Here is a 57,671-nt window from a genome sequence, read left to right as displayed (position 1 = left end):
CCCAGGTCGTCACCAACTACTACGAGAAGGCGGGCCTCTGGCCCGAGCTCGAGGCGCTCGGCTTCCACCTCGTCGGCTACGGCTGCACCACCTGCATCGGCAACTCCGGGCCCCTGGACCAGGAGATCTCCGACGCGATCGCCGAGAACGACCTCGCCGTCACCGCGGTGCTCTCGGGCAACCGCAACTTCGAGGGTCGCATCAACCCCGACGTGAAGATGAACTACCTGGCCTCCCCGCCGCTGGTCATCGCCTACGCGCTCGCGGGCACCATGGACTTCGACTTCGAGAACGACCCGCTGGGGCAGGACTCCGAGGGCAACGACGTGTTCCTGCGCGACATCTGGCCCAGCCCCACCGAGGTGGAGCAGGTCATCGCCGAGAACATCACCCAGGAGATGTTCTCCAGCGACTACGCCGACGTCTTCACCGGCGATGAGCGCTGGCGCTCCCTGGACACCCCCGAGGGCGCGACCTTCGCGTGGGACGCCGAGTCCACCTATGTGCGCAAGCCCCCGTACTTCGAGGGCATGGGCATCACCCCGGAGCCCGTCACCGACATCTCCGGCGCCCGCGTGCTCGCCAAGCTCGGTGACTCCACCACGACCGACCACATCTCCCCGGCCGGATCGATCAAGGCGGACTCCCCGGCGGGCCGGTACCTGCGCGAGCACGGCGTCGAGCGCAAGGACTTCAACTCCTACGGCTCGCGCCGCGGCAACCACGAGGTGATGATCCGCGGCACCTTCGCGAACATCCGCATCAAGAACCAGCTGCTCGACGGCGTCGAGGGCGGGTACACGAAGAACTTCCTGACCGGCGAGCAGGAGTTCATCTACGACGCGGCGCAGGCGTACGCCGAGCAGGGCATCCCGCTGGTGGTCCTGGCGGGCAAGGAGTACGGCACCGGCTCCTCGCGCGACTGGGCGGCCAAGGGCACCAAGCTGCTGGGCGTGCGGGCCGTCATCACCGAGAGCTACGAGCGCATCCACCGCTCCAACCTCATCGGCATGGGCGTGCTCCCGCTGCAGTTCCCGGCCGGCGAGTCCGCCGAGTCGCTGGGCCTGACCGGCGAGGAGACCTTCGACATCTCCGGCGTGACCGCTCTGAACGAGGGCACCACCCCGAAGACGGTGAAGGTCACCGCGACCAAGGAGGACGGCACCGCCGTCGAGTTCGACGCGGTCGTGCGCATCGACACCCCCGGCGAGGCGGACTACTTCCGCAACGGCGGCATCCTGCAGTACGTGCTGCGCTCGCTCGTGGCGGCCTGAGCCGCCCTGCCCCGCGGTGCGGGAAGCCCGTCGACGACGGGCCCCCGCGGCGCTCCGGGCATCGGCACCTGCGCCCCGTCAGGCTTCGGCCTGGCGGGGTGCACTTATGGAGCGTCGATCTGCCATCGTCGCTCGTCTCGGATTGTCGAGGTGTCGCGACCCGCTCCGTAGACCATCGTCGATCCCATGTGGCGGACCGCAATATTCGGGAAGGCCCAACACGACACGACGTATCGTTCGAGGAGTACGACTGCGGCGTCCGCCGATTTGTGGGTGCTTACACATAGTGTGGGTCATGATCTGCATAACCACCAGCCCTCTCGACTACTGACGGAGTACATGGCATGCCACGAGGAACGGCCGAGCACATTGGAATGTCCAACCTGCGGCCCGATGACCTCGTGGAGGATCGCGAACTTGCAGCAGCGGAGGACGACCGCCTTGCGCACGACGGAATCGTCGACCAACTCGCCGCACTTGCCACGACGGTGCCAACCCCTTCAAACATCGCCCTGTACGGTCCATGGGGGTCTGGCAAGAGCGGCATCGCCAACATGCTCAAGAGCAAGCTCGACGGTCGTGACGGTGTCCGCTTCGTACGGTTCGATGCCTTCAAGTACGCTGACGTGCCACTGCGGCGCAACTTCATCAGCGCAGTCGCGAGCGAACTCGGATGCAAGCAGGCCAAGTATCACGGTGATCTCTACAGCGGCCGGACCAAGACTGAGATCAAGGTTCCACCAACCACCATCCTCAAACTGCTGGGTGTCTTCGCCTTGCTGCTCCTCGGCCTCGCGGTCATCCTCGCCACGTTGGTCGCAGTCGTCGCCCTAGTGCAGAGCCACATCGGTACCAAGACTGACTTCGGACTAGAGTTCAGATCGTTGTCCAAGCAGGTCGTGTTGGCAGGTCTCCTACCGGCCGCGCTACTCGCAGCCCTGATTAGCCTTGCGAGCAAGACGTTCTCGGTTGACCGAAGCCTGGCGAAGCCTGATAGCGACGAGCAGTTCGAGAGGATCTTCAAAAACTTGGTGCTCGACGCCCGCGCTAAAGTCCTAGTAATATTCGTAGACGAACTCGACCGGTGCTCGGCCGGAGAAGTAGTAGCGACTCTCGACACTATCCGGACCTTCCTCGGTATCGAGCAGTGCGTTTTTATAGTGGCTGCCGACCAGAACGTGCTGGAGGGAGCGCTCACCCGAGCCGCCAAGCAGGAGAGTCCTTCCGACGACACAAATCCATATTACAGCACCGGAAGCGCCTATCTAGACAAGGTCTTCCAATACCAACTGAGCGTTCCGCCGCTTCTTGCCCAGAGCGTCAGTCAGTATGCGACGAGCCTCGTCGAGAATCGCAAAGGATTGTGGTCAGAAATCAACCGCGACTATGTGCTCTCGGTGCTTATTCCCACGCACGTCACTAGTCCTCGACGCGTGAAGCACCTGCTCAACACGTTCGCGCTGACCTTTCGGCTCGCCCAAGAGCGCCACAATGCTGGGCTTCTTGCCGAGGACCCGTGTGCGACCGCACCCGCCATCGCCCGATTTGTCTGTCTCCGAGTTGAGTTCCCGCTGTTCGCACGACACCTTGAAGTCGATGCCAACCTGCCCGCCTTGGTGCTGCAAATAATGCAGAATCGAGACGCGGAACTGCCCGCTGGAACCTCAGACCGGGCTATCGAACTCGCCGAGTCATATGCCCATGGTTGCGCTGCGCCGAGCACCATCCTCGTAGAGGATGACCCGGACGGTGATGGTTGCAGTGAGGATCGTGCTACACAGATTGGCAAGGCACACAACAAGCAGCTGCTCAACTATCTGAGCCGGACTCGTCAGGTGCGAGGCCCGTCGCGAGATCTCATCTATATGCAGAGCACGGGAACAGTCTTCGGGCTGGATGGTGAGCTGGCGCTGGCTGTCGAGCGCGCTGCAGAAGATGTGGATACCGAGACCTTGCGACGTCGAGTCGCTGGGCTTGAAGAGACTCAGCTGGAAGGTGTCCTGCAGGTCCTGACCAATCTGATCCGGACGGGTACTGGGGTGATCGGTCCCAATGCCGCAAGGTCGTTCCTCCTGCTTACCCGAGCACAGCCAGATCTTCCTGTCGACAGCGTCGCCGACACCGTAGCTGAAGCGATCTGCGTCCTCGAAGACGAGTCCGACGACATTCTTGACGAAGACACAGTTACCGGTGCCTGGGCGCTGACTAAGGTCGGGTCTGAGGCTAGCGCATCAGCACTTCGGCAGCGCATCATCGCAGCCAGCACCAGCCGCGATTTCACACCGCCAGACTTTCTCTTCGAGGACGCCGCCCTCGCCATCAGTGCTGCCCCTACTGTAGTGCCGGGCTATCTGTCCACTCGCCTCGTGTCCCCGGATGGTCCCACGACTGTCACGCGTCTCTTCGACTTGTCTGATGGCGACCTGGCCAAGGTCATCTCCGCAACTCACGCCCTCATCTCCACGCTTGCAAGCGAAGCGGAGCGAGCTCATGTGGAGTGGAAGACCGCGCGCGAAGCCGCCATGGCGACGGGAGCCAGTACTGCCGGAACCAGAAGGAATACGGTTGCGTCGACGGCAACTGAGGATCTGGAGCCCGAACCTTTCGCTCCCAGTGTGGTGCTCGATGCTCTTGCTGACGCAGCCACGCCGCGGGAAGAGCCGATCCAGCATCTGGTGCTCCGCCTCCTCTTAGACGTCGACACTCAAGTTGCTCGTAGCGCAGCCTTACGACTCCTCGGCAATACCGAGCCCGTCACCGACCCTGATCTTGCAACCGGCATTCTTAGGGCGGCTCGCCGTCGGGTTCTCGGCGAGTGGACTAAATGGCTAAACTGCATAGTCCCGGCGAATGTTACCGCAGCCCACGCCGAGCCCCTAGGGCAGCTTGTGGCAAAGGCGTGGGAGTCGAAGTCTGATCTTGACATCACTGGAGCAGCCCTGGATGTTCTCGCACCGCTGATTGCCAACCTGCCTGAAGGGCACGCGCCGAGCCTGACCGCCGATGTGCTCGAACTCGTCGCAAGATATGTCGCGAGTACGAACGAAGCCAGCGAACGCCGGGAAACCCTCAAACGGGCCCGATTGTTTGCCGAGGCACGAGTTCTCGACTACGATCAAATTCTGTCCGCTGTCGCGCACTCTTTGCAAGACACCCTCGCGGAGTCTCTGGCACAAGTCGACGCCGAAGACGCCCTGTACCGTTACTTGGCAGAGAACGGCTCCGAAGCCGTACAGGCGTCTGTCGATGAGCTAGAAGACTCGGAGTTGGAAGGTCTACTTGCTGAAGCATCTGGTAGTCCATGGCTCGATGATCTCGGCCATGTCGCAATTCCGCTCGATCTTGCCATCGCAGCGGGCGCTACCCGCGTCCACTCCAATGTCTTGCCGACAGCTGAGGCTATGGCTGAGGTCACCGACAAGTACGCGCACTCGGCCATCCATGTAACTGCACTCTGGCTCGAGCTCATCCGCCCCAGCCCAGAAGATTTCGCAACCGTCTACGATCCTTTACGACGAACTGGCGCACACTCGGCCGAACTGGTCCACGCCGCCCGGGCCGTGCAACATAGATGGACAGCGGAGCAACATCGCGATCTACTTGACAAGTACCTTGCGGCAGCCGACACAGACGTCCCGGATGATGCGGTATTGGAGGTCCTCGGCGTGGCCGAAGCGGACGAGAGCCAGGTCGCGGACCTGCTCGTCAACCGCTTCACTGACGCGACCAACAACACTCAGCGTCAGCGGGTTGTCACGCTGTGGGGAAAGGCGAATGTCCAAGGCGACTCGATACGACGCCGACTCTTCGAGACGATCATCTACGGACTCCTCGATCTGAAATCCGAGGGTGGCAACGTAGGAGCGGCGGAGCTCGCGCTCAATGCCCTCGGCAGCGTCGGTAAGCCCCTCCCGTCGCGAATCAAGGGTGCACTAGGTGAACGTGTCAAGTCGGCAGTAACCGGCACAAGCAGCCTGGAAGACAAAGCGCTGGTGGTATTGCCTGCTCTTGGTTATCCGATCGCGAGAAAGAACCTCGGCAAGTCTAGACGCGTCCGTTACGACAGGTGACATTCGCGATCAGACTGAGGTCGTCCAACTTGGCGAATCGGGTGTTGGCTCGGTCTTATATTCGTCACCGCGGGCGGGGTGCGTTGGTCTCAGATGCTCACTTTGTGATTACGGTCGGAGATGCGAAGTCCCTTGTCTGGCGGCGGATGAACCGAGGCACTCATGTCGAAGGCTTCAGATGATTGCAGAAATCGACTCTCAGAGTGACGCGAGGGCGGTTCGGGCTCGGCGAGCGTCTTGAGCAAGAGTTCTGACACCAGACGTGCGCCGCGCCGACGACCAGGTAGGCAAGTCGTGGGCGCACCTTCCGGGGCACCTCCTCGCGTCGCGGGGTGCCGGGCGGAGCGGTCTCAGCCGGCGACGGAGGAGCGGGGCGAGGGGTCGTCCGCGCGGGCGGTGAGGATCTCCGGTGCTCCCGTGGTCACCTGCAGGGTGTGCTCGGCGTGCGCGCCGCGGGAGCCGTCGGCGGACAGCACCGTCCATCCGTCCCGCTCGTCGGTGACCATCTGCGAGGTGGTGGGCATGAGGAACGGCTCGACCGTCACGAGCATGCCCTCCTCCAGCTCGGCGCCGGAGCCGGGGGTGCCGTGGTTGGGGATGAAGGGGGCCTCGTGCATCGTGCGGCCCACCCCGTGCCCGCCGAAGGTGTGGTTGATGGTGTAACCGAGCTCGTGGGCCCGCGCCTCGACGGCGGCGCCGATGTCGCCCACCCGTGCCCCGGCGCGGACCTGGTCGATGCCGGCCCACATGACCGCCTCGGTGTCGCGGATGAGCTGCAGGTCCTCCTCCCGCGGCGTGCCGACGATCACCGAGAGCGAGGAGTCCGCGACCCAGCCCTCGAGGGAGACGGCGAGGTCGAAGGAGACGAGGTCGCCGTCGGCCAGGTCGCGATCGTACGGCCGGCCGTGGAGCACGCCCTCGTTCACCGAGGTGCACACGACCTTCCCGAAGGGGTAGGCGCCGAACCGCGGGTGGTAGTCGAGGTAGCAGCTCGTGGCGCCGGCCTCACGGATCATCCGATGGACCTCGGCGTCGATGTCGAGCAGGTTGTCGCCCACGCCGACGGTGCGGCGCAGGGAGGACAGCACGTGCGCGACGAACTCGCCGGCCGGCCGGGCCTGCTCGAGGGTGGGCAGCTCGCGCTCGGCGGCGCGGCGGCGACGGGGCAGGCTCATCGGGTCCCCTCGGTCGAGGCGGCGGGAATGTCGGCGGGATCGGCGGCCTCGTCGGGCGACCAGGTGAACAGGGCGGCCCCGCACCAGGCGATCGCGGCCGCGAACAGGGCGGCGCCCAGCAGGTGCATGCCCACCAGGACCTCGGGAAGGCCCGTGAAGTACTGGGTGTAGCCGATGGCCGCCTGCAGCAGCGTCACGCCCACCAGCCCCCACGCGGCGCGGCGGGCCGGCCGGGCGCTGCGCACCAGGTACAGCGAGATGAGCAGCCCGACCAGCAGGCCGCAGAACAGCATCACGGAGTCCGCATGCAGCCAGGAGATGGTGCGCGGGTCGAAGGGCAGCCGGGCCGGGTACTCCGCATCGCCCGAGTGCGGTCCGGAGCCGGTGACGAGGGTGCCCAGCACCAGCACGGCGAAGCCCAGGGCGGCCATCGCCGCGAACATCCAGCGCAGCGCCGCCGGGACGCGCGGCCGGCGCGCTCCGTCCCCGCCGTAGAGGCGCACCACCAGCACGGCGGAGATCGCCACCAGGACCGGGGAGACGAGGAAGTGGGGGCTCACGGCGCCGGGGTGGAGGTGCAGCCACACCACGATCGCGCCGAGGAGAGCCTGGATGCCGGTGCCGATCAGGGGCAGGGCCGCCAGCAGCAGGAAGCCGCCGCCCTTGTGGCGCAGCCACAGGAAGGAGACCAGCAGCAGGGCGATCGCGAACACGCTGACCACGCCGGTCAGGGTGCGGTTGCCGAACTCGATGAAGGGGTGGATGCCGGCCTCGAGCGTGAGCTCGGGGGTGAAGGATCCGGGCTCGCAGTTGGGCCAGGTCGAGCAGCCCAGGCCGCTGCCGGTCAGGCGCACCACGCCGCCGGTGACGATGATGCCGATCTGGCAGACCAGGTTCCCCCAGAAGACGATCGCGGCGAGGCGGGCCCGCGCGGCGGCGCCCGGGCGGGGGCGTCGCGGATCGGCGAGGGTGCTGATCCCGCCGACGACCTCGACGGTCCCGTCGTCGTCGCGGTCGGCGTCGTGGCGGGATCGCTCCGCCGGGGAGGAGGGGGTCATGCCGGCGATTGTATTCAGCGCACCTGGGGGAGTCCTCGTCGCGGGCGGCCCCGCGCCGCGCGTCTCACACCCCGGGGCTCAGACGGAGGTCCAGCGGAAGGAGCGGACCACCAGCATCGTGCCGGCGATGGCCCACAGCGGGAGCACCACCAGCGCTCCCGCGGCGACCTCCCCGCCGGCGAGGCAGGCGCGCAGCAGGTCGCCCAGGGCGCTCGAGGGGAGCAGCTCGACGACGGCGCGCAGCAGCGGCGGGTACGACTGCGCCGGGACGGCGATGCCGCCGGCGGCCACCAGCAGCACGAACACGATGTTGGAGACGGCCAGCACGGCCTCGGTGCGCAGCGTCCCGGCCACCAGCAGACCCAGGGAGCCGAACGCCGCGGTCCCCACCAGCCACACCGGCACCGCGGCGAGCAGGCCGAGCGCCTCGGGCCGCCAGCCCAGCGCGAGGGCGACCGCTCCGAGCACGACCACCTGCACCGCGTGCACCATCAGCGTGGCCAGGATCTTGCCGGCGAGATAGCCCGAGCGTCCCAGGGGAGTGGTCGCCACCCAGCGCAGCACGCCGCCGCGCCGGTCGAAGCCGGTCTGGATCGCCTGGGAGGTGAAGCAGGTGGAGACCAGCGCGGTCGCGGCCGTGGCGGCGACGGCGGTGTCCACGGGGGCGGCTCCGGCGGTGCGGCCGATGGGCAGCAGCACCAGCCCGACGAGGATGCCGACGGGCAGCAGGATCGCGACCATGAGCTGCTCGCCGTTGCTCAGCAGCCCCCGCGCCTCGAACAGGGCGTGCTGGGCGATGCGGGCGAGCGGCGCGGCGGGCCCGGGGGCGCCGGCGGATGCTGCGGGGGACGCGGGGGCGGCGGGGGTGGTCATCGGGCCTCCTCGTTCTCGGTCGAGCGCCCGGACTCGTCCATGACGTCCAGCAGCACGGCCTCGAGATCGGCCGCGTCGCCGGTGCTGAGCTCGAGGGCGACGCCGTGGCGGGCGGCGGCGGCCTCGAGGTCGGCGCGCAGGGCCGGGGCCGCGGCGGCGGGGACGCCGGTGGCCGTGGCGCGGAGCGTGAGGGTGCCGCGGCGGCTCTGGTGGGTCGCGACGACCTCCTCGACCGTCCCGCCGGCGACGACGCGCCCTCGGGTGATCACGAGCACGTGGTCCGCGAGGCCCACCACGTCGTCCATGAGGTGCGTGGTGAGGACGACGGCGGTGCCCTCCTGCGCCAGCTGGGAGATGAGCGTGCGGACCTCGCGGCGGATCGCGGGGTCCATCCCGGCGGTGGGCTCGTCGAGGAAGACCAGCTCGGGCCGGCCGACGATCGCGAGGGCGAGGGCCAGACGCTGGCGCTGCCCGCCGGAGAGCCGCCGCACGAGGGTGCCGGCGAAGGCGTCGATGCCCAGGCGCTCGGCGAGCTCGTCGACGTCGCGCGGCGCCCGGTAGAGCCCGGCGCCGTAGCGCAGCAGCTGGAGGGCCCGGGCGCCGGAGGCGAGCCCGCCGTCCTGGATCATCACGCCCACCCGCGCCCGGTGGGCGGCGTCGGCGCGGTGCGGGTCCTGGCCGAGGACCTCGAGGGTGCCCGCGTCGGGGGCGATCAGCCCCGTGGCGCAGGCGATGGTGGTGGACTTCCCGGCTCCGTTGGGGCCGAGGATCGCGGTGACCTCGCCGCGCTGCGCGGTGAAGGACACCCCGTCCAGGGCGCGGACGGCGCCGTAGCTCTTGGTGAGCGCTTCGGCGTGCAGGGCAGGGGGCTGGTTGACCATGGCGGGACCATGGTAGGCCGTCGCTCCTGCCCGGCCGCTGCGAGCGGGCCCGGGCGTACCCGACGCCACAGCCGCGGTGCGCCCGGGGGCCGGGACGGGGTCCCGGGTCAGCGTCCGGTCAGGTGCAGCGGCGTGTTCGCCGGGTCGACGACCTCCGCCGCGAGCGGCGGCAGGGGAGCGGTGCCGCCCGGCCCCCAGGTGTCGGTGGGCAGGCCGTCGCGGCCGTGGGGCTCCAGGAACCGCTCGAGGGAGGGGCCGACGGGCACCACCTGGGTGGGGTTGATGTCCGTCTGCACCACGTAGTAGTGCTCCTTGATCTGCCGGAAGTCCACCGTGTCCCCGAACCCGGGGGTCTGGAACAGGTCCTTGAGGTAGCCCCACAGGTTCGGCATCGTGAACAGCGGCTGGCGGTTCGCCTTGAAGTGCGCGTAGTAGACCGCGTCGAAGCGCACCAGGGTGGGGAACAGGCGCACATCGGCCTCGGTGATCGCGGGGCCCATCAGGTAGCGGCGATCGGCGAGGCGCTCCTCGAGCACGTCGAGGGCGTCCCACAGCTCGCCGTAGGCGCTCTCGTAGGCCTCCTGCGTGCCGGCGAAGCCCGCCTTGTAGACGCCGTTGTTGACGCGGTGCAGCATCCAGTCGTTGAGCTCGTCGATCTCCGCGCGCAGCGCCTCGGGGTAGAGGTCCGGGGCGCCCTCGCGGTGCAGGGGAGCCCATTCGGTGGCGAGGTCCAGGGTGATCTGCGAGAAGTCGTTGGTGACCACCGAGCGCGTGGGGATGTCCACGAGCGCCGGGACCGTGATGCCGCGCGGGTAGTCGGGGAAGCGGGCGAAATAGGCCTCCTGCAGGCGCTCGTACCCCAGCACGGGGTCGCGGCCGCCCTCGTCCAGGTCGAAGGTCCAGGAGCGCTTGTCGTGGGTGGGGCCGGGCATGCCCACGCTGATGGCCTCCTCGAGGCCGAGCAGGCGGCGGGCGATGAGGGTGCGGTTCGCCCAGGGGCAGGCGCGCGCGGCGATCAGGCGGTACCGCCCGGCCTCGACGGGCCAGCCGTCGCGCGCGTCCCGGGTGATGCGGTCCGGGATGTAGGTCATGTCGCGCCGGAACTCGGACCCGGCGGTGACGTAGCTGCCCTTCTGGTCGTGATCCTGGGGTGCGTCGTCCTCGTGCGTCTCGCTCATACCGCCACCGTAGTTGAAAAGCGAACTACCCACAAGAGTCCTGCGGGCCGGGCCCGTCCGGTGGCGATTTCCGGGGCCGATGTCCCCTGACCTGCACCCCCGGTGACCCTCGTCATGTTCCTCGGTCCGCATCGCCATTTAGCAACGAGACCCTTGTAAAATCGAGGTGGCCGGCAGGTCCCGGCACGGCTCCGCCCGTGCAGGACATGACCGCCGCGCGTCGTCCGGCGCGCGTCCCGGCGAGGACAGGGAGGTGGAATCGTGGAGTCCGCACCGCATGCGCGGCTGGACCGCGAGGACCTGCACGACCGAGCGGTCGCCGGGTCCGATCCTCGGGACACCCGCGACCGCCTCATCGAGGCGATCTCCGCGCATGGGCCCATCACCGCCAAGGACCTGGCCGAGCGCTTCTGCATCACCAGCGCGGCCGTGCGCCGCCACCTCGCGGCGCTCGAGTCCGAGGGCATCATCCAGGAGCACGCGCTGCGCGCCACCCAGCGCGGACGCGGCCGCCCCTCGAAGGCGTTCGTCCTGGCTCCCGCCGCCCACGAATCCCTGGGCAGCGAGTACGACAAGGTCGCCCTCCTCGCCCTGGAGGAGCTGCTCTCCCTCGGGGGAGCGGAGGCCATCGGCCGCCTGGGCGAGGCGCGCGTGCGCCCGTGGATCCGCGAGCTCGCCTCCCGGATCCATCGGGCCGAGGAGTCCGGCCGCACGGTCGACCCCGCCGAGCGCGTGCACATGCTGGCCGAGCTCCTGACCGAGATGGGCTACGCCACCACGGCCCGGCCCGTCACGGTCCCGCTGCATGTCGCGGGATCGCGGCCCGGCGGCGGCACGCGTACGCTCAGAACGGCGCAGCTCGTCCAGGGCCACTGCCCGATCAAGGACATCGCCGCCGAGCACCCCGAGCTGTGCGAGGCGGAGACCCGGGCGATCTCCCGGATGCTGGGGGTCCCCGTCCAGCGGCTCGCGACCCTCGCAGGCGGCGCCCACGCCTGCACGACACACATTCCGCTCACGGAGGGAAGGACACCATGACGAGCGCACCCGAGCAGCTCAGCCAGGAGGAGATCATCTCCTCCATCGGCTCCTACGCCTATGGCTGGCACGACGAGGACGCGGCAGGGACCTCGGCCCGCCGCGGTCTCAGCGAGGAGGTCGTCCGCGACATCTCCCGCCTCAAGAACGAGCCCGAGTGGATGCTCAAGCGCCGCCTGCGCGGCCTGAAGCTCTTCGACAAGAAGCCCATGCCCAGCTGGGGCGCGGACCTCTCCGGCATCGACTTCGACAACATCAAGTACTTCGTCCGCTCCACCGAGAAGCAGGCGACCACGTGGGACGAGCTTCCCGCGGAGATCAAGGAGACCTACGACCGGCTCGGCATCCCCGAGGCGGAGAAGCAGCGCCTGGTCGCCGGCGTCGCCGCCCAGTACGAGTCCGAGGTCGTCTACCACCAGATCCGCGAGGACCTCGAGGCCCAGGGCGTCATCTTCCTGGACACCGACACCGGTCTGAAGGAGCACCCCGAGCTCTTCGAGGAGTACTTCGGCACCGTCATCCCCGCAGGCGACAACAAGTTCGCCGCGCTGAACACCGCCGTGTGGTCCGGCGGCTCCTTCGTCTACGTCCCCAAGGGCGTGCACGTGGAGATCCCGCTGCAGGCCTACTTCCGGATCAACACCGAGAACATGGGCCAGTTCGAGCGGACGCTGATCATCGCCGACGAGGGCTCCTACGTCCACTACGTCGAGGGCTGCACCGCCCCGATCTACCAGTCGGACTCGCTGCACTCCGCGGTCGTCGAGATCGTGGTGAAGAAGAACGCCCGCGTGCGGTACACGACCATCCAGAACTGGTCGAACAACGTCTACAACCTCGTCACCAAGCGCACCACCGTCGAGGCCGGCGGCACCATGGAGTGGGTCGACGGGAACATCGGCTCCAAGGTGACGATGAAGTACCCCGCGGTCTGGCTGCAGGGCGAGCACGCCCGCGGCGAGACGCTGTCCATCGCCTTCGCCGGCGAGGGCCAGCATCAGGACACCGGCTCGAAGATGGTGCACATGGCGCCCCACACCTCGAGCTCGATCGTCTCGAAGTCCGTCTCCCGCGGCGGCGGCCGCTCCTCCTACCGCGGCCTCGTGCAGGTCAACAACGGGGCGCACCACTCCGCCTCGACAGTGCTGTGCGACGCCCTGCTGGTGGACACCAAGTCCCGCACCGACACCTACCCGTACGTCGACGTGCGCGTCGACGACGTCCAGATGGGCCACGAGGCCACCGTCTCCAAGGTCTCCGAGGAGCAGCTGTTCTACCTCATGAGCCGCGGCATGGAGGAGACCGAGGCCATGGCGATGATCGTGCGCGGCTTCATCGAGCCGATCGCGCGCGAGCTGCCCATGGAGTATGCGCTCGAGCTCAACCGACTGATCGAACTGCAGATGGAAGGAGCCGTCGGCTGATGACGCTGACCACGGATCACTCGAAGGCCGAGCTCGAGAGCGAGGGCCTGAGCTTCGGCCCCGCCACCGGCGAGGAGTCGCGCGCCACGCGCCATGCCTCCTTCGACGTCGCCCAGCACCCGGTCCCCACCGGCCGCGAGGAGGAGTGGCGCTTCGCCCCCCTGCGCGACCTGCTGCCGCTGTTCCAGGCCGAGGAGACCACGGTCTCCGAGGAGCACCTGAGCTACGACGTCGACGAGGTCGAGGGCGTGCGCGCGGGCCAGCTCGGCTCCGGCGAGGGACCGCGCGACAGCGTGCTCGTCCCCGAGGACCTGGTGGCCGCCCGCACCGCCGAGCTGACCGCGAACGCCCTGCACCTGACGGCGCAGCGCAACGTCGAGGTCGACCAGCCCACGGTCGTCGAGATCGGCGGGCACGACGCCTCCGTCGTCGCGCACGGCGCGATCGTGCTGGAGACCGAGGAGAGCTCGAGCGCCACCTTCGTGCTCAACCACACCGGCTCCGCGCGGTACGCCCAGAACGTCGAGATGGTGCTCGGCGCGAACTCCCGCATGACCGTCATCTCCCTGCAGGACTGGGACGACGACGCCGTGCACGTGGCCACCCACGTCGCGAGCATCGGCCGCGACGCGACCCTCAAGCACATCGTCGTCACCCTCGGCGGCAAGGCCGTGCGCGTGAACGCGACCTCGCGCTTCACCGCCCCCGGCGGCGAGGTCGAGCAGATCGGCCTGTACTTCGCCGACGACGGCCAGCACCTCGAGCACCGTCTCTTCGTGGACCACGCCGCCCCCAAGTGCACGTCCAACGTGACCTACAAGGGCGCGCTCCAGGGCAAGGGCGCGCGCAGCGTCTGGGTGGGCGACGTGCTCATCCGCAAGGTCGCCGAGGGCACCGAGACCTACGAGGTCAACCGCAACCTCGTGCTCACCGAGGGCGCCCGCGCCGACTCCGTCCCCAACCTCGAGATCGAGACGGGCGAGATCGAGGGCGCGGGCCACGCCGCCGCCACCGGTCGCTTCGACGACGAGCAGCTGTTCTACCTCCGCGCCCGCGGGATCCCCGAGATCGAGGCCCGCCGTCTGGTGGTGCGCGGCTTCTTCGCCGAGCTGATCCAGAAGATCGATGTGCCCGACATCCGCGAGCACCTCACCGCGTCCATCGAGACCGAGCTCGCCCGGAGCATGAACTGACCATGCCCGAGATGCATCCCGTCGCGAACCTCGACGACCTGGCACCCGGCGAGGTGCTGGCCGTCGAGGTCGGCGGGATCGAGCTCGCCCTCGCCCGGGACGAGGACGGCGGCGTCCACGCGCTCGAGGACCGCTGCACCCACGAGGACGTCGCGCTGTCCGACGGCGACGTCGAGGGGTGCACCCTCGAATGCTGGAAGCACGGCAGCCAGTTCGACCTCGCCACCGGCCGCCCCCTGCAGCTGCCGGCCACCGCCCCCGTGGCCGTCTACGCGGTGAGCATCGACCCCTCCACCGGCACCATCAGCGTCGACACCTCGGCGCCGATCCCGGTGTGACCCCCTTCCACACATCCGTACAGCTCCCCGAAGGAGAACCCGCACCATGTCGATCCTCGAGATCAAGGACCTCCACGCCACCGTCGAGACGCCGGAGGGCACCAAGGAGATCCTCAAGGGCGTGAACCTGACCATCCGCTCCGGCGAGACCCACGCGATCATGGGCCCCAACGGCTCGGGCAAGTCCACCCTGGCCTACGCCATCGCCGGCCACCCGAAGTACGAGATCACCAGCGGCAGCGTCCAGCTGGACGGCGAGGACCTGCTGGAGATGAGCGTCGACGAGCGCGCCCGCGCCGGCCTGTTCCTGGCCATGCAGTACCCCGTCGAGGTCCCCGGCGTGAGCGTCTCGAACTTCCTGCGCACCGCCAAGACCGCGGTCGACGGCCAGGCCCCCGCCCTGCGCACCTGGGTCAAGGACGTCAAGGGCGCCATGGACAACCTGCGCATGGACCCGGCCTTCGCCGAGCGCAACGTCAACGAGGGCTTCTCCGGCGGCGAGAAGAAGCGCCACGAGATCCTCCAGATGGAGCTGCTCAAGCCCGCCATCGCGATCCTCGACGAGACCGACTCCGGCCTCGACGTCGACGCGCTGCGGATCGTCTCCGAGGGCGTGAACCGCGCCAAGGAGAACACCGAGGTCGGCATCATGCTCATCACGCACTACACGCGCATCCTCAACTACATCACCCCCGACTTCGTCCACGTGTTCGTGGGCGGCCGGGTCGCCGAGGAGGGCGGGCCCGAGCTCGCCGAGCGCCTCGAGAACGAGGGCTACGACCGCTACCTGACGACGGCGAACTGACGTCGTCCCGCCTCCGGGAGGAGATGCCATGACCGATCAGAGCGCCGAGCAGAGCGCCGGGGTCCACGTGACCGAGGAGCAGGTCCTCGAGGCCCTCAAGGACGTCATCGATCCCGAGCTGGGGATCAACGTCGTGGACCTCGGGCTGATCTACGGGGTCACGGTCGAGAACGGCGAGGCCGTGATCGACATGACCCTGACCTCCGCGGCCTGCCCGCTGACGGAGATGCTCGAGGAGCAGACCTTCGCGGTGCTGGATCCCATCACCGAGTCGCACCGCATCAACTGGGTGTGGATGCCGCCGTGGGGCATGGAGAAGATCACCGAGGACGGCCGCGAGCAGCTGCGGGCCATCGGCTTCAACCTCTGACCCCTCATCCCCGCCTCCGACCCGTGCCGGGTCGGGCGGGGCCGCGGGAGCTCGGCCGGACCGCTGCCCGCGGGCGGACCGACCGGCGGCGAACGGCGATCGTCCGAGACGCAGTCACCCTGTATGCCGTACAGACCTCTGATCTGGCATACAGGGTGACTTTTCATTCCGCGGCCCGCGGACCGCGAGCGCAGGCGCGGTTGCGGGAGGCGGAGCCGGCGCACGAGCGGATGCTCGGGCGAGAGGCCGGGCGCGCGCTGCTCCCGGGCCGGCCGGCGCTCAGCCGGCGAGGGCCTCCTCGAGGGGGATCGTGTCGATGTCGTGCGCCTCGCCGACCCCGGCATGGGTGAGCGAGCCGGCATGGGCGTTGAGCCCCAGGGCGAGCGCCGGATCGTCGCGCATGGCCTGCTGCCAGCCGTTGCCGGCCAGGCGCAGGACGTAGGGGAGGGTCGCGCTGGAGAGCGCGGCCGTGGCCGTGACCGGCACGCTGCCGGGCATGTTGGCCACGCAGTAGTACGTCGTGTCGTGCACGGTGTAGGTCGGCTCGGCGTGGGTGGTGGGCCGCGACCCCTCGAAGCAGCCGCCCTGGTCGATGGCGACGTCCACCAGGACGGCGCCGGGCCGCATGGCGGCGACCATGTCGTCGGTGACGAGCTTGGGGGCCCGCTTGCCGGGGATCAGCACCGAGCCGATGACGACGTCGGCCCCCGCGAGCTGGTCGGCCACGTCCAGGCGGGTGGAGTAGCGGGTGAGGATGTTGCCGTCGTGGACCGTGGCGATCTGGCTCAGACGGGCGAGGTCGACGTCCATCACGGTGACGTTGGCATGGAGGCCGCGGGCCATGAGAGCGGCCTGCTCGCCGACGACCCCGCCGCCGATGACCACGACGTTCGCCTCCCGGGTCCCCGGGACGCCGCCCATCAGCAGGCCCATCCCGCCGAGCGGCTTCATGAGGTGGTAGGCGGCGACCTGCGTGGCCAGGCGCCCGGCGATCGCGCTCATCGGCGCGAGCAGCGGCAGCTGGCGGTCCGCCCGCTGCACCGTCTCGTAGGCGATCGCGGTGGTCCCCGAGTCGAGGACCGCCCGGGTGAGGTCGGCATCGGCCGCGAGGTGCAGGTATGTGAACAGGATCTGGCCCGGGCGCATGCGCTCGTACTCCGCCGGCAGCGGCTCCTTGACCTTCACGATCATCTCGGCGCGGGCCCACACCTCCTCGGCGGTGGTCGCGATGCGCGCACCGGCGGCACGGTAGGCCTCGTCCGGGACGCCGGCGCCGGTGCCGGCCTCGTGCTCGACGAGGACGTCATGGCCGGCCATGACCAGCTCGTGCACGCCCGCCGCGGTGAGCGAGACGCGGTACTCGTGGTTCTTGATCTCTCGTGGCACTCCGATGAGCATCGGGGTCGATCCTCCGGTCTGGGTCGGGATCCCGGGTGGGGATCGCGGGGGAGCGGATCCGAGGTGGGGATCCGCGCTGATCCCGGGCCCCATGGCCCGGGGCATTCATCTCATCACAGGCACGGGTATTGCGTGGCCGCTTCGCGGGAGGTCTCCGTATGCTTGACGAGGCCCTGCCGCCGGGCCGCCCATCCGCTTGTCCCGAGGAGCATCCCCGCCGTGATCACCGTCCATGACCTCGAGATCCGCGTCGGGGCCCGCCTGCTCATGAGCGAGGTGAGCTTCCAGGTCACCGCGGGGGACCGGATCGGGCTGGTCGGGCGCAACGGCGCCGGGAAGACCACGCTGACCAAGGTGCTCTCGGGCACGCTGCAGCCGAGCTCCGGCTCCGTCGAGATCTCCGGGGAGCTGGGCTACCTGCCGCAGGACACCCAGACCGGCGATGCCGAGGAGAAGGTCATCTCCCGGATCCTCTCCGCCCGCGGGCTGGACGCTCTGCTGGTGCGCCTGCGCAGGGCGGAGGAGGACATGGCCGACATGTCCATCACCGACGCCCAGCGCGAGAAGGCCATGGCCCGCTACGTGCGGATCGACGCGGAGCTGGAGACCCGCGGCGGCTATGCCGCCGAGGCCGAGGCCAAGCGCATGGCCGCGAACCTGGGCATCCCCGACCGCCTGCTGGAGCAGGGCCTGGGGACGCTCTCCGGCGGCCAGCGCCGTCGCGTGGAGCTGGCGCGGATCCTGTTCTCCCAGGCCGACACGATGATCCTGGACGAGCCCACCAACCATCTCGACGCGGACTCCGTCGTCTGGCTGCGCGAGTACCTCCTGACCTACCGCGGCGGGCTGATCGTGATCAGCCATGACGTGCAGCTGGTCGAGCAGGTCGTCAACAAGGTGTTCTACCTCGACGCCAACCGCAGCGTGATCGACATGTACAACATGGGCTGGAAGCTGTACCAGCGCCAGCGCGAGGACGACGAGAAGCGCCGCAGGCGCGAGCGCGCCAACGCCGAGAAGAAGGCCGGGGCGCTCACCGCGCAGGCCGAGAAGATGCGCGCGAAGGCGACCAAGGCCGTCGCCGCCCAGAACATGCTCAAGCGGGCCGAGCGGATGATGGACGGGGTGGAGGAGGAGCGGCGCACCGACAAGGTCGCCAGCCTGCGCTTCCCCAAGCCCGCTCCCTGCGGCAAGACGCCGCTGATGGCCCAGGACCTCTCCAAGAGCTACGGCAGCCTGGAGATCTTCACCGGGGTCGACCTCGCGATCGACCGCGGCAGCAAGGTCGTGATCCTGGGCCTGAACGGCGCGGGCAAGACCACCCTGCTGCGCATCCTCGCCGGGGTGTCCGACTCGGACACCGGCGGCATCGTGCCCGGGCACGGCCTGCGCATCGGCTACTACGCCCAGGAGCACGAGACCCTGGACGGCGATCGCACCGTGCTGGAGAACATGATGAGCGCCGCGGTCGAGCTGCCCGAGGTCGAGGCCCGCAAGATCCTGGGCTCCTTCCTGTTCACCGGGGACGACGTGCACAAGCCCGCCAGGGTGCTCTCCGGCGGCGAGAAGACCCGTCTGGCGCTGGCCACCCTCGTCGTCTCGAGCGCGAACGTGCTGCTGCTGGACGAGCCGACCAACAACCTCGATCCCGCCAGCCGCCAGGAGATCCTGGGCGCGCTCGCGAACTTCGAGGGCGCGGTCGTGCTGGTCTCCCACGACCCGGGAGCGGTGCGGGCCCTGTCGCCCGAGCGCGTGCTGGTGATGCCCGATGCGGTCGAGGACCTCTGGAACGACACCTACGAGGAGCTCATCCAGCTGGCCTGAGCGCCGGGAGCTGCGTGCTAGCGTCGCGGCATGTTCGTCCTCTGCTTCGACCTGCACGGACGCGGTCGCACCGCGGTCGCGCGGTCCCGCGCGCACGGGGGAGCGCCCGACCGCGTCCCGGAGCTGCTCGAGGCCCTGGCGCCGGCGGGCCTGCGCCGCCCCGCGGAGCGCGCCGTCGGGGACCAGGCCGTCGCCGTGGCCGAGCGCGCCGAGGAGGCGCTCGCGCTGCTGCGCATCGGATGCGAGCTGGGGGACTGGGCGATGGGCCTGGGCATCGGCGCCGCCGAGGAGCCCGCGGCCCGCGCGGAGGCCTCCGCGGCGCATGCCGGCGCCGCCCCGGGGCCCGCGGATTCCCTGGGCGCGACGGCGCCCTCCCGCGGCGTCCTCACCTCCGTCCGGGAGGTGCGCGGCCCGGCCCTGCACGCGGCGCTGGACGCCCTGGACTCCGCCCGCCGCAGCGCGGGCGTGCCGCTCAGCGTCCGCGCCGCGGACCCCCGCCACGAGGAGACGGCCCGCGACGCCGAGGCGGTGCTGCGTCTGGTGGGCCGGCTCATCGGGGAGCGGGGGCCGGGCCAGCGCCGCGCCGTCGCCGCCGCGCGCGAGCGCCCGGGAGCGCGCCAGAGCGAGCTCGCCGAGCAGCTCGGCGTGCGCCAGCAGACCGTCTCGCGCGCGCTGCGGACCGCCGGCTGGCACGAGGAGACCGCGGCGCGACCGCTCGCCGAGCGCCTGCTCGCCATGATCGACCTCACGTCCGGGCGTGCGGCGGGCCGCTAGGACGGCGCCCGGACGGACGGGCGAGTATCCTGTGGACCGCGCGCTCCCGCGCACCGACCCCGCCCCACCGCACAAGGCCGCTCCGCCGCGCCGCGCGGACACGAGCCACCGAGGAGACACATGGCGACGACGAACGACCTCAAGAACGGAATGGTGCTGAACCTCGAGGGCCAGCTCTGGAGCGTGGTGGAGTTCCAGCACGTCAAGCCCGGCAAGGGCCCGGCCTTCGTGCGCACCAAGCTGAAGAACGTCCTGTCCGGCAAGACCGTCGACAAGACCTTCAACGCCGGCCTCAAGGTCGAGACCGCCACGGTCGACAAGCGCGACATGCAGTACTCCTACCTCGACGGCGACCTGTTCGTGTTCATGGACACGACCACCTGGGAGCAGACCAACGTCACGGCCGACGTCGTGGGCGATGCCGCCGACTTCCTCCTCGAGGGCCAGGACGTCGTGGTCGCCTTCCACGAGGGCACCGTGCTGTACGTCGAGCTGCCTGCGAGCGTCGTGCTCGAGATCTCGCACACCGAGCCGGGCCTGCAGGGCGACCGCTCCTCCGGCGGCACCAAGCCCGCCACCCTCGAGACCGGCCGCGAGATCCAGGTGCCGCTGTTCCTCGAGCAGGGCACCAAGGTGAAGGTCGACACCCGCAGCGGCGACTACCTCGGACGCGCCTGAGGTGACCGGCACCCCTGAGAGCCCCGCCCCCAAGGGGCCGGACCTCCCCCTCCCGTTCCGCGAGACGGAGGGGGAGGAGATCGCCTTCGAGCGCACCGTGCCGGCGCGCACCGACCGCCTCTCCGGCCGCACCCGCGAGCGGATCCGTGCCATCGACGTGGTGTTCGAGGCCGATGCCCGCCAGCTGCCGGTGCTCGAGGTCCTCGCCCAGCGGCTGGGCCGCACCGCGGCGCAGACCCCGCTGCCGGCGCGGTCCCGCGACCTGGTGCACCTGTACGCGCGTCACGCCGAGGAGATCGACGAGCAGCTGTCCACGCATTCGCGGGACTGGCCGCTGCACCGCATGCCCGCGGTGGATCGCGCCACCCTGCGCCTGGGCGCGGCCGAGGTGCTCTTCGAGACCCCGGCCGAGGAGCGCGGCGGCGTCATCGGCGAATACACCAAGATCGTCTCGGAGCTGTCCACGGACGACTCCCCGCGGTTCGTCAACGGGCTGCTGCAGCGGCTCGCGGACATCCGCGGGCTCCTCGGCTGAGGCGACGATGGCTCCGGCCGGAGCTGCTGCGAGGTACGAGCGGCGGCGCAGGCCGGTGCCGAGGAGCTCAGCGATCGATACGGCTGAGCAGCTCGGCGATCCCGCTCGGCCGGGGCGCGGGCCGACGCATCTGAGACGGACCGTCCGGCCCGGGCGCCGGACGGTAGGATCACCCGGAACGTTCCAACCTTTAACCGCACGTCCTGTGAGGCGTGGAAGGGAGGACCGCGTTGAACGACGCAGCCCACACCACCGCAGTGCTGGGGAGCGACGAGATCCGTCGCGCCCTGACCCGTATCGCCCATGAGATCCTCGAGGGCGGCCACGGAGCCGACGACCTCGTCCTGCTGGGCATCCCGCATCGCGGGGTCCCGCTCGCCGACCGGCTGGCCGCGACGATCCTCGAGGCGGAGGGCCGCCCGGCCGACCGCCTGCGCGACCTGGCCGGCTCCCTGGACATCACCCTCCACCGGGACGACCTGCGCCGGTCGCCGACCCGGCAGCCCGCCCCCACCGTCATCCCGCCCGGCGGGGTCGACGGCCGCACGGTGGTCCTGGTCGACGACGTCCTCTACTCCGGCCGCACCATCCGCGCCGCCCTGGACGCCCTGTCCGGCATCGGCCGCCCTGCCGCGGTGCGCCTGGCCGTGCTGGTGGACCGCGGGCACCGCGAGCTGCCGATCCGCGCCGACCACGTCGGCAAGAACCTGCCCACCTCCCGCAGCGAGCGGGTGCAGGTCCGCCTGCGGGAGACCGACGGCGTGGACGAGGTCACCATCGCCCGCGGCACCGAGGGGAGCACCCGCGCATGAAGCACTTCATCTCGATCGCCGACCTGAGCCGGGCCGAGGCCGAGTCCGTCCTCGCCACCAGCGAGCAGATGGCCGCCACCCAGTCCCGCTCGATCCGCAAGCTGCCCACCCTGGTCGGCACCACGGTGGTGAACCTCTTCATGGAGGACTCCACCCGCACCCGGATCTCCTTCGAGGCGGCGGCCAAGCGGCTCTCGGCCGATGTCATCAACTTCTCCGCGAAGGGCTCGAGCCTGTCCAAGGGCGAGTCCCTCAAGGACACGGCGCTGACCCTCCAGGCCATGGGCGCCGATGCCGTCGTGGTGCGCTCCAGCTCCTCCGGCGCCGCGCACCTGCTGGCCCACTCCGGCTGGATCGACCAGCCCATCGTCAACGCGGGCGACGGCACCCACGAGCACCCCACCCAGGCGATGCTCGACGCGTTCACGCTGCGCCGCCATCTGGGCGGGCGCACCGGGACGGCGGGACTGGACGGCCTGCACGTCGTGATCGTCGGCGACATCCTCCATTCCCGGGTGGCGCGCTCCAACGTGCTGCTGCTGTCGCTGCTGGGAGCCCGCGTCACCCTGGTCGCCCCGCCCGCGCTGCTGCCGGTCGCCTCGGGGGACTGGCCCTGCGAGGTCAGCTACGACCTCGACGCCGCCCTCGCGCAGGGCCCGGACGCCGTGATGATGCTCCGCGTGCAGCGCGAGCGGATGATCGGCGGCGGCTTCTTCCCCACGGAGGGCGAGTACGCCCGCCGCTACGGCCTGTCCGAGGACCGCGCCGCCCGACTGCCCGACCATGCCCTGGTGCTGCATCCGGGGCCGATGAACCGCGGCTTCGAGATCGCCGGCTCCGTGGCCGACGGCCCCCGCAGCGTCATCGTCGAGCAGGTCGCCAACGGCGTCAGCGTCCGCATGGCCGTGCTCTACCATCTGCTCGCCTCGAACGCCCGGGAGGACGCCTCATGACCACCGCACCCGCCCCCATCCTCATCGTCGGCGGCTCCCTCTACGGGGAGCGGACCGCGGACCTCCTGATCCAGGACGGCGCGATCGCCGCGATCTCCGCCGAGGGCGAGAGCCTCGAGGCGCCCGCGGGCGCCGAGGTGATCGACGCCGCCGGCTGCGTGATCCTGCCCGGCCTGGTGGACCTGCACACCCACCTGCGCGAGCCCGGCGGGGAGGAGGCCGAGACCGTCGACACCGGCACCCGCGCCGCCGCCCGCGGCGGGTTCACCGCCGTCCACGCGATGGCCAACACGACCCCGGTCGCGGACACCGCGGGAGTGGTCGAGCAGGTGCTGCGCCGCGGCGAGGAGGCCGGTCACTGCGACGTGCGCCCCATCGGCGCGGTCACCGTGGGCCTGGGCGGGGAGCGCATGGCCGAGCTCGACGCCATGGCCGGCTCCCGCGCCCGCGTCCGCGTGTTCAGCGACGACGGCAAGTGCGTGCACGACCCGGTGCTCATGCGCCGCGCCCTGGAGTACGTGAAGTCCTTCGACGGCGTGATCGCCCAGCACGCCCAGGATCCGCGCCTGACCGAGGGCGCGCAGATGCATGAGGGCGCCGTCTCGGCCCAGCTGGGCCTGGCGGGATGGCCCGCCGTCGCGGAGGAGTCGATCATCGCCCGCGACGTGCTGCTGGCCGAGCACGTCGGCAGCCGCCTGCACGTGTGCCACCTCTCCACCGCCGGCAGCGTGGAGATCGTCCGCTGGGCCAAGCAGCGCGGCGTCGACGTCACCTGCGAGGTCACCCCGCACCACCTGATGCTCACGGACGAGCTGGTCCGCGGCTACGACGCGACGTACAAGGTGAACCCGCCGCTGCGCACCGCCGCGGACGTCGAGGCCGTGCGCGCCGGGCTGGCCGACGGCACCATCGACATCGTCGCCACCGACCACGCCCCGCATCCGCGCGATGCCAAGGACCGCGAGTGGGACCAGGCCGCGATGGGCATGACGGGACTGGAGACGGCCCTGCCGGTCGTCCAGCGCACCATGGTCGAGACCGGCCGCCTGAGCTGGCGCGACGTGGCCCGGGTGCTGTCCGAGGCCCCCTCCCGGATCGCCCGGGACACCACGCAGGGACGGCCCCTGGCCGTCGGCGAGGCGGCGAACGTCCTGGTCTGGGACCCGCGCCCGGTCGCCGCGGTCGATCCTGCGGCGCACGCCTCCCGCAGCACGAACACCCCGTTCCGGGGGCGCGAGCTGCCCGGCCGCAACCTGCTCACCCTGCTGCGCGGCCGGCCCACCGTCCGAGACGGGCTCGTGCTGGACCGCTCCGGCGCTCCCGTCCCCGGCGAGCGGGGCCCGCTCCCGGCCGCCGAGGAGGACTGAGACGCGTGGACCAGCTCCCGCCGATCCTCGTCCTGCTCGCCGTCTTCGCGCTGCTGCTGGGGCTGATGGCGCTGGGCTGGCGGCGCCGCGCCCGGCGCCAGCTGGCCGCCGGCCTCCCGGCCCCGGCTCCCGCCCCCGATCCGGGCTCGTGGACGCCCTCGCCGGAGGACCCGGCGCCGGCGCCCGGCGTGTACGTCAGCACCACCCTCGCCGAGCAGCATCTCGAGCGGGTCACCGCCCACGGCCTCGGCGCCCGCTCCCGGGTGCTGGTGAGCCGGGGGAGGGACGCCCAGGGCCGCGCCGGCTGGCGGCTCGACCGGGAGGGCGCCCCGTCCCTGCTCGTGCCGGCCGCCGCGGTCCAGGCCGTGACCACCGCCCCGGGCATGGTCGGCAAGTGGATGGGCGGGGACGCCCTGCTGGTCCTGCGCTGGCGCCTGGGCGGGACGCTCCTGGACACCGGCCTGCGCCTGGACTCCCGCGACGACCACGAGCGCCTGCTCCGCCCCGCCCCCGACCTCCCCGATCCCTCCGCCCCGATCTCCCGGAAGGAGACCCCATGACCACCCACCGCACCGACACCGGTCACCGCGCCGAGGCCGCGCTGCTCGTCCTCGAGGACGGCACCGTCCTGCGCGGGCGCGCCTACGGAGCCCGCGGCGCCCGTCTCGGGGAGGTCGTCTTCGCCACCGGCATGACCGGCTACCAGGAGACCCTCACCGACCCCTCCTACGCCGGGCAGATCGTCGTGCAGACGGCCCCGCACATCGGCAACACCGGCGCCAACGCCACCGACATGGAGTCCCGCCGCATCTGGGTGCGCGGGTACGCCGTGCGCGAGGCCAGCCGCATCGCCTCCAACTGGCGCAGCGAGCAGAGCCTGGACGAGCTGCTGGTCTCCAGCGAGGTCGTGGGCATCAGCGGCATCGACACCCGCATGCTCACCCGCATCCTGCGCGAGCAGGGCTCGATGCGCGGCGGCGTGTTCTCCGGCTCCGCCCTCGCCGGCGCGAGCGAGGCCGAGCTCGTCGAGCGGGTGCGCGAGCAGCCCTCCATGGCCGGCTCGAGCTTCCTCGAGGAGGTCACCATCGCCCAGCCGGTCGTCATCGAGCCCGAGGGCGAGGTCGTGGGCACCGTCGCGGCCGTGGACCTCGGCATCAAGGGCGCCACCCCGCGCCACATGGCCGCCCGCGGCCTGCGCGTGCACCTGCTGCCGGCCACCACGAGCCTCGAGGAGCTGCTGGCCGTCGAGCCGGACGCGGTGTTCTTCTCCAACGGGCCCGGCGACCCCGCCACCGCCGACCACCAGGTCGAGCTGCTGCGCGGCGTGCTGGACCGCCGGATCCCCTTCTTCGGGATCTGCCTGGGCAACCAGCTGCTGGGCCGGGCGCTCGGCTTCGGCACCTACAAGCTCAAGTACGGCCACCGCGGCATCAACCAGCCGGTGCTGGACCGCGAGACCGGCCGCGTCGAGATCACCGCCCAGAACCACGGCTTCGCCGTGGACGTGCCGCTCGAGGGCGAGCACACCGCCCCCCACGGCGAGGGCCGCTACGGCCGGGTCGTCGTCTCCCACGTGGGCCTGAACGACGACGTCGTGGAGGGCATCCGCTGCCTGGACCTGCCCGCGTACTCCGTCCAGTACCACCCCGAGGCGGCGTCCGGCCCGCACGACGCCTCGTACCTCTTCGATCGGCTCGTGGACCTCGTGCGCTCCTCCCGCACGACCCGTGCCGCCAGCTCCGATCCCGCCGTCAGCAAGGAGTCCTGATGCCCCGCCGTCCCGACATCTCGTCCGTCCTCGTCATCGGCTCCGGCCCGATCGTCATCGGCCAGGCCGCGGAGTTCGACTACTCCGGCACCCAGGCCTGCCGCGTGCTGCGGGAGGAGGGCCTGCGGGTCATCCTGGTCAACTCCAACCCGGCGACCATCATGACCGACCCGGACATCGCCGATGCCACCTACGTCGAGCCGATCGACCCGGACATCATCCGCTCCATCATCGAGATCGAGCGCCCCGACGCGATCCTCCCGACCCTGGGCGGGCAGACCGCGCTGAACGCCGCGATCGCCCTCGAGGAGCGCGGCATCCTCGCCGAGTTCGGGGTGGAGATGATCGGCGCGCGCATCGACGCGATCCACAAGGCCGAGGACCGCCAGCTGTTCAAGGAGGTCGTCGAGCGGGTCGGCGGCGAGTCCGCGCGCTCGCGGATCTGCCACACCATGGAGGACCTGCTGGACGCCGCCGAGGACCTCGGCTACCCGATGGTCGTGCGCCCCAGCTTCACCATGGGCGGCCTGGGCTCCGGCATGGCCTACGACGAGGCGGACCTGCGCCGCATCGGCGGGGACGGCCTGCACTACTCGCCGACCACCGAGGTCCTGCTCGAGGAGTCGATCCTCGGCTGGAAGGAGTTCGAGCTCGAGCTCATGCGCGACCGCCACGACAACTGCGTGGTCGTCTGCTCGATCGAGAACGTCGACGCCGTCGGCGTGCACACCGGCGACTCGGTGACCGTGGCCCCGGCCCTCACCCTCACCGACGTCGAGCTGCAGAAGCTGCGCGACCTCGGCATCGGGATCATCCGCGAGGTCGGCGTGGACACCGGCGGCTGCAACGTGCAGTTCGCCGTCCACCCCGACACCGGGCGCATCGTCGTCATCGAGATGAACCCGCGCGTCTCGCGCTCCTCGGCGCTCGCCTCCAAGGCGACCGGCTTCCCGATCGCGAAGATCGCCGCCCGCCTCGCGATCGGCTACACGCTCGACGAGATCCGCAACGACATCACCGGCACCACCCCGGCGAGCTTCGAGCCGACCCTCGACTACGTCGTGGTCAAGACCCCGCGCTTCGCCTTCGAGAAGTTCCCGGGCGCCGACCCGACGCTGACGACCACCATGAAGAGCGTGGGCGAGGCGATGGCCATCGGCCGCTCCTTCACCGAGGCCCTCGGCAAGGCGCAGCGGTCCCTGGACGTCAAGCACGCCGTCGTCGACTACTCGGCGCCGATCCCGGCCGCCGGCGAGGTCACCGACCTGCTCGACCTGGTGCGCACGCCCACCGACCACCGCCTGGTGCAGATCGCCGCGATCCTGCGCTCCGCCGCCGCGGGCATCGTGGATCCGGCCGAGACGATCGAGCGCCTCTACGAGGCCACCGCCATCGACCGCTGGTTCCTGGACCAGATGCTGCTGGTGGCGGAGATCGCCGAGCAGGTCCGCACCGCCGACGTCCTGGACCGCGACCTGCTCGAGGTCGCCAAGCGCCACGGCCTCTCCGACGTCCAGATCGGGCAGCTGCGCGGCATGGGCGACGACGTCGTCAAGGGCGTGCGCGAGGCCCTCGGCGTCAACCCCGTCTACAAGACCGTCGACACCTGCGCGGCGGAGTTCGCCTCCCGCACGCCGTACCACTACTCGACCTACGACCAGGAGAGCGAGGTCGAGCCGCGCACCAAGCCCGCGATCCTCATCCTCGGCTCCGGCCCCAACCGCATCGGCCAGGGCATCGAGTTCGACTACTCCTGCGTGCACGCCGCGATCGCGCTGGGCCTGCCCGAGGAGCAGGGCGGCCCCGGCTACGAGACCGTCATGGTCAACTGCAACCCGGAGACCGTCTCGACGGACTACGACATCGCCGACCGCCTCTACTTCGAGCCGCTCACCTTCGAGGACGTCGTCGAGGTGTACGAGGCCGAGCTCGCCGCGGGCCCCGTGGCCGGTGTGATCGTCCAGCTGGGCGGGCAGACCCCCCTGTCCCTCGCACGGCGCCTCGAGGCCGCCGGGCTGCCGATCATCGGCACCAGCCCCTCGGCGATCGACGCCGCCGAGGACCGCGGCGCCTTCGGCTCCGTCCTGGCCGCCGCCGATCTGCCCGCCCCGCCCTACGGCACGGCCTGGGGCCTGACCGACGCGGTCGAGGTCGCGCGGGGCGTGGGCTACCCGGTGCTCGTGCGTCCCAGCTACGTCCTCGGCGGGCGCGGCATGGAGATCGTCTACGACGAGGCCGGCCTGGTGGACTACGTGGGGCGCAACCTCCCCGGCGGCGGCCGCGCGGAGGCGCCGATCCTCATCGACCGCTTCCTGGACACCGCCGTGGAGATCGACGTCGACGCGCTGTACGACGGCGAGGAGCTGTACATCGGCGGGATCATGGAGCACATCGAGGAGGCCGGCATCCACTCCGGCGACTCGGCGTGCACCCTGCCGCCGGTGACGCTCTCCGGGGCGATGATCGACCGCATCCGCGCCTCGACCCTCGCGATCGCGGAGGGCGTGGGCGTGCGCGGCCTGCTCAACGTGCAGTACGCCCTGGCCCAGGACATCCTGTACGTCCTGGAGGCGAACCCGCGCGCCTCGCGCACCGTCCCCTTCGTCGCCAAGGCGACCGGAGTCCAGCTGGCCCAGGCCGCCGCCCTGGTGATGGCCGGCGACTCGATCGCCGAGCTGCGCACCCGCGGCACGCTGCCCGAGCAGGGCGACGGCACCGACCTCCCGGCCGATGCCCCGATCGCCGTGAAGGAGGCCGTGCTCGCCTTCAAGCGGTTCCGCACCCGCGAGGGACGCGCCGTCGACTCCCTGCTGGGCCCCGAGATGCGCTCGACCGGCGAGGTGATGGGCATGGACGCGACCTTCCCGCTGGCCTTCGCCAAGTCCCAGCTCGCCATCGCCGGGCAGGGCCTGCCCACCGCGGGCACGGTCTTCGTCTCGGTCGCCGACCGCGACAAGCGGGGCCTGGCGCTGCCGGTGGCGCGCCTGGCCGCGCGGGGCTTCGAGATCCTCGCGACCGAGGGCACCGCCCAGGTGCTGGGCCGCTCGGGGATCCCGTGCCGCACCATCCCCAAGGCCTCCGAGCACTCGGCCCAGGGGAGCGTCATCGAGCTGATCGAGGGCGGGCAGGTGGCCCTGGTGCTGAACACGCCCTCGGGCTCGAACTCCCGGGCCGACGGGTACGCCATCCGCGCGGCGGCGACCAGCGTGGACGTGCCGATCATCACGACGATGCAGGAGTTCCACGCGGCGGTGCAGGCGATCGAGGCGCTGCCGGAGGGATCCTTCGCGGTGACCAGCCTGCAGGCGCACGTCGCCCGGCTGGAGGCCTCCCGCGCCCGGGCCCGCGAGGACGGCCGCTCGGCGCAGCCGGCCGGAGCCGGCGCATGAGCACCGCCTTCGGCGCCCGCCTCCAGCAGTCCGTCCGCGAGCACGGGCCGATCCTCGCCGGCATCGACCCGCACGGACCGCTGCTGGCCTCGTGGGGCCTGAGCGACGACGCGGCGGGGGTGCGCGAGTTCTCCCGCCGCGCCCTCGAGGCCGTGGCCGGCGAGGTCGCGGCGATCAAGCCGCAGTCCGCCTTCTTCGAGCGCCACGGCTCGGCCGGCGTGGCCGCGCTCGAGGAGCTCCTGGCCGCGGCCCGCGAGCGGGGCGTGCTCACGATCCTCGACGTCAAGCGCGGGGACATCGGCTCCACCATGGGCGCCTACGCCGATGCCTACCTGCGTCCCGGCAGCTCCCTGGAGGCCGATGCGGTCACGCTCAGCCCCTACCTGGGCTACGGCTCCCTGGCCCCGGCCCTGGAGCACGTGCACGGGGCGGGCAAGGGCGTGTTCGTGCTGGCGCTGACCTCGAACCCGGAGGGCCACGAGGTCCAGCACGCCCGCGACGCGGCCGGGCTCAGCGTCGCCGCGGCGATGGCGGAGCACGTGCGCGCGGAGAACTCCGCGGCCCCCGCGGGGACGTGGGGGAGCGCCGGCCTGGTGGTCGGGGCGACCGTCGGTGCGGCGGTGCGCGAGCTGGGCATCGACCTGGCCGCCACCCGCGCACCGCTGCTCGTGCCCGGCTTCGGGGCGCAGGGCGCCGGCCCCGCGGACCTCCCCGAGGTCTTCGGCGCGGCGTCGTCGCAGGTCCTCGTGTCCCTCTCCCGAGGGCTGCTCTCGGCGGGCGGCGAGGTGGAGGCGCTGCGCTCCCGGGCGCGCGCGCTGCGCGCCGCCTACACGGCCGCGCAGGGGGCCGTCGGCGGCGCGTGACGCGCCCGGGGTCGCGGATTTCGCGAAGAAGCAGGCCAAAGGCGCGTAATGTGTGCGCCGCGGCGCCTTCATAGCGCTAGTCTCTACCCACCACCACGCGTCTGGCACCCGTCGGGACGCACACAACGTCGACGACAGAACAAGAGGTAATCACCGTGGCTCTTCCTCCTCTGACTCCCGAACAGCGGGCCGAGGCCCTGAAGAAGGCGGCCGAGGCGCGTCGTGAGCGCGCGGCCATCAAGGCCCGCCTGAAGGACAGCACCGGCCGTCGCGGCGAGGAGATCGCGAAGGTCCTGAAGGAAGCCGAGTCCAACGAGGTCATCGGTCGTCTGCGCGTGTCCGCGCTGCTGGAGTCCCTGCCCGGCGTGGGCAAGGTGAAGGCGCAGCAGATCATGGAGGAGATCGGCATCTCCCCCTCGCGCAAGATCCGCGGTCTCGGCTCGCACCAGGCCGACAAGCTCGTCGCCCACTTCTCCGAGTGAGCGCCCCGCACCGGGACGGGACGAGCACGCCTCCCGTCCCGGTCACGGTGCTCGCCGGGCCGACGGCCGTCGGCAAGGGGACCGTCTCCGCGGCGATCCGCCGTCGGTACCCGCAGATCCACCTGTCCGTGAGCGCGACCACGCGCGCGCCGCGGCCGGGCGAGATCGACGGGGTGCACTACCACTTCGTCTCCGACGAGGAGTTCACCCGGCTGGTCGAGGCCGGGGAGATGCTCGAGTGGGCCGTGGTCCACGGCCGCAACAAGTACGGCACCCCGCGCTCGGCGGTGATGGATGCCGTCGCGTCCGGCCGCCCGGTCCTGCTCGAGATCGATCTCGCCGGCGCCCGGCAGGTGCGCGCGACCCTTCCCGAGGCGCGCTTCGTGTTCCTCGCCCCTCCGGACTGGGAGACCCTGGTCTCCCGCCTCGTGGGGCGCGGCACGGAGGACGCCGAGGAGCGCGAGCGGCGCCTGGCGACCGCCCGGGTCGAGCTCGCGGCCGAGTCCGAGTTCGACGTCACCGTCGTCAACGACGAGGTCGACCGGGCCACCGACGAGCTCGCCGCGCTGATGGGCGTGCGCGGGACCCCGGCATCCCTGTGACCTCCCCTGATCCCGCCGTGTGAGGAAGTCGCCGGTCCCTGCGCTGTCCGCCGGGGAGCCCGGCGGCGTATCCTGGTGCGTCGGACCCACCCCACTACCGAAGGGACAGACGTGTTCGGAACCGTCGCTCAGCCCGAGGGCATCACGAATCCGCCGATCGACCGTCTGCTCGAGGACGTCGATTCCAAGTACGCGCTCGTCCTGTACGCATCGCAGCGCGCCCGCCAGATCAACGCCTACTACGCGCAGCTCTCCGAGGGCCTGCTCGAGTTCGTGGGGCCCCTGGTCGACGTGGACAACCAGGAGAAGCCGCTGTCCATCGCCCTGCGCGAGATCGACGAGGGCCTGCTGACCGTCCGCGAGGTCGACGAGAGCGAGCTCGCCGAGTCCCAGCCCGACGGCCCCGCGCCGCTCGAGCTCGGCGACGACGCGCCCGAGGTCCCGCTGGCGGACTTCAAGTTCTGACATGACCGCCGCGCGCGCACTGGCCGGAGCCCGTGTGATCGTCGGCGTCGGAGGCGGCATCGCCGCCTACAAGGCCGCGCACGTGGTGCGCGGCCTTGTCGCGTCCGGGGCCGAGGTCCGTGTCATCCCCACCGCCTCCTCGCTCGAGTTCGTCGGCGCCGCGACCTGGGAGGCTCTCAGCCACCAGCGCGTCATCACGAGCGTGTTCGAGGACGTCGACCAGGTCGCGCACGTGCGCCTGGGGCAGGAGGCCGACCTCGTCCTCGTGGTCCCGGCGACCGCCGACCTCCTCGCCCGGGTGCGCATGGGGCGCGCCGACGACCTGCTGGCCGCGACCCTGCTGGTCGCCCGCGGGCCCGTCGTGCTCGCCCCGGCCATGCACACCGAGATGTGGCTGCATCCCGCGACCGTCGAGAACGTGGAGGTGCTGCGCTCGCGCGGGACCACGGTGCTCGAGCCCGCCGTGGGGCGCCTCACCGGCCCCGACACCGGTCCCGGCCGCCTGCCCGAGCCCGAGGCGATCCTCGCCGCGGCCGCCGCGGTGCTGGCCGCCCCGTGCGAGGACGCCAGCGGCGCCCCGGTGCGGGACCTCCAGGGGGTGCGCGTGCTCGTGAGCGCCGGCGGCACCCGCGAGGAGATCGACCCGGTCCGCTACATCGCCAACCATTCCTCCGGGAAGCAGGGCTGGGCGCTCGCCCACGCCGCCCTCGCCCGCGGGGCGCAGGTCACCCTCGTCGCGGCGAACGTCGAGCTCGAGACCCCTCCGGGAGCGGAACGGGTGGACGTGCGCAGCGCCGCGGAGCTCGCGGCCGCCGTCGCCGAGCAGCGCGAGCAGGCGGACGTGCTCGTCATGGCCGCCGCCGTCGCCGACTTCACCCCGACGACCCGGTCCGCCGCCAAGATCAAGAAGGTCGACGGCCAGGACGCCCCGGCGATCCCCCTGACCCGGACCCCCGACGTGCTGCGCGGCAGCGTGCTGGCCCGCAACGAGGACCCGGGCACGGCGCCGCGGCTGATCGTGGGCTTCGCGGCGGAGACCGGGTCCGAGCACGAGTCCTCCCTCGAGCTGGCCCGGCAGAAGGCGCGCCGCAAGGGCGCGGACCTCCTGGTGTTCAACGACCTGACCGCCGGCGTGTTCGGCGCGGACTCCAACAGCGTGCGCATCCTGGACGCCGCCGGGGCCGATGTGGGAGAGGTCACCGGCAGCAAGCTGCATGTGGCCCACGGTGTGCTCGACCAGGTCGTCGCCCTGCTCGGGGACGTACCCTTGCAGGCATGAGCTCGAGCGCGCTTCGCTACTTCACCTCCGAGTCCGTCACCGAGGGCCACCCGGACAAGATCTGCGACCAGATCTCCGATGCCATCCTCGACGATCTCCTCTCCCAGGACCGCGACGCCCGCGTCGCCGTCGAGACCATGGTGACCACCGGTCTCGTCCATGTGGCGGGGGAGGTGCGCACCCAGGGGTACAGCGACGTCGCCCGCATCGTCCGCGACGTCATCCGCGACATCGGCTACGACTCGAGCCTGAAGGGCTTCGACGCGGACAGCTGCGGCATCGAGGTCTCCATCGGCGCGCAGTCCGCGGACATCGCCGCGGGTGTGGACGAGTCCTTCGAGACCCGCGCCGGCGCCGAGGCGGAGGCCTTCGCCTCCCTCGGGGCCGGGGACCAGGGCCTCATGTTCGGCTACGCCTGCAACGACACCCCCGAGCTCATGCCGCTGCCGATCCACGCCGCGCACCGGCTGTCCACGAACCTCTCGACCGCGCGCCGCGACGGCGTCCTGCCGTACCTGCGTCCGGACGGCAAGACCCAGGTGACCATCGGCTACGACGACGAGGGCGTGGCCCGCAGCGTGGACACCATCGTCGTGTCCACCCAGCACGCCGAGGAGGTCGAGCTGCTCACCCAGCTCGACCCGGCGATCCAGGGCGTGGTGATCGCCCCGGTGCTCGAGGAGCTCGCGGGCTTCGGCCTGGACACCTCGGACGTCACCGTCCACGTGAACCCCTCGGGGCGCTTCGTCATCGGCGGGCCCAAGGGCGACGCCGGCCTGACGGGCCGCAAGATCATCGTGGACACCTACGGGGGCATGGCCCGGCACGGCGGCGGGGCGTTCAGCGGCAAGGATCCCAGCAAGGTGGACCGCTCCGGGGCGTACGCCATGCGCTGGGTCGCCAAGAACATCGTCGCCGCCGGGCTCGCGGACCGCGCCGAGGTGCAGGTCGCCTACGCGATCGGCGTCGCCCAGCCGGTGGGCCTGTACGTCGAGACCTTCGGCACGGGCCGCGCCCCCGACCATGTCATCGCCGCCGCCGTGCGCAAGGTCTTCGACCTGCGCCCCGCCGCGATCATCGACGCCCTGGACCTGCTGCGGCCCATCTACCGGCGCACCTCGGTGCACGGGCACTTCGGCCGGGAGCTGCCCGAGTTCACCTGGGAGCGCCGGGACCGCGCCGACGAGCTGCAGAGGGCCCTGTGAGCGCGACCGCCCTGGACCCCGCCCTGGCCGACCGTCTCAAGCGCGACGAGCACGGACTGGTCTGCGCCGTCGTCCAGGACGCCACCAGCCGCGACGTCCTCATGGTCGGCTGGATGGACGACGAGGCGCTGCGCCGCACCCTCTCCGAGGGCCGGGTCACGTTCTGGTCCCGCAGCCGCCGGGAGTACTGGCGCAAGGGGGACACCAGCGGCCACGTGCAGTGGGTCCGCGGCATCGCCCTGGACTGCGACGGCGACACCCTCCTGGTCCAGGTCGACCAGGTCGGCGCGGCCTGCCATCGCGGCACCACCACCTGCTTCGACGGCGGTGACCTGCCCGCCGTCGTGATCGATCCCCAGGAGCGCCGGGCATGAGCGAGCACGCAGCGCGGCCCGGCGCGGGCCGGGCCCCGTCCTACCCGGAGCTCGTGGCCGGGATCGAGGGGGATCGCCTCGGCGTCGTCCAGCCCGACCGCGAGACCTTCCGCGCCCTCGCCGCGCGGCAGCGGATCGTGCCGGTCACGATCCGCCTCCTCGCCGACGAGGACACGCCGATCACGCTGTACCGCCGCCTCACCGACGGCGACGACCCCCGCGGCACCTTCCTCCTGGAATCGGCGGGGGAGGGGGAGCAGTCCCGCTGGTCGATCATCGGGGCCCGAGCCCGGGCCATCCTCACCGAGAAGGAGGGGAAGGCCCACTGGATCGGCGACGTGCCCGCGGGCCTTCCCGAGGCCGAGGACCCGATGGAGGCGCTGCGCGTGCTCACGGCGGAGTTCCGGGCCGCCCGCCTGCCGCACCTGCCGCCCTTCACCGGCGGCCTGGTCGGCTTCATCGCCTACGACGCGGTGCGGCACTGGGAGAACCTCCCGGACTCCCCGCCCGACGAGCTGGGGCTGCCGGACCTCTCCCTCCAGCTGGCCCAGGACGTCGCCGTCCACGACGCCCACGACGCCACCGTGCTGCTGGTCGCCAACGCCCTGAACATCGACGGGGCCGACGCCGGGGTCGACGCGGCCTACGACGACGCCGTCTCCCGCCTGGAGGACATGCTCGAGCGCCTGCGCCGGCCGCTGGCCCCGGGCGCGGCCGTGTACGACGTGGTGCGCGACGCCGCGCCGAAGGCCCGCACCGCGCAGCGCGAGTACGAGGCCTCGGTGCGCTCGGCCGTGCAGGACATCATCGACGGCGAGATCTTCCAGGTCGTCCCCTCCCAGCGGTTCTCCCTGCCCACGGCCGAGGACCCGCTGGACGTCTACCGCGTGCTGCGGCGGATGAACCCCAGCCCGTACATGTTCCTGCTGCGCGGCGTGGACGCGCAGGGGCGCGCCGTCGACGTGGTCGGGGCGAGCCCGGAGTCGCTGGTGACGGTGCGCGGCAGCATCGCCACCACGCACCCGATCGCGGGCTCCCGGCCCCGCGGCGAGGACCCCGCCGCGGACGAGGCCCTGGCCGCGGAGCTCCTGGCCGACCCCAAGGAGCGCTCCGAGCACCTGATGCTGGTGGACCTCGCCCGCAACGACCTGCAGCGGTTCTGCGAGCCCGGCAGCGTGGTGGTGCGCGACTTCATGCACATCCAGCGCTACTCCCACATCCAGCACATCGTCTCCACCGTGACCGGCAGCATCCGCGAGGACATGACCGCCTACGACGCCCTGCGCTCGACGTTCCCGGCGGGGACCCTCTCCGGGGCGCCGAAGCCGAGCGCCATGCGGATCATCGACCGGCTCGAACCGGTGCGCCGCGGCATCTACGGCGGCACCGTCGGCTACATCGACTTCGCCGGGGACATGGACATGGCCATCGCGATCCGCACTGCCGTGATCACCGACGGCACCGCCCATGTCCAGTCCGGCGGCGGGGTGGTCGCCGACTCGGACCCGACCATGGAGCACCGCGAGGCGCAGTCCAAGGCGGCCGCCGCCCTGCGCGCCGTCGCCAGCGCGCAGACCCTGCGGGGGATCGGCGCCCGGGGCGACGGGACGTCGGGGACGGGCCGATGAGCCGCCGCAGCGCCGTCCTGCTGGGCCTGCTGCTCTCCGCGGCGATGGCGGGACTGACCCGCACCACCTGGACCACCGCGAGCGCGATCGACCTCGCCGGCACCAGCCGCGACCTCGCGATCCTGGGCGGGGACGCCGCCCCGACCGTGGTGGCGCTGGCCCTGGTGGGCATCGCCGCGAGCCTGGCCACCTCGCTGTCCTCCGCTTGGATCCGCCTGGTGACCGGCCCCGTTCTCGTCCTCGTCGGCCTCGGCGCGGGCGCGAGCGCGCTGCAGGTGCGCCGGGACCCGCTGGCCGCCTCGAGGTCGAGCATCGCCGAGTCCGTCGGCGTGATCGGCGGGGATGCCTCCGCCCAGGCCACCGCGTGGCCTCTCGCCGTGCTCGCGCCCGCCCTCGGCCTGGTGCTGCTCGGCGTGCTGGTGCTGCGCCGGGGCGGCCGCTGGCCCCGCTCCTCCCGCTACCGCCGGACCGTCGCGGCCGATGCGCCGGAGACGGCCTTCGACCCCGCATCGGACCCGGCCGGGGCCTGGGACGCCCTGTCGCTGGGGGAGGACCCCAGCGCGGCCGCGCCCGAGGAGGAGGACGAGCCCGCCGCGCCCGAGGAGGACCGGGGTTCCGCGCCCGACAGCGCGCCCCGCAGCGGGCCCGGGCAGGCCTGATCGGCTCCGTCCCCGGTGCTGCGAGCGTGGCACAATGGGGGCGTCCTCGCCCCTGTGCCTCGCACCCGTCTGAAGAAGGATCCATGCCTCAGACCTACGCCGTTCCGCCCGCCCCGCCGCACAACGAGGGCAAGACCGTCGCCGCCTGGTCGATGACCGTGGGCGTCGTCGCCGGATCGGTCGTGGCCGCATTCGGTCTCGCGATCATGAATCTCCTGCTCATCGTGATCGGCTCGGTGGTCATCGTCGCGGCGATCATCGTGAGCGTCGCGCTGCGGTTCGCGGGCTTCGGCCAGAAGCGCTCCAGGGTCGCCAGGACGTGACCGCGGCGGCTCGGACCGACCGCGCCGCCCTCCGTGCGCGCCGCGCCGTCCTGCCCGCCGCGATCCTCGCGGCGGCCGGGGCGGGCGCCGTGCTCCTCCAGGTCACCTTCGATCCGTTCCGGCAGCACGTCCCGCTGTGCCTCGTGAACTCGCTGACGGGCCTCGAGTGCCCCGGCTGCGGGGCCACCCGGGCCGTGCACGCCCTGCTCGACGGCGACCTTCCGCTGGCCCTGCAGAACAACGCCCTGGTGATCCTGGCCATCCCGGTGGCCCTGGCCCTGCTGATCCGCTGGGCCGTCCGGCGCGCCCGCGGCGTCACGGCGGCGCCTCCCGCGCCGTCCCGCGGCGTCGTGCTGGCGGTCCTCGGGCTGGTCGCGGTCTACACCGTCGCCCGGAACCTGCCCGGGTTCGCATTCCTCGCCCCGACCTCGCTGGTCGGGGCATGACCCCCATCCCTCGGCCCCCAGGAGACCATCCGTGACGAGCACCGGCACCGTCCTCGACGAGATCATCGCGGGAGTCCGCGAGGACATGGCCGAGCGCCGTGCCCGCGTGAACGACGCCGCCCTGCGGCGCCTGGCGGCGCAGGTCGCCCCCGCCCTCGACGCCCGCGCCTCGATCGCCGGGGACGGCACCACCATGGGACTGATCGCGGAGGTCAAGCGCGCCAGCCCCTCCAAGGGGGAGCTGGCGGACATCGCCGATCCCGCACAGCTGGCCCTCGCCTACGCCGGGGCGGGTGCCGGGGCGATCAGCGTGCTCACCGAGCAGCGTCGCTTCCGCGGAAGCCTCGCGGACCTGGACGCCGTGCGCCGCGCCGTGGACGTCCCGGTCCTGCGCAAGGACTTCGTGGTGGACCCCTACCAGGTCCATGAGGCGCGCGCCCACGGCGCCGATCTGGTCCTGCTGATCGTCGCCGCCCTCGACGACGAGGAGCTGCGCAGCCTGTACGACCTCGTCGGCGAGCTCGGCATGCAGTCCCTCGTGGAGACGCACACCGAGGCCGAGCTCGAGCGCGCCCTGGACCTCGGCGCCGAGATCATCGGCGTCAACGCCCGCGACCTGAAGACCCTCGACGTCGACCTGGAGCGCGCCTCCGGGCTCATCGCGCAGATCCCGCCCGGCCCGCTGGCGATCGCCGAGTCCGCGGTCGCCGGGCCCGCCGACGTCGAGGCCTATGCCGCGGCCGGCGCCGATGCGGTGCTGGTCGGGGAGGCCCTGGTGACCGGCGCGGATCCCGCCGGGACCGCCTGCGCCTTCCGCGCCGTGCCGCGGGGCACCCGCGCCGCCGCCCCCGAGACCGATTCCACGAAGGGACCCTCCGCGTGAGCACACCCCAGAACCCGACCGGACCGACCGGACGTCCGAGCGTCGCCGAGGAGCTGCGCGCGCAGACCGGGCCGTACTTCGGGGACTTCGGCGGCAGGTTCCTGCCCGAGGCCCTGGTGCCCGCGCTCGACGAGCTCACGGAGGTCTACGAGAAGGCCCTGGTGGACCCGGAGTTCGTCGCCGAGCTGCAGCGCCTGGCCGCGGAGTACACGGGACGCCCGTCCCTGCTGAGCGAGGCCCCCCGCTTCTCCGAGCTCGCCGGCGGGGCCCGCATCCTGCTCAAGCGCGAGGACCTCAACCACACGGGCAGCCACAAGATCAACAACGTGCTCGGCCAGGCGCTCCTGACCCGGCGCATGGGCAAGACCCGGGTGATCGCGGAGACGGGCGCCGGCCAGCACGGCGTCGCCACGGCCACCGCCGCGGCGCTGTTCGGCCTGGACTGCACGATCTACATGGGCGAGGAGGACACCCAGCGGCAGGCCCTGAACGTCGCCCGGATGCGCCTGCTCGGCGCCGAGGTCGTGCCCGTCACGCACGGCTCGCGCACCCTCAAGGACGCCATCAACGAGGCCTTCCGCGACTGGGTCACCAACGTCGCCACCACCCACTACCTGCTGGGGACCGTCGCCGGGCCCCACCCGTTCCCGGTGATGGTGCGCAACTTCCACCGGATCATCGGCGAAGAGGCGCGCAGCCAGGTCCTGGAGCGCGCCGGGCGCCTCCCGGACGCCGCGGTCGCCTGCGTGGGCGGCGGCTCCAACGCCATGGGACTGTTCCATGCCTTCCTCGACGACCCGGAGGTGCGCCTGCTGGGCTGCGAGGCCGGGGGCGACGGGGTGGCGACCGGCCGGCACAGCGCCACCATCGGCGGCGGCCGCCCCGGCGTCCTGCACGGCGCGCGCTCGATGGTGATGCAGGACGAGGACGGCCAGACCATCGAGTCGCACTCCGTGAGCGCGGGCCTGGACTATCCCAGCGTCGGGCCCGAGCACGCATGGCTCGCGGACATCGGCCGGGCGGAGTACCGGGCGGTGGACGACGACGCCGCCATGGAGGCCTTCGCCCTGCTGTCGATGACCGAGGGCATCATGCCCGCGCTGGAGTCCGCGCACGCCCTAGCCGGCGCGCTGGAGCTGGGCCGGGAGCTGGGCCCCGACGCCGTCATCGTCGTGTGCCTGTCCGGGCGCGGGGACAAGGACGTGCACACCGCCTCGAGCTGGTTCGGCCTGCTCGGAGACGAGGAGCCGGGCCGCGGGGACCTGCAGGCCCTGCGCGCCCGGGCCCGCGAGGCGCTGGCCGCGACCGAGGCGCGCACCGTCGCCGCCCGCCCCACCACCCCTGAGGAGATGGCATGAGCAGCCCCACCGCCGCGCCCCACGACCCCCGCGGCGCCGCGGCCCCGCTGCGCGCCGGGGACGTCCTCGAGCGCACCCGCGCCGAGGGGCGCCCCGCGCTGATCGGATACCTCCCCGTCGGCTTCCCCGACCTGGAGGGCTCGATCGCCGCGGCCGCGACCCTGATCGACCACGGCGTCGACATGATCGAGCTGGGCCTGCCCTTCTCGGACCCGGTGATGGACGGCCCGGTGATCCAGGAGGCCGCCACCCGCGCCCTCGCCGGCGGCACCCGCACCCGCGACGTGCTGCGCGCAGTCTCCGAGCTGTCCGGGCGCGGCGCCGCGATCGTGGTCATGTCCTACTGGAACCCGATCCTCGCCTACGGCGTGGACGCCTTCGCGCGGGACCTCGCCGCCGCCGGCGGCGCCGGGCTGATCACCCCCGACCTCACGCCCGACGAGGCAGGGGAGTGGATCGCCGCGAGCGAGGCCCACGGCCTGGACCGGGTTTTCCTCGTCGCCCCCAGCTCCCCGCGGGACCGCCTGGAGTACGTCGTCGGCCACACCCGCGGGTTCGTGTACGCCGCCAGCACCATGGGCGTGACCGGCACCCGCACCTCCGTCTCCGCCGCCACCGAGGGCCTGGTCGAGCGCACCCGCGAGGCGGGGGCCCGGAACGTGTGCGTCGGCCTCGGCGTCTCCACGGGGGAGCAGGCCGCCGAGGTCGGCGCCTATGCCGACGGCGTGATCGTCGGCTCCGCCTTCGTGCGGGCCCTGCTCGAGGCCGAGCCCGGGGACCTCGCCCCGCTCGCCGCCGTCGCCGACGACCTGCGCGCCGGCATCGACCGGGCCCGTCCGGGGGCGCGCCCATGATCCTCGCCGGCATCCCCAGCTCCCCGATCTCCGCGCTGTCGATCGGTCCTCTGACCATCCACTTCTATGCGCTGTGCATCCTCGCGGGGATCGGCGTGGCCATGTGGTGGGCCACGAAGCGCTGGGTGTTCCGCGGCGGCGACGGGGACGATCTGTTCGACGTCGTCTTCGCCGCGGTGATCGCCGGCATCATCGGCGCCCGCCTCTGGCACGTCATCTCCTCGCCGGAGCCCTACTTCGGGCCCGACGGGGATCTCGGCTCGGTGCTGCGGATCTGGGAGGGCGGCCTCGCCATCTGGGGCGCCGTGGCCGGCGGCGCGCTCGCGGTGTGGTTCATGGCCCGCCGCAAGCAGGTCTCCTTCACCGTCCTGGCGGACACCATCGCCCCCACGCTGATGGTCGCGCAGGCCATCGGCCGCCTCGGCAACTGGTTCAACCAGGAGCTGTACGGCCCGCCCACGGACCTGCCCTGGGGCTGGGAGATCACCTGCGTCACCAACGGCGCACCGATCCCCGGCTGCGAGCCCGGCACCTACCACCCGACCTTCCTGTACGAGATGCTGTGGAACCTCGGCGGCGTGGTGCTGCTGCTGTTCCTCGCGCGCCGCTTCTCGCTGGGCGGCGGCCGGATCTTCTGGGCCTACGCCGCGATCTACTCGAGCGGCCGCGCCTGGATCGACGCGATGCGCACCGAGGAGGTCTTCATGGTCGGCCCGCTGCGCATCCACACCGTCGTCGCGCTGCTCACCGTGATCCTCGCCGTGGTGATGGTCATCCTCCTCACGCGGCGCAAGGCCGCGCGCGGCGGCGAGGCCGTCGCGGCCGACGGGTCCTTCACCCTCCCGGACACCACGCCGACCAGCACAGATACCGCCCCCGACACCAGCGCCGAAAGGCAAGACACGTAGTCTCGGATCGTGAAACCGGAGGGCCGCGGCGTGCGCCGCCGTGCATAGAATGCGGCCCCCGGTGTCCGCGATGGTGCTCCTGCGAAGGACACCGCCGTTCCCACCACCGGAAGGGGTGTTTCCATGCATCCGCTGTCCTCCCGCTTCTCGGCGCTCCCCGACGCCCAGGGCCTGTACCGTCCCGAGGACGAGCATGACGCCTGCGGCGTCGCCATGGTCGCCACGCTGCGGGGACGGGCCGGGCACGACATCGTCGAGCACGCCCTGACCGCCCTGGAGAACCTGGACCACCGCGGCGCCGTCGGCGCCGAGGAGAACACCGGCGACGGCGCCGGCATCATCACCCAGATGCCCGATGCGTTCGAGCGCGCCGTCGCGCCCGTGGAGCTGCCCGCCCCGGGCGCCTACGCCACCGGCATCGGCTTCCTGCCCCAGCACCCCGCCGTGCGGTCCGCCGAGCAGCGCCGCCTGGCCGAGCTCGCCGCCGAGGAGGGCCTGGAGATCCTCGGCTGGCGCGACGTCCCCGTCGTGGACGGCCTGGTCGGCCCCTCCGCCAAGGACACCCAGCCGTACTTCGCCCAGCCCTTCGTCGTGGACGCGGCGGGGGAGCGCACCGGTCTCGCGCTCGAGCGCGCCGTGTTCGTGCTGCGCCGCCGCGCGGAGCACGAGCTGCAGACCTACTTCCCCTCGCTGTCCACGCGCACGCTGGTGTACAAGGGCATGCTCACCACCGCGCAGCTGGGGAACTTCTTCCCCGACCTGCACGACGAGCGCTTCACCTCGATGCTCTCGATCGTCCACTCGCGCTTCTCGACCAACACCTTCCCCTCCTGGCCGCTCGCGCATCCCTTCCGCGTGCTCGCCCACAACGGCGAGATCAACACCGTCGGCGGAAACCGCAACCGCCTGCGCGCCGCCGAGGGCCGCATGGCCACCGACGCCTTCGGCGAGGACTTCTCCCGCCTGCTCCCGGTCAACGCCGAAGGAGCCTCCGACTCCGCGAGCCTGGACGAGATCCTCGAGCTGCTGCACCTCTCGGGCCGCTCGCTGCCGCACGCGCTGATGATGCTCGTGCCGGAGCCGTGGGAGAACGACGCCACGATGGACCCGGACCTGCGCGGGTTCTACGAGTTCCACTCGATGCTGCAGGAGCCGTGGGACGGCCCGGCCGCCCTCGTGTTCACCGACGGCACGCAGGTCGGCGCCAAGCTCGACCGCAACGGCCTGCGCCCCCTGCGCTACTGGGTGGGCGAGGACGGCCTGGTCGTGCTCGGCTCCGAGGCCGGGCTCATCCCCATGGCGCCCGACGCCATCGCCCGCAAGGGACGCGTCGCGCCCGGCGAGATCTTCGTCGTGGACACCGAGCAGGGCCGCATCATCGAGTCCGACGAGGTCAAGGCCGAGGTGGTGGGCCTGCACCCGTGGCGCGCCTGGGTCGCCGAGCAGAAGGTGCACGTCTCCTCCCTGCCCGAGCGCGAGCACGTCTCCCACTCCCGCTCCTCCGTGGTGCGCCGCCAGCAGACCTTCGGGTACACCGAGGAGGAGCTGCGCATCCTCATCGCCCCGATGGCCGCCAAGGGCGCCGAGCCGATCGGCGCGATGGGCACCGACACGCCCATCGCCGTGCTCTCGGACCGCCCGCGCCTGCTGTTCGACTACTTCACGCAGGTCTTCGCCCAGGTGACGAACCCGCCGCTGGACTCGATCCGGGAGGCCGTGGTCACGAGCCTCGGCGTGACGATCGGCGAGTCCCGCAACCTGCTGGACGCCACGCCCCTGCACGGGCGCCAGCTCGGCCTGGACTTCCCGGTGATCGACAACGACCAGCTGGCGAAGATCGTCGCGGTCTCCGCGAACCCCAACACCGCGGACTTCCACACCGTGCGTCTGCGGGGGCTGTACCCCGTCGCCGGCGGCACCGAGGCCCTCGCCGGCCGGCTGCAGGAGATCTGCGACGAGGCCGTGGCGGCGATCGACGACGGCGCGACCTTCCTGGTGCTCTCGGACCGCGACTCCAACCAGGTCCTCGCCCCGATCCCGAGCCTGCTGCTGACCAGCGCCGTGCACCATCACCTGGTGCGCACCGGGCGCCGCACCCACGCGGCCCTGCTGGTCGAGGCCGGCGACGTGCGCGAGGTGCACCATGTCGCGCTGCTGATCGCCTACGGGGCGAGCGCGGTGAACCCGTACCTGGCCATGGAGACCGCCGAGGATCTCGTGGCCCGCGACGTGGTGGGCGGGGTGAGCGCCGACGAGGCGGTCCACAACCTCATCCACGGCCTGGGCAAGGGCGTCGTGAAGATCATGTCGAAGATCGGCATCTCCACGGTCGCCTCCTACCGCGGCAGCCAGATGTTCGAGGCCGTGGGCCTGTCCAGCGAGCTGATCGACACCTACTTCCCGGGCACCACCAGCCGCATCGAGGGCATCGGGCTGGACGTCATCGCCCAGGAGACCGCCGCCCGGCACGCGCTGGCCTACCCCCTCGAGGGCGTCAGCAACGCCCACCGCCGCCTCCCGGTCGGCGGGGAGTACCAGTGGCGCCGCGAGGGCGAGCCGCACCTGTTCACCCCCGAGACCGTGTTCCGCCTGCAGCACTCCACGCGCACCCGCCAGTACGACGAGTTCCGCAGGTACACCGACCAGGTCGACGACCAGTCCCAGCGGCTGATGACCCTGCGCGGCCTCATGCGCCTGCGCACCGACGAGACCACCGCGATCCCGATCGAGGAGGTCGAGCCGGTCAGCTCGATCGTCAAGCGCTTCATGACCGGGGCGATGAGCTACGGCTCCATCTCCCGGGAGGCGCACGAGACCCTCGCGATCGCCATGAACCGCCTGGGCGGCATGTCCAACTCGGGCGAGGGCGGCGAGGACACCGAGCGCCTGCACGACCCGGAGCGGCGCAGCGCCATCAAGCAGATCGCCTCCGGCCGCTTCGGCGTGACCAGCGAGTACCTCACCTTCGCCCGGGACATCCAGATCAAGATGGCCCAGGGCGCCAAGCCCGGCGAGGGCGGGCAGCTGCCCCCGCAGAAGGTCTACCCGTGGATCGCCCGGACCCGGCACTCCACGCCCGGGATCGGCCTGATCTCGCCGCCTCCGCACCACGACATCTACTCCATCGAGGATCTGGCGCAGCTGATCCACGACGCGAAGTCCGCGAACCCCGCGGCGCGCATCCACGTGAAGCTGGTCTCCCGCTTCGGCGTGGGGACCGTCGCCACGGGCGTGTCCAAGGCGCATGCGGACGTCGTGCTGATCTCCGGCCACGACGGCGGCACCGGCGCGAGCCCGCTGAACTCCCTCAAGCACGCCGGCACGCCCTGGGAGATCGGTCTCGCCGAGACCCAGCAGACGCTCCTGCTGAACGGACTGCGCGACCGCATCACCGTGCAGGTCGACGGGCAGATGAAGACCGGCCGCGACGTCGTCATCGCCGCCCTGCTGGGCGCCGAGGAGTTCGGCTTCGCGACCGCTCCGCTGGTCGTCTCGGGATGCATCATGATGCGCGTGTGCCACCTGGACACCTGCCCGGTGGGCGTGGCCACGCAGAACCCCGAGCTGCGCGAGCGCTTCACCGGCACCCCGGAGTTCGTGGTGACGTTCTTCGAGTACATCGCCGAGCAGGTGCGCGAGCACCTCGCCGCCCTCGGGCTGCGCTCGGTCGAGGAGGCCGTGGGCCGCATCGACCTGCTGGACGTGGACGAGGCGCACCGCCACTACAAGCAGCAGGGCCTGGACCTCAGCCCCGTGCTGGCCCGGCCCGAGATCCACCCCGGGGACTTCCCGCGGCGCCGTCGCGGGCAGGACCATGCCCTCGAGCTGGCGGCCGACGTCAGCTGGATCGAGGCGGCCGCCCCCGCGCTGGAGAAGGGCGAGCCCGTCCTCATCGTCGACGAGCTGCGCAACATCCAGCGCACCGCCGGCACCCTGCTGGGCCACGAGGTCACCCGCCGGTACCGCGGCGAGGGCCTGCCCGAGGACACCATCCGCCTGCAGCTGACCGGCACCGGCGGCCAGTCCCTCGGCGCCTTCCTGCCCTCCGGCGTGACCATGGAGCTCACCGGGGACGCCAACGACTACGTCGGCAAGGGGCTCTCCGGCGGCATCATCGCGATCGGCCACGGCGCGGGCACCCCCGCCTCGCGGGCCTCCGCCGCGATCGCCGGGAACACCTGCGCCTACGGCGCGACCAGCGGGCGCATGTTCCTCGCCGGCCGCGCGGGCGAGCGCTTCGGCGTCCGCAACTCCGGGGCGACGCTGGTCGTCGAGGGCATCGGCGACCACGGCGCCGAGTACATGACCGGCGGCGCGATCGTCGTGCTGGGCCCCATCGGCCGCAACCTCGGCGCCGGCATGAGCGGCGGCACGCTGTTCGTGCTGGACCTGGACGAGTCGCGGATCAACCCCGATGATCTGCCCGGCTTCCAGGTCGGCCCCGTGCGCGCCGACCACCGTGACTTCGTCCTGGACGCCGTGCGCGAGCATGCCCGCCGCACCGGCTCCGACCTCGCCGCCGAGCTGCTGTCCGATGAGGACGCGCTGCTCGGACGGCTGCGCGAGATCGTCCCCACCGAGTTCCTGCGGGTGACGGCTCTGCGCGAGGATGCCCTCGAAGCGGGCATCGACCCCGACTCCCACGAGGTGTGGAACACGATCCTGGAGGGCTCGAATGGCTGATCCGCGCGGATTCCTGAAGAACCGGGAGCGCGAGCTGCCCCCGCGCCGTCCCGTCCCGCTGCGCCTGATGGACTGGCGCGAGGTGTACGAAGTGCGCGAGAAGGGCCAGCTGGGCCTCGTGCCCCGCCAGGCCGGACGCTGCATGGACTGCGGCATCGCGTTCTGCCACCAGGGCTGCCCGCTGGGCAACCTCATCCCCGAGTGGAACGAGCTCGTCTACCGCGAGGACTGGCACGAGGCCAGCGAGCGGCTGCACGCGACGAACAACTTCCCGGAGTTCACCGGCCGCGCCTGCCCGGCGCCGTGCGAGTCCAGCTGCGTGCTGGGCATCAACCAGCCGCCGGTGACCATCAAGAACGTCGAGGTCTCCATCGTGGAGAAGGCGTTCGACGAGGACTGGGTCACCCCCGTGGAGCCGACCCGCCAGACCGGCAAGTCCGTGGCCGTGGTCGGATCCGGCCCCGCCGGCCTGGCCGCCGCCCAGCAGCTCACCCGCGCCGGGCACACCGTGGTGGTGCTCGAGAAGTCCGACCGCATCGGCGGGCTGCTGCGCTACGGCATCCCCGAGTTCAAGCTCGAGAAGCGCTTCGTCGAGCGCCGCCTGGAGCAGATGGAGGCCGAGGGCACCCGCTTCCGCACCGGCGTCGACGTCGGCGGCACCGGGGAGGGCGCGGTGAGCATGGAGTCGCTGCAGGCCCGCTTCGACGCGGTCGTCCTCGCGATCGGCGCCTCCCGCCCGCGCGACCTGCCGGTCGCCGGCCGCGAGGCCTCCGGCATACACATGGCGATGGAGTACCTCACCGAGGCGAACCGCCGGGTCGAGGGCGACACCCTCGAGGACCCGATCGACGCCCACGGCAAGGACGTCATCATCATCGGCGGCGGCGACACGGGCGCGGACTGCCTGGGCACCGCGCTGCGCCAGGGCGCCCGCTCCGTGACCACCCTCGCGATCGGCGTGCAGCCGCCCGAGGAGCGCGACCCCGAGCGCCACCCCTGGCCCACCCACCCGGTGCTGCTGGAGGTCTCCGGCGCCCACGAGGAGGGCGGGGAGCGCTCGTACCTGGCCTCCACCACCGGCTTCGAGGTCGACGAGCAGGGGCACGTGGCCGGCATCCAGGTCGCCCGCACCCAGTTCGTCGACGGCCGCCGCGTGCCCACCCCGGGCACCGAGCAGGTGCTGCCCGCGCAGCTCGTGCTGATCGCCATGGGGTTCCAGGGCCCCGAGCAGGACGGCGCCGTCTCGGAGCTCGGACTCGAGCTCGACTCCCGCGGCAACATCGGCCACGCCGCGGACTGGGCCACCTCGGCCCCCGGCGTGTTCACCGCGGGCGACTGCGCCCGAGGCCAGAGCCTCATCGTGTGGGCCATCGCCGAGGGGCGCTCCTGCGCCGCCGCGGTCGATGCGTACCTCATGGGCTCCTCGGCGCTGCCCGCGCCGGTGAGCCCCGGTGAGTTGCCGATTACACTGTGACTGGATCTCGGTGCTGCGACCCCTCCGGCCGGTGCGCCCCCATGCGCACCGGCCGAGGGGCGCGCCCACAACAGCGACTACAACAGATGGGTTGTCATGCGTAAAGCGAAGATCGTCTGCACTCTCGGGCCCGCGACGAACACCTATGAGCAGATCAGGACGCTCATCGAGTCCGGGATGAACGTGGCTCGGATGAACCTCAGCCACGGGACTCACGACGACCACGAGAAGGTGTACGCGAACATCCGCCGCGCCGCCGACGACCTCGGACGCAACGTCGCCGTGCTGGTCGACCTGCAGGGCCCCAAGATCCGTCTGGGCAAGTTCGAGGACGGCCCGCACCAGCTCGAGGTCGGCGACAGCTTCGTCATCACCACCGAGGACATCATCGGCACCCGCGAGCGGGTCTCCACGACGTTCAAGGGCCTGCCGGGCGACTGCCGCCCCGGCGACGTCCTGCTGATCGACGACGGCAAGGTCTCCGTGCGCGTCACCGAGGTCACCGACACCGACGTCCGCACCGTCGTCGAGGTCCCCGGTCCGGTCTCCGACTCCAAGGGCATCAACCTCCCGGGCGTGGCCGTCTCCGTCCCCGCCATGAGCGAGAAGGACATCGCGGACCTGCGCTGGGGCCTGCGCCTCGGCGCGGACCTCATCGCCCTGTCCTTCGTGCGCGACGCGCACGACATGGACGACGTGCTGCGCATCATGCACGAGGAGGAGCGCCGCGTCCCCGTCATCGCCAAGATCGAGAAGCCGCAGGCCGTGCGCGCCCTGCGCCAGATCGTCGGCGCCTTCGACGGCATCATGGTCGCCCGCGGCGACCTCGGCGTCGAGCTGCCCCTGGAGCAGGTGCCGCTGGTGCAGAAGCGCGCCATCGAGCTCGCCCGCCGCAACGCGAAGCCGGTCATCGTCGCCACCCAGGTGCTCGAGTCGATGATCACCGCCCCGCGCCCCACCCGCGCCGAGGCCTCCGACTGCGCCAACGCGATCCTCGACGGCGCGGACGCCGTCATGCTCTCCGGCGAGACCAGCGTCGGCGCGTACCCCTTCGAGGCGGTCCGCACCATGGCGCGGATCATCACCAACACGGAGGAGAACGGCGCCGATCGCATCATGCCGCTGGGCACCATCCCGCACACCCGCGGCGGTGCCATCACCCGCGCGGCCGCGGAGATCGGCGACCAGCTCTCCGCCCAGTACCTCGTGACCTTCACCGAGTCCGGCGACACCGCCCGCCGCCTGGCGCGCCTGCGCCCGACCATCCCCCTGCTGGCGATGACCCCGTACGAGCATGTGCGCCACCAGCTGTCGATGTCCTGGGGCATCGAGGCGCAGCTGGTGCCGATGCAGCGCAACACCGACGAGATGGTCCGCGTCGTCGACGACCTGCTGCGCGAGCAGAAGGGCCTGCAGCCCGGCGACCTCGTGATCATCGCCGCCGGTTCGCCCCCCGGCGTGCACGGCTCGACCAACACGCTGCGCGTGCACCGCATCGGTGACCTCGACGGCACCGAGTCGGCCCGCATCGAGGCCGATCGCATCGCCCAGGGTCCGCAGGACATCTGAGATCCGCCTCCGACGGGGGCCTTCCGCTGCGGCGGGAGGCCCCCGTCGGCGTTCGGGCCGTCTCGTCCTCGGGACGGGGACGCGGCCCAGCGCCGCCACCGCGCTCCGGTGCGCCGGCGCATCCCCGAACGCATGATCCACGACAGACGACGCCGGCATCGGTGTCGGGGAGGACCCGGACCACGTTGACGCACCCTCCCGCCGAGCACGCCGTCGTGCTCCTGCACGGCTGGCCGGTGACGCCGGCCCACTGGCGCGGGCTGCTCCCCGCCCTGCGCCGTGCCGGATTCGCGCCCCTCCCGGTCACCCTGCCCGGCCTCGGCGCAGCCCCCGGGGATACGCCTGACCTCCGCAAGAGCGCTCTCGCGCGCGGACTGCAGGAGAAGCTCGCCGGGCTCGGGCACGCGCGGTTCGCGGTCATCGGACATGACTGGGGAGGATCGGTCGCCGCCCTCCTGGCCGCGGCGATGCCCGAGGCGGTCAGCGCGCTGGTGATCGAGGAGGAGATCCTGCCGGGAGTCGAGGTCGACATCCCCGCTCCGGGAGCCGACCACTATCCGACCTGGCATGGCCCGTTCAACCGGGTGCCGGGGCTGGCCGAGCAGCTCGTCCCGGGACGCGAGGAGGCCTACTACGGCTCCTTCCTGACGCAGAGCGCCGGTCCGGCCGGGCTGGAGCCGGAGATCCACCGCACCTATGTCGACGCCTACCGCACAGAAGGCGTCCTCGCCGCCGGGCTCGGCTACTACCGCACGCGCTCCGGCGACCTGGCAGATGTCGGGCAGCTGAGGAGGGACCCGATCTCCACGCCCGTCCTCGCGATCGGGGGTCGCTATGCGATGGGTTCCGCGGTCGCCGACGGCCTGCGAACGGTCGCGACGGACGTGCGCGGCCTCGTCCTGGAGCAGTCCGGGCACTATCCGGTCGAGCAGGAGCCGGAGACGGCCGCGCGAGCCATCGTCGAGTTCCTGAGCACCTGCGGCCGGGGCGAGACGCCGATCTCGGGGACGCGCCACGCGCCGTAGCGGGCACCGTGTCGCTGCCCGGATGTCGATCCGCCGATGAGCTCGGGGGAGGGTGCCGGCCAGGCCGGACGGCGGCGAGGGCGATGGGCCCTGCACCGCGGGCGTCCGTCCGTCAGATGTGCGGCTGCCAGTCCAGGACGCGACGGCACAGCTCGTCGACCGGCTGCGCGGACTCCAGGCGCAGGACGGGCTTCCGGAGCGTCTCCAGCCAGGCCTCGTGGGACCGGCGGCTGCGGCGGGGGAAGGCGGGGTCGTCGTACCCTATGGCCCATGCGAGGAAGGCGGACGTGGACGCGTCGTCGATGCTCTCGCCCTCTCGCCGGACATCCTGCCGACGCTCCAGGCGTCGCCGGCGCTCGTCCGGATCGAGGGTCAGGAAGACCACGGCGTCGCACCGATCGATCACGGAACGGCCCCAGCTGGTGATGTCCCCGGAGAGGACCCATGCCGCCCGCGGGACGAACATCGCCTCCATGAGCGCCACCCTCTCGTCCACGGAACGCGGCGTAGTGTACGCGGGGCTCGTCGGCACCCAGTAGAAGTCGTCGCTGTCGGCATGAGGGACCGACCAGGCCGTTGCCACCGCGCGACCGAGGGTCGTCGCCCCTGCGCCGGAGGCACCCATCACGTTCAGTCGGCACGGTCTCATCGGATCAGTATCTCGGGTGGCTGCCCGCCTGCTCGAGGGGGATGCTCGGGTCGAGCGGGTCCCTGCCCCGGACCGAGGAGGACAACGGGGCCCATCGGCGCGCGCGACCGTGCCGGGCAGCCGATCCACCGCCGCCTCCTGAGCTGGTCCGGGAGGTAGCGTGCAGCCATGACCGTTCCCGTGCGCGATGCGACCGCCGACGACATCCCCGGTGCTGCGCGGATGCTAGCCGCCGCCTTCGCCGAGTACCCGTGGACCCGCTGGTCGATCCCCGCCGCCGACTATGCGGCGCGCCTGGAGGAGCTGCAGGGGATCTACCTGCGTCATGCCCTCCGATGCGGGATCGTGCTCGTGGACGAGGCGCGACGCGGCGTCGCGGCGCTGCTCCCGCCCGATGCCCCGGAGCCCGCCGCAGCCGATCAGGCGCGGATCGCAGAGCTGATGGGGGAGAGGCTCGACGCCCTGCGCGCGGTCGAGCTCCCGCAGCGCCCTGCGGACTCCTGGGACCTGGCCGTGGTCGGCGTCCATCCCGACAGCTGGGGGAGGGGGATCGCCTCCGCGATCCTGACCGAGGGGCTGCGGCGCCTCGATGCCCGTCGCGCCACGACGTCCGTGGAGACCTCGGATGCCCGGAACGTGGCGCTGTATGCGCGGCATGGCTTCACCCCGACCGCGACGACCCGCATCCCCGACGGGCCGTCGGTCCACGCGATGCTGCGCGAACCGGCCAACCCGTGATGCGACGGACGCCCGCGCCCCGAGGCATGGCCGTTCGGGTCCCGCTGCGTAGCCGGCAGCGCGGCGGACTGGCGCGCACAGGACTCTTCGACGGGGCGAGACCGTGAACGCTCGCCTCCCAGCCGGCGCGCTGGTCACGGTCTGCGCACCTCCCGGCACGGGCAAGTCCACGGCGCTGCCCCATCTGATCGCGCGAGCCCATGGACGCGCCGTCGTCGCCGACATCGACGAGGTGCTCGAGGACGGCTCCCTCCTGGGCGTGAGGATCGCCGATGCCGCGGCGGCGCCGATCTGGCCCGCCTACGACCGTCTCTGGGCCCGGATCGCCGGGTTCGTGACCCGGGCCGGCGTCGACATGGTCCTCCTCACGCAGGTGCCCGATGCCCGTCCCGCGCCGGCTGCGGGGACGCTCCTCGGCTGGGAGGTCGACGACGAGCTGAGGGCCGCCCGCCTCCGAGGGCGCGGCGCGACCGAGGCGACCGTCCTCGACGCGCGATCGGACGCCAGGGCGCTGCGCGCGCTGCTGCCCGCGACGTCGATCGTCCGCACCCGCGGGGAGCAGACGCCGCAGGAATGCGCCGATCAGCTCTGGTTGGCCATCGAGCCCCATCTGGGCTCGTCCCGTCACTGAGGATGCCCTTCCGATGGGGAGTTCGCGTCCGTTCGCCCCGACCATCGGCTCCTGCCCCGGGATCGCTCCGGGCCAGGGGCCGGGAGCTCCGGTACCGGGTGCGGGACTCGAACCCGCACGCCCTTGCGGACAGCGCATTTTGAGTGCGCCGCGTCTACCATTCCGCCAACCCGGCGAGGATGCTCACGTCACCTGCCCGAACAGGGCACGGGACGCAGAGCCTGGACTAGGATATCCGAGGAAGACATCTGCTCCCGACCGGCTTCCGCCCCGATCAGCATCGGCTGCATGCGCCCTGCGCGTGCCGTCCGGAGATCGCCGAGGCGGTCGCGGCCCGCGGGACAGGGAGCCATGCGAGACGGACAGGGTGCTATGAACGACGAATCTGTGAACGAGTCCACCACCGACGCCGCGGAGGCCGCCCCGCGCCGCCGCGCCGTCGTCGCGGAGGACGAGAGCCTCATCCGGATGGACATCGTCGAGACGCTCACGGAGGCCGGCTTCGAGGTCGTCGCCGCCGTCGGCGACGGCGCCGCCGCCATCGAGAAGACCCGTGAGCTGCGCCCGGACATCGTCGTGATGGACGTGAAGATGCCGCAGACCGACGGCATCACCGCCGCCGAGAAGATCGGCGAGGAGAACCTCGCCCCCGTGGTGATGCTCACCGCCTTCTCGCAGACCGAGCTCGTCGAGCGGGCCCGCGACGCCGGCGCGATGGCGTACGTCGTCAAGCCCTTCACCCCGGCGGACCTGCTGCCGGCGATCGAGATCGCCGTCTCCCGCCACGCGCAGATCCTGCAGCTCGAGGCGGACATCGCCGACCTGGGCGAGCGCTTCGAGACCCGCAAGCGCGTGGACCGCGCCAAGGGCCTGCTGCAGTCGAACATGGGCCTCAGCGAGCCGGAGGCGTTCCGCTGGATCCAGAAGACCTCCATGGACCGCCGCCTGACGATGCGCGAGGTCGCCGACGCGGTCGTCGACCAGCTCGGGGGAGCCGGCAAGGACTGACCCTGCCGAGAACCGCGCCGCGCTGACATGGCCCGCCCGATCTCCCCGACGCGGCGCCGCGTCCTGGCCTCCCTGTCCTCAGGGGTGCTCGGGGCCGGCGCCCTCGCGGCGTGCACGCCCGGAGGGCGGCGGGGCCGCGGGCGGAGCCGCGCGACGACCCCGCCGCCGACGGCCTCGGAGCGCACCGCGCCCACGACTCCGCTGATCCTGGGAAGCATCGGCTCGACCTTCGGCGCCCCCGGGCAGTTCGAGGGACAGATCTCGCTCGCGATCGAGGAGGCGGTGCGCCGCGTCAACGTCCTCGCCGGCGGCGTCTTCGCGCAGGACGTGGTCCTCGAGACGAGGGCGGTGGTCGAGGCCCCGGGGGCCGATGTGGCCTCGCAGGTCGAGGCCCTCGCCGCGGCCGGGGTGAGCGTGCTGATCTCCTCCCTCGAGGACTCCCAGCTGCTCGAGGCCATCCCCGCCGCCGTCGAGCACCAGATGCTGGTGCTGTGCCCGTGGTCCTCCTCCGCCGCCGTGCGCAAGGACGACGCCAGCAACGGCATGCTGTTCCGCCTCGCCCCCGACGACACGGCCCTGGCCTCCCTCTGGGTGAAGGCCGCGATGGAGAACGCGCCCGAGGGCACCGTCCCCGGCACCATCGCCTACGTCTCCCCGGACACCCTGCAGGGGCGCAGCCTGCTCGCCGAGCTGTCCGAGCAGGCCGCCCCTCTCGGCGGCACGATGGTCATGGAGACCTTCTACCCGGCCGACGAGGACCTCGACGTGCAGGCCCTCGCGGCGCAGATCGCCGGGGCGCCGCCGGCTCTGCTGGTCCTCAACGGCGGCGCCGAGTGCGGGCCGCTCGCCAGCGCCGTGCACCAGGCCACCCTGGATGCCGGCGGCCGGGCGCAGCAGGCGATCCCGATCCGCCTGGGGCCCAACGCCTCGGTCGACTACCGCGACGCGTCGCTGCCGCCGGAGTCGCTGGAGCAGGCCGAGGGGTTCGAGCCCGGCGGCCCCGTGGGCGTGGACGTCGGCGACGGGCTGACGTTCGAGGACATGATGCTCAACCTCGACACCTCCCTGCTGCGGCGCGGCTACGCCTACTCCCAGCAGGCCTTCGACGCGGTCCTCATCGCCTGCCTGGCGGCCCGCCATGCCCTGAGCGTCGAGGGGACCGCGATCGCCGGATCCGTGCCCGAGGTGCTCTCGGGCACGACCGAGTGCACCGACTACGGCGCCTGCGACCGGCTGCTGCAGGACGCCGAGGACCAGGGAGCCACCGGGTCGATCCGCTACACGGGCGCCTCCGGGCCCCTCGAGCTGGGCGGGAACCGGGACGTGCGCGCCGGTCAGCTGCGGCGCATCACCTGGTCCGCGGCGGCCGAGAGGATCGTCGAGCCCGACGCGATCTCCTTCGAGATCCCGGGATGAGCGCTCAGGCCGGGCGCGGGGCGAGCAGCATCGTGCTCACCGTGACGGTGGACAGCAGCGCCTCGTCCTCGTCGAGGACCTCCACGAGGTAAGTCGCGACCTGCCGTCCCAGATGCAGCGCCCGGGCGGTCGCGATGACCACGCCCGTGCGCGCGGAGCGATGGTGCACGGCGGAGACGCTGGTGCCCACCGCCTGGGCCCCCTCGCCGTGGACGGACCGGGCCTGCAGGATCGCCGCCATCGAGGCGACCGATTCCGCGAGGGCGATGGTCGCCCCGCCGTGCAGCAGGCCCGCAGGCTGCGTGTTCCCCGCCACGGGCATCGTCATGGTGCCGCCGCGCCGGTCGAGGTCCTGCACCTGCATCCCGGTGCGCTCCATGAGGGTGCCGACCATGGCCTCCCGCATCGCGGCGAGGACGGCGGGATCGGCAGAGGTCTCGGACCGGGCATGGGAGGGCATGGGAACAGCGTGCCATACCCGTGCGTCGGCGCGTCGTGGGAGACTTCCCCCATGAGTTCGAGCGAGCTGACCGGCCAGAGGATCCTCCTGATCGACGGACACGCGATGGCGTTCCGGGCGTTCTTCGCCCTGCCCGCGGACCGCTTCACCGACGGACGCGGCCAGTCCACCAACGCGGTGTACGGATTCACCCGCATGATGTTCAACGTGGTGGCCTCCGAGCAGCCCACCCATGTGGTGGTCGCCTTCGATCTCCCCGGCGGCACGTTCCGCGACCGGATCTACGAGCAGTACAAGGGCGGCCGCGACGCCACGCCCGAGGCCTTCCACGGCCAGATCGGGCTGATCCAGCAGGTGCTGGACGCCCTGGGCATCGTCTGGCTGACCGTCCCCGACTACGAGGCCGATGACATCATCGCCACCCTGGCCGCCCGCGCCGCCGCGCAGGAGGGCGAGGCGCTGATCGTCACCAGCGACCGCGACGCCATCCAGCTGGTCGACGAGCGTGTGACCCTGCTGCAGCCGGTCAAGGGCGTCACCGAGATGCGACGCATGGATCCCGCGGCCGTGATGGAGAAGTACCAGCTCGCCCCGGCGCGCTACCCGGACCTGGCCGCCCTGGTGGGGGAGAGCGCCGACAACCTGCCCGGTGTGCCCGGCGTCGGCCCCAAGACGGCGGCGAAGTGGATCCAGAAGTACGGCGACCTCGAGGGCGTGCTCGAGCACGCCGAGGAGATCGCCGGCAAGGCCGGACAGTCCCTGCGCGAGAACATCGACGGCGTGCGCCGCAACCGCCTCATGAACGCCGCGGTCACCGACCTCGAGCTCCCCGTTGATGCGTCGGCCTTCACCCTCGGCCGCGGCGACCGCACCGCCGCGCTCGCGGTCTTCGACGAGCTCGCCTTCGGCGACACGACGCGTCGCGACCTCCCGGACCTCTTCTTCCCCGAGGGCGCCGCGGCGCCGGAGCCCCTCGCGGGGCAGGAGGTCCCCGCGGATCTCCCGATCGCCGGGGCCGAGGATCTGCGGGCGCTGCTCGCGGCGGCCCCCTTCGAGCTGGCGCTGGATGTCGCCGACGACGTCCGCGGCGGGGCGCTGCTGGGCATCGCGACCACCGGACGCCGCGGCGTCCTGGCCCTCGAGCAGCTGGACCAGGACGCCTCGTCCGCCCTGGCCGAGGTGCTGGACTCCGCCGAACTCGTCCATGTCGCCGACGTCCCCGCCGTGCGCGTCTGGCTGCGCGCCCAGGGGTACGAGCTCACCGCCCCGGTGCGGGACCTGGCGCTGGAGGCCTTCGTGCTGCGGCCGGGCGCCCGCAGCTACGACGCCGAGAGCCTGGCGCACGACCTGCTCGGCACCGTCCTGGATCCGCGCCCGCGCAGGCCCACGCCGGCGACCCTGAAGAAGGAGACGGCGGAGGCACGCGCCGAGCACCTCGCCGTGGCCTCCGCCCGGCTCGCCGACTCCGCGGCCGCGCTGCTCCCGGTCGCCGCGCACCTGGATGCGGCGCAGGAGGAGGAGCCCTGGACGCGGCCGCTGCTCGAGCAGCTGGAGGTCCCGCTGCAGCGGGTGCTGGAGACCCTCCATGAGCGGGGCATCGCGATCGACCGGCCCACCCTGGACCAGCTCAAGGACGAGTTCGACGGCTTCGTCGCCCAGGCCCGCCGGGAGGCCGGGGCGATCGTGGGGGAGGAGGTCAACCTCGCGTCCCCCAAGCAGCTGCAGGCCGTGCTGTTCGAGACCCTGGCCCTGCCCAAGACCCGCAAGATCGCCTCGGGCTACTCGACCGATGCGGAGTCGCTGATCGACCTGCGGGACTCCCTGCCTCCGGAGTCCTCGGGCCATGCCTTCCTGTCCTGGCTGCTGCGGTTCCGCGAGATGAGCAAGCTCACCGGGTACGTGAGCGGGCTGGACGCGGCGACCGACGGCACCGGCCGCGTCCACACCACCTTCCAGCAGACCGCCGCCGCGACCGGCCGGCTGGCCTCGACGGAGCCGAACCTCCAGAACATCCCCGTGCGCACGGCGGAGGGGCGCCGGCTGCGCGGCGTCTTCGCCGCGGGCGACGGCTACGAGGCGCTGCTGACCGCCGACTACTCGCAGATCGAGATGCGCATCATGGCGCATCTGTCCGAGGACGCCGGCCTCATCGAGGCCTTCCGCTCGGGGGAGGACCTGCACCGCTTCGTCGCCTCCCGGGTGTTCTCCGTCGCCCCGGAGGACGTCGATGCGGCCATGCGCTCGAAGACGAAGGCCGTCAGCTACGGCCTGGCCTACGGCCTGAGCGCCTTCGGCCTCGCCCGTCAGCTGCGGATCAGCCAGGCCGAGGCGACCGCCCTGCGGGACGGGTACTTCGAGCGCTTCGGCGGCGTGCGCGACTACCTGCGCGCCAGCGTGGACCGTGCCCGGGAGACGGGCTACACCGAGACCATCCTCGGGCGCCGCCGCTACCTCCCCGACCTGCGCAGCGACAACCGCCAGCGCCGGGAGAACGCCGAGCGGGTCGCCCTGAAC

Annotated in this window: 50 protein-coding genes and 1 tRNA gene (2 of these 51 running past the window's edge); 42 read left to right on the top strand and 9 right to left on the bottom strand. The window is 71.9% G+C overall.

Annotation, left to right across the window (positions count from 1 at the left end; translation table 11 throughout):
* Both acnA and BF93_RS02550 read left to right on the top strand, forming a co-directional pair.
* Positions 1-1,274, top strand: the end of a protein-coding gene (acnA, locus tag BF93_RS02555; protein WP_038370318.1) for an aconitate hydratase AcnA. The gene continues 1,513 nt to the left of window position 1, outside the view; the window shows 1,274 of its 2,787 coding nt (coding positions 1,514-2,787); the start codon falls outside the window, past its left edge; it ends in the stop codon at positions 1,272-1,274.
* 374 nt (positions 1,275-1,648) lie between these two features.
* Positions 1,649-5,344: a KAP family P-loop NTPase fold protein gene (locus BF93_RS02550; protein ID WP_038370315.1), complete on the top strand. Its 3,696-nt coding sequence runs from the start codon at positions 1,649-1,651 to the stop codon at positions 5,342-5,344.
* Positions 5,345-5,694: 350 nt separating this feature from the next.
* Here the strand turns inward: BF93_RS02550 and map are convergent, their stop codons facing one another.
* The 5 genes from map to BF93_RS02525 all read right to left on the bottom strand — a co-directional run bounded on the left by map (position 5,695) and on the right by BF93_RS02525 (position 10,509).
* A complete protein-coding gene (map, locus tag BF93_RS02545) occupies positions 5,695-6,519 on the bottom strand; it encodes a type I methionyl aminopeptidase (protein ID WP_038370314.1) in 825 nt (274 codons plus the stop codon).
* Entirely contained in the window at positions 6,516-7,577 is a 1,062-nt protein-coding gene (locus tag BF93_RS20175) for a COX15/CtaA family protein (protein ID WP_156954012.1), read from the bottom strand. Before BF93_RS20175 ends, map begins: the two co-directional genes overlap by 4 nt.
* Before the next feature lie 78 nt (positions 7,578-7,655).
* The gene (locus tag BF93_RS02535; protein ID WP_038370313.1) at positions 7,656-8,450 is read right to left on the bottom strand and encodes an ABC transporter permease; all 795 of its coding nucleotides are present in this window, start codon (positions 8,448-8,450) and stop codon (positions 7,656-7,658) included.
* Entirely contained in the window at positions 8,447-9,331 is an 885-nt protein-coding gene (locus tag BF93_RS02530; RefSeq protein ID WP_038370312.1) for an ABC transporter ATP-binding protein, read from the bottom strand. Before BF93_RS02530 ends, BF93_RS02535 begins: the two co-directional genes overlap by 4 nt.
* Positions 9,332-9,438: 107 nt before the next feature.
* Positions 9,439-10,509 (bottom strand): glutathione S-transferase family protein, encoded by a 1,071-nt coding sequence (locus tag BF93_RS02525; protein WP_038370311.1) that lies wholly within the window; start codon positions 10,507-10,509, stop codon positions 9,439-9,441.
* Positions 10,510-10,770: 261 nt separating this feature from the next.
* Between BF93_RS02525 and BF93_RS02520 the strand changes: the two genes are divergently transcribed.
* The 6 genes from BF93_RS02520 to BF93_RS02495 are packed head-to-tail and all read left to right on the top strand — an operon-like array spanning position 10,771 to position 15,677.
* On the top strand, positions 10,771-11,547 hold the full coding sequence (locus BF93_RS02520) for a helix-turn-helix transcriptional regulator (protein WP_232226156.1): 777 nt from the start codon (positions 10,771-10,773) through the stop codon (positions 11,545-11,547).
* A complete protein-coding gene (gene sufB / locus BF93_RS02515; protein WP_038370310.1) occupies positions 11,544-12,971 on the top strand; it encodes a Fe-S cluster assembly protein SufB in 1,428 nt (475 codons plus the stop codon). The genes BF93_RS02520 and sufB overlap by 4 nt, the downstream gene beginning before the upstream one ends.
* On the top strand, positions 12,971-14,164 hold the full coding sequence (gene sufD / locus BF93_RS02510) for a Fe-S cluster assembly protein SufD (RefSeq protein ID WP_038370309.1): 1,194 nt from the start codon (positions 12,971-12,973) through the stop codon (positions 14,162-14,164). The genes sufB and sufD overlap by 1 nt, the downstream gene beginning before the upstream one ends.
* A 2-nt stretch (positions 14,165-14,166) precedes the next feature.
* Positions 14,167-14,502 carry a non-heme iron oxygenase ferredoxin subunit gene (locus BF93_RS02505; RefSeq protein WP_038370308.1) on the top strand — a complete coding sequence of 112 codons (336 nt, stop codon included), beginning with the start codon at positions 14,167-14,169 and terminating at the stop codon, positions 14,500-14,502.
* Positions 14,503-14,548: 46 nt separating this feature from the next.
* Positions 14,549-15,307, top strand: coding sequence for a Fe-S cluster assembly ATPase SufC (sufC, locus tag BF93_RS02500; RefSeq protein ID WP_038370307.1), 759 nt, complete (start codon positions 14,549-14,551; stop codon positions 15,305-15,307).
* 28 nt (positions 15,308-15,335) lie between these two features.
* Positions 15,336-15,677, top strand: coding sequence for a metal-sulfur cluster assembly factor (locus tag BF93_RS02495; protein WP_038370306.1), 342 nt, complete (start codon positions 15,336-15,338; stop codon positions 15,675-15,677).
* 279 nt (positions 15,678-15,956) lie between these two features.
* On the opposite strand, the gene ald is transcribed toward BF93_RS02495, so the two are convergent.
* Entirely contained in the window at positions 15,957-17,075 is a 1,119-nt protein-coding gene (ald, locus tag BF93_RS02490) for an alanine dehydrogenase (protein WP_038370305.1), read from the bottom strand.
* A 219-nt stretch (positions 17,076-17,294) separates the two neighbouring features.
* Between ald and BF93_RS02485 the strand changes: the two genes are divergently transcribed.
* From BF93_RS02485 to BF93_RS02345, 29 genes are all read left to right on the top strand, one after another.
* Positions 17,295-18,899: an ABC-F family ATP-binding cassette domain-containing protein gene (locus tag BF93_RS02485; RefSeq protein WP_038370304.1), complete on the top strand. Its 1,605-nt coding sequence runs from the start codon at positions 17,295-17,297 to the stop codon at positions 18,897-18,899.
* 30 nt (positions 18,900-18,929) lie between these two features.
* Positions 18,930-19,673: a hypothetical protein gene (locus BF93_RS02480; RefSeq protein WP_038370303.1), complete on the top strand. Its 744-nt coding sequence runs from the start codon at positions 18,930-18,932 to the stop codon at positions 19,671-19,673.
* 120 nt (positions 19,674-19,793) lie between these two features.
* Entirely contained in the window at positions 19,794-20,351 is a 558-nt protein-coding gene (efp, locus tag BF93_RS02475; RefSeq protein ID WP_038370302.1) for an elongation factor P, read from the top strand.
* A 1-nt stretch (position 20,352) separates the two neighbouring features.
* On the top strand, positions 20,353-20,886 hold the full coding sequence (locus tag BF93_RS02470) for a transcription antitermination protein NusB (protein WP_038370301.1): 534 nt from the start codon (positions 20,353-20,355) through the stop codon (positions 20,884-20,886).
* Between the two features lie 230 nt (positions 20,887-21,116).
* Positions 21,117-21,698, top strand: coding sequence for a bifunctional pyr operon transcriptional regulator/uracil phosphoribosyltransferase PyrR (gene pyrR, locus BF93_RS02465; protein ID WP_038370300.1), 582 nt, complete (start codon positions 21,117-21,119; stop codon positions 21,696-21,698).
* Positions 21,695-22,651: an aspartate carbamoyltransferase catalytic subunit gene (locus BF93_RS02460; protein ID WP_038370299.1), complete on the top strand. Its 957-nt coding sequence runs from the start codon at positions 21,695-21,697 to the stop codon at positions 22,649-22,651. The genes pyrR and BF93_RS02460 overlap by 4 nt, the downstream gene beginning before the upstream one ends.
* Positions 22,648-24,018, top strand: coding sequence for a dihydroorotase (locus BF93_RS02455; RefSeq protein ID WP_051486425.1), 1,371 nt, complete (start codon positions 22,648-22,650; stop codon positions 24,016-24,018). The genes BF93_RS02460 and BF93_RS02455 overlap by 4 nt, the downstream gene beginning before the upstream one ends.
* 5 nt (positions 24,019-24,023) lie before the next feature.
* Positions 24,024-24,578, top strand: coding sequence for a PH-like domain-containing protein (locus BF93_RS02450; protein WP_051486424.1), 555 nt, complete (start codon positions 24,024-24,026; stop codon positions 24,576-24,578).
* The gene (carA, locus tag BF93_RS02445; RefSeq protein ID WP_038370298.1) at positions 24,575-25,786 is read left to right on the top strand and encodes a glutamine-hydrolyzing carbamoyl-phosphate synthase small subunit; all 1,212 of its coding nucleotides are present in this window, start codon (positions 24,575-24,577) and stop codon (positions 25,784-25,786) included. The genes BF93_RS02450 and carA overlap by 4 nt, the downstream gene beginning before the upstream one ends.
* Positions 25,786-29,175, top strand: a complete 3,390-nt coding sequence (carB, locus tag BF93_RS02440) for a carbamoyl-phosphate synthase large subunit (protein WP_038370297.1) — start codon at positions 25,786-25,788, stop codon at positions 29,173-29,175. The genes carA and carB overlap by 1 nt, the downstream gene beginning before the upstream one ends.
* On the top strand, positions 29,172-30,038 hold the full coding sequence (pyrF, locus tag BF93_RS02435) for an orotidine-5'-phosphate decarboxylase (RefSeq protein WP_038370296.1): 867 nt from the start codon (positions 29,172-29,174) through the stop codon (positions 30,036-30,038). Before carB ends, pyrF begins: the two co-directional genes overlap by 4 nt.
* A gap of 155 nt (positions 30,039-30,193) precedes the next feature.
* On the top strand, positions 30,194-30,520 hold the full coding sequence (gene mihF / locus BF93_RS02430; protein ID WP_038370295.1) for an integration host factor, actinobacterial type: 327 nt from the start codon (positions 30,194-30,196) through the stop codon (positions 30,518-30,520).
* A complete protein-coding gene (gmk, locus tag BF93_RS02425; protein ID WP_038370294.1) occupies positions 30,517-31,122 on the top strand; it encodes a guanylate kinase in 606 nt (201 codons plus the stop codon). Before mihF ends, gmk begins: the two co-directional genes overlap by 4 nt.
* 111 nt (positions 31,123-31,233) lie before the next feature.
* Positions 31,234-31,587: a DNA-directed RNA polymerase subunit omega gene (gene rpoZ / locus BF93_RS02420; RefSeq protein WP_038370293.1), complete on the top strand. Its 354-nt coding sequence runs from the start codon at positions 31,234-31,236 to the stop codon at positions 31,585-31,587.
* Position 31,588: 1 nt separating this feature from the next.
* Entirely contained in the window at positions 31,589-32,866 is a 1,278-nt protein-coding gene (coaBC, locus tag BF93_RS02415) for a bifunctional phosphopantothenoylcysteine decarboxylase/phosphopantothenate--cysteine ligase CoaBC (RefSeq protein ID WP_038370292.1), read from the top strand.
* Complete coding sequence (gene metK / locus BF93_RS02410; RefSeq protein ID WP_038370290.1) at positions 32,863-34,071, top strand: methionine adenosyltransferase; 1,209 nt, start codon at positions 32,863-32,865, stop codon at positions 34,069-34,071. The genes coaBC and metK overlap by 4 nt, the downstream gene beginning before the upstream one ends.
* A complete protein-coding gene (gene hisI, locus BF93_RS02405; protein WP_038370288.1) occupies positions 34,068-34,445 on the top strand; it encodes a phosphoribosyl-AMP cyclohydrolase in 378 nt (125 codons plus the stop codon). The genes metK and hisI overlap by 4 nt, the downstream gene beginning before the upstream one ends.
* A complete protein-coding gene (locus BF93_RS02400) occupies positions 34,442-36,073 on the top strand; it encodes an anthranilate synthase component I (protein ID WP_084148186.1) in 1,632 nt (543 codons plus the stop codon). Before hisI ends, BF93_RS02400 begins: the two co-directional genes overlap by 4 nt.
* Positions 36,070-36,732: a Trp biosynthesis-associated membrane protein gene (locus tag BF93_RS02395; protein ID WP_051486423.1), complete on the top strand. Its 663-nt coding sequence runs from the start codon at positions 36,070-36,072 to the stop codon at positions 36,730-36,732. The genes BF93_RS02400 and BF93_RS02395 overlap by 4 nt, the downstream gene beginning before the upstream one ends.
* A gap of 83 nt (positions 36,733-36,815) precedes the next feature.
* Entirely contained in the window at positions 36,816-37,055 is a 240-nt protein-coding gene (locus tag BF93_RS02390; protein ID WP_038370287.1) for an HGxxPAAW family protein, read from the top strand.
* Positions 37,052-37,501 (top strand): DUF2752 domain-containing protein, encoded by a 450-nt coding sequence (locus BF93_RS02385; RefSeq protein ID WP_038370286.1) that lies wholly within the window; start codon positions 37,052-37,054, stop codon positions 37,499-37,501. Before BF93_RS02390 ends, BF93_RS02385 begins: the two co-directional genes overlap by 4 nt.
* A 31-nt stretch (positions 37,502-37,532) precedes the next feature.
* The gene (gene trpC, locus BF93_RS02380; RefSeq protein ID WP_038370285.1) at positions 37,533-38,384 is read left to right on the top strand and encodes an indole-3-glycerol phosphate synthase TrpC; all 852 of its coding nucleotides are present in this window, start codon (positions 37,533-37,535) and stop codon (positions 38,382-38,384) included.
* 53 nt (positions 38,385-38,437) lie between these two features.
* A complete protein-coding gene (gene trpB, locus BF93_RS02375) occupies positions 38,438-39,742 on the top strand; it encodes a tryptophan synthase subunit beta (RefSeq protein ID WP_051486462.1) in 1,305 nt (434 codons plus the stop codon).
* Positions 39,739-40,596 carry a tryptophan synthase subunit alpha gene (trpA, locus tag BF93_RS02370; RefSeq protein ID WP_051486422.1) on the top strand — a complete coding sequence of 286 codons (858 nt, stop codon included), beginning with the start codon at positions 39,739-39,741 and terminating at the stop codon, positions 40,594-40,596. The genes trpB and trpA overlap by 4 nt, the downstream gene beginning before the upstream one ends.
* On the top strand, positions 40,593-41,504 hold the full coding sequence (lgt, locus tag BF93_RS02365) for a prolipoprotein diacylglyceryl transferase (protein ID WP_051486421.1): 912 nt from the start codon (positions 40,593-40,595) through the stop codon (positions 41,502-41,504). Before trpA ends, lgt begins: the two co-directional genes overlap by 4 nt.
* A gap of 123 nt (positions 41,505-41,627) precedes the next feature.
* Positions 41,628-46,187: a glutamate synthase large subunit gene (gene gltB, locus BF93_RS02360; RefSeq protein WP_038370283.1), complete on the top strand. Its 4,560-nt coding sequence runs from the start codon at positions 41,628-41,630 to the stop codon at positions 46,185-46,187.
* Positions 46,180-47,661 (top strand): glutamate synthase subunit beta, encoded by a 1,482-nt coding sequence (locus BF93_RS02355; protein WP_038370281.1) that lies wholly within the window; start codon positions 46,180-46,182, stop codon positions 47,659-47,661. Before gltB ends, BF93_RS02355 begins: the two co-directional genes overlap by 8 nt.
* A 96-nt stretch (positions 47,662-47,757) precedes the next feature.
* Positions 47,758-49,230 carry a pyruvate kinase gene (gene pyk / locus BF93_RS02350; protein WP_038370280.1) on the top strand — a complete coding sequence of 491 codons (1,473 nt, stop codon included), beginning with the start codon at positions 47,758-47,760 and terminating at the stop codon, positions 49,228-49,230.
* Between the two features lie 185 nt (positions 49,231-49,415).
* Positions 49,416-50,255, top strand: coding sequence for an alpha/beta fold hydrolase (locus tag BF93_RS02345; RefSeq protein ID WP_198025322.1), 840 nt, complete (start codon positions 49,416-49,418; stop codon positions 50,253-50,255).
* Positions 50,256-50,367: 112 nt separating this feature from the next.
* On the opposite strand, the gene BF93_RS02340 is transcribed toward BF93_RS02345, so the two are convergent.
* The gene (locus tag BF93_RS02340) at positions 50,368-50,751 is read right to left on the bottom strand and encodes a P-loop NTPase family protein (protein ID WP_232226155.1); all 384 of its coding nucleotides are present in this window, start codon (positions 50,749-50,751) and stop codon (positions 50,368-50,370) included.
* Positions 50,752-51,072: 321 nt separating this feature from the next.
* Here BF93_RS02340 and BF93_RS02335 point away from each other — a divergent pair, with 321 nt between their 5' ends.
* Both BF93_RS02335 and BF93_RS02330 read left to right on the top strand, forming a co-directional pair.
* Positions 51,073-51,642 carry a GNAT family N-acetyltransferase gene (locus BF93_RS02335; RefSeq protein ID WP_038370278.1) on the top strand — a complete coding sequence of 190 codons (570 nt, stop codon included), beginning with the start codon at positions 51,073-51,075 and terminating at the stop codon, positions 51,640-51,642.
* A gap of 103 nt (positions 51,643-51,745) precedes the next feature.
* Positions 51,746-52,273: a hypothetical protein gene (locus BF93_RS02330; protein ID WP_051486420.1), complete on the top strand. Its 528-nt coding sequence runs from the start codon at positions 51,746-51,748 to the stop codon at positions 52,271-52,273.
* A 92-nt stretch (positions 52,274-52,365) separates the two neighbouring features.
* Here the strand turns inward: BF93_RS02330 and BF93_RS02325 are convergent.
* Positions 52,366-52,448, bottom strand: a tRNA-Leu gene (locus BF93_RS02325).
* Positions 52,449-52,645: 197 nt separating this feature from the next.
* Between BF93_RS02325 and BF93_RS02320 the strand changes: the two genes are divergently transcribed.
* Positions 52,646-53,281 (top strand): ANTAR domain-containing response regulator, encoded by a 636-nt coding sequence (locus BF93_RS02320; RefSeq protein ID WP_232226154.1) that lies wholly within the window; start codon positions 52,646-52,648, stop codon positions 53,279-53,281.
* Between the two features lie 27 nt (positions 53,282-53,308).
* Positions 53,309-54,697, top strand: coding sequence for an ABC transporter substrate-binding protein (locus BF93_RS02315; RefSeq protein ID WP_051486418.1), 1,389 nt, complete (start codon positions 53,309-53,311; stop codon positions 54,695-54,697).
* A gap of 4 nt (positions 54,698-54,701) precedes the next feature.
* Here the strand turns inward: BF93_RS02315 and BF93_RS02310 are convergent, their stop codons facing one another.
* Positions 54,702-55,157, bottom strand: a complete 456-nt coding sequence (locus tag BF93_RS02310) for a PaaI family thioesterase (RefSeq protein ID WP_084148184.1) — start codon at positions 55,155-55,157, stop codon at positions 54,702-54,704.
* Positions 55,158-55,208: 51 nt separating this feature from the next.
* On the opposite strand from BF93_RS02310, the gene polA reads away from it, so the two are divergent.
* A protein-coding gene (polA, locus tag BF93_RS02305; RefSeq protein WP_038370277.1) for a DNA polymerase I crosses the window boundary here: on the top strand, positions 55,209-57,671 show its 5' portion. It continues 255 nt past the right edge of the window; 2,463 of the gene's 2,718 nt are visible here — the first part of the coding sequence; its start codon is at positions 55,209-55,211; its stop codon lies beyond the right edge, outside the window.

The sequence above is a fragment of the Brachybacterium phenoliresistens genome (assembly GCF_000576425.1).
Taxonomy (GTDB): Bacteria; Actinomycetota; Actinomycetes; order Actinomycetales; family Dermabacteraceae; genus Brachybacterium; species Brachybacterium phenoliresistens.
This window is presented reverse-complemented; position numbering and strand designations above follow the sequence as displayed.

What these genes read in the sequence shown, in the direction of transcription:
- BF93_RS02550 (WP_038370315.1), top strand. Translation starts at nt 1,649, where the DNA reads ATGTCCAACCTGCGGCCCGATGACCTCGTGGAGGATCGCGAACTTGCA.
- map (WP_038370314.1), bottom strand. Translation starts at nt 6,519, where the DNA reads ATGAGCCTGCCCCGTCGCCGCCGCGCCGCCGAGCGCGAGCTGCCCACC.
- BF93_RS20175 (WP_156954012.1), bottom strand. Translation starts at nt 7,577, where the DNA reads ATGACCCCCTCCTCCCCGGCGGAGCGATCCCGCCACGACGCCGACCGC.
- BF93_RS02535 (WP_038370313.1), bottom strand. Translation starts at nt 8,450, where the DNA reads ATGACCACCCCCGCCGCCCCCGCGTCCCCCGCAGCATCCGCCGGCGCC.
- BF93_RS02530 (WP_038370312.1), bottom strand. Translation starts at nt 9,331, where the DNA reads ATGGTCAACCAGCCCCCTGCCCTGCACGCCGAAGCGCTCACCAAGAGC.
- BF93_RS02525 (WP_038370311.1), bottom strand. Translation starts at nt 10,509, where the DNA reads ATGAGCGAGACGCACGAGGACGACGCACCCCAGGATCACGACCAGAAG.
- sufB (WP_038370310.1), top strand. Translation starts at nt 11,544, where the DNA reads ATGACGAGCGCACCCGAGCAGCTCAGCCAGGAGGAGATCATCTCCTCC.
- sufD (WP_038370309.1), top strand. Translation starts at nt 12,971, where the DNA reads ATGACGCTGACCACGGATCACTCGAAGGCCGAGCTCGAGAGCGAGGGC.
- BF93_RS02505 (WP_038370308.1), top strand. Translation starts at nt 14,167, where the DNA reads ATGCCCGAGATGCATCCCGTCGCGAACCTCGACGACCTGGCACCCGGC.
- sufC (WP_038370307.1), top strand. Translation starts at nt 14,549, where the DNA reads ATGTCGATCCTCGAGATCAAGGACCTCCACGCCACCGTCGAGACGCCG.
- BF93_RS02495 (WP_038370306.1), top strand. Translation starts at nt 15,336, where the DNA reads ATGACCGATCAGAGCGCCGAGCAGAGCGCCGGGGTCCACGTGACCGAG.
- ald (WP_038370305.1), bottom strand. Translation starts at nt 17,075, where the DNA reads ATGCTCATCGGAGTGCCACGAGAGATCAAGAACCACGAGTACCGCGTC.
- BF93_RS02480 (WP_038370303.1), top strand. Translation starts at nt 18,930, where the DNA reads ATGTTCGTCCTCTGCTTCGACCTGCACGGACGCGGTCGCACCGCGGTC.
- efp (WP_038370302.1), top strand. Translation starts at nt 19,794, where the DNA reads ATGGCGACGACGAACGACCTCAAGAACGGAATGGTGCTGAACCTCGAG.
- BF93_RS02460 (WP_038370299.1), top strand. Translation starts at nt 21,695, where the DNA reads ATGAAGCACTTCATCTCGATCGCCGACCTGAGCCGGGCCGAGGCCGAG.
- BF93_RS02455 (WP_051486425.1), top strand. Translation starts at nt 22,648, where the DNA reads ATGACCACCGCACCCGCCCCCATCCTCATCGTCGGCGGCTCCCTCTAC.
- carA (WP_038370298.1), top strand. Translation starts at nt 24,575, where the DNA reads ATGACCACCCACCGCACCGACACCGGTCACCGCGCCGAGGCCGCGCTG.
- carB (WP_038370297.1), top strand. Translation starts at nt 25,786, where the DNA reads ATGCCCCGCCGTCCCGACATCTCGTCCGTCCTCGTCATCGGCTCCGGC.
- pyrF (WP_038370296.1), top strand. Translation starts at nt 29,172, where the DNA reads ATGAGCACCGCCTTCGGCGCCCGCCTCCAGCAGTCCGTCCGCGAGCAC.
- coaBC (WP_038370292.1), top strand. Translation starts at nt 31,589, where the DNA reads ATGACCGCCGCGCGCGCACTGGCCGGAGCCCGTGTGATCGTCGGCGTC.
- metK (WP_038370290.1), top strand. Translation starts at nt 32,863, where the DNA reads ATGAGCTCGAGCGCGCTTCGCTACTTCACCTCCGAGTCCGTCACCGAG.
- BF93_RS02400 (WP_084148186.1), top strand. Translation starts at nt 34,442, where the DNA reads ATGAGCGAGCACGCAGCGCGGCCCGGCGCGGGCCGGGCCCCGTCCTAC.
- BF93_RS02395 (WP_051486423.1), top strand. Translation starts at nt 36,070, where the DNA reads ATGAGCCGCCGCAGCGCCGTCCTGCTGGGCCTGCTGCTCTCCGCGGCG.
- BF93_RS02390 (WP_038370287.1), top strand. Translation starts at nt 36,816, where the DNA reads ATGCCTCAGACCTACGCCGTTCCGCCCGCCCCGCCGCACAACGAGGGC.
- trpA (WP_051486422.1), top strand. Translation starts at nt 39,739, where the DNA reads ATGAGCAGCCCCACCGCCGCGCCCCACGACCCCCGCGGCGCCGCGGCC.
- lgt (WP_051486421.1), top strand. Translation starts at nt 40,593, where the DNA reads ATGATCCTCGCCGGCATCCCCAGCTCCCCGATCTCCGCGCTGTCGATC.
- gltB (WP_038370283.1), top strand. Translation starts at nt 41,628, where the DNA reads ATGCATCCGCTGTCCTCCCGCTTCTCGGCGCTCCCCGACGCCCAGGGC.
- BF93_RS02355 (WP_038370281.1), top strand. Translation starts at nt 46,180, where the DNA reads ATGGCTGATCCGCGCGGATTCCTGAAGAACCGGGAGCGCGAGCTGCCC.
- pyk (WP_038370280.1), top strand. Translation starts at nt 47,758, where the DNA reads ATGCGTAAAGCGAAGATCGTCTGCACTCTCGGGCCCGCGACGAACACC.
- BF93_RS02335 (WP_038370278.1), top strand. Translation starts at nt 51,073, where the DNA reads ATGACCGTTCCCGTGCGCGATGCGACCGCCGACGACATCCCCGGTGCT.
- BF93_RS02320 (WP_232226154.1), top strand. Translation starts at nt 52,646, where the DNA reads ATGAACGACGAATCTGTGAACGAGTCCACCACCGACGCCGCGGAGGCC.
- BF93_RS02315 (WP_051486418.1), top strand. Translation starts at nt 53,309, where the DNA reads ATGGCCCGCCCGATCTCCCCGACGCGGCGCCGCGTCCTGGCCTCCCTG.
- BF93_RS02310 (WP_084148184.1), bottom strand. Translation starts at nt 55,157, where the DNA reads ATGCCCTCCCATGCCCGGTCCGAGACCTCTGCCGATCCCGCCGTCCTC.